The following is a 57,671-nucleotide window of genomic DNA, read 5'->3' as shown; positions in this document are numbered from 1 at the left end:
TACAATATATACGCGGTAAAGAAAAGTGATTTTCTGCTTTAAGTCAAACCTGTTTAATGTCCTATCTTCCCTTTCAAATGTACGAAGTTGTTAGATATATGCCCGCAATGAAAACCCAATGGGATGCTTTTGTTCGTAAAAGCCGAAATGGTTCTTTTCTTTTCTTGCGAAACTATATGGACTATCACCAAAAGCGGTTCGATGATTTCTCATTGCTAATCTACGACAGACAGTCTCTAGTGGCTCTTTTACCACTAAATAAAGAGGCTGACGGTAGTGTTACTTCGCATGGAGGACTAACCTATGGTGGACTGATTACCGATAAAAGGGCTAAAACAGAAAAGGTGATGCACATGTTTGTGTGTCTCAATTTGTGGTTGCGCAATGCTGGAATAACACGCGTAGTGTATCGTCCTGTGCCATGGATCTACCATGAAATGCCTGCCGAAGAAGACCTCTATGCGCTTGTCAATATTTGTAATGCTCGTCTTGTGGCTCGAGAAATCTCCTCAACAATTGCCCAAGAAAACAAAATTAGTTTTAGTCAGTCGCGTAAAGACTGTCTGAGAAAGGCCGAAAGGCTTGGAGTAAGCGTTGCTAGCAGTGATGATTTTGCGACCTTTTGGGAAGTTCTTTCTTCCAATTTACAACAGCGCTATGGCGTAAGTCCTGTTCATTCGCTTGCCGAGATTAAGGCTTTGGCTACCTTATTCCCTCAGCATATACGTCTATATGTCGCCTATTTAGGTGAAGAGATGGTGGCTGGAACGGTGGTTTATGTCATGCCTCGCGTAGTGCATGTGCAATACATATCAGCTTCGCCCAAAGGTAAAAGTGTGGGGGCGCTCGACCTCTTGTTTCGTTATCTCATCAACGAAGTGTTCGTTCACAAATCTTTTTTCGATTTTGGCAAGTCTACTGAAGACCAAGGCCGGAGGTTAAATACATCGCTTATTTTTCAGAAAGAGGGATTTGGTGGGCGTGGCGTTTGTTACGACACCTACGAATGGCAACCTTAATCTTTGGCGTGTACATTTATGTTTGTGTTTATTATCTGCTTCCCTGTGTCTATATAATAATGTATTAGTCTTCCGTGATATGATGTTAAAGTATTTCGACCTACAACGTTACACTGCACAACACCGCGAGCAACTGCAAGCTGCTGTAAGTAGGGTGGTGGATAGTGGTTGGTATCTGTTGGGTAACGAAGTTAAAGCCTTCGAAAATGCTTATGCGCAATATATTGGTACAGCGCATTGTGTGGCTTGTGGTAACGGTTTAGATGCCCTTTCGCTTATTTTTAAGGCATACATGGAGAGGGGGGTGTTGCACCCAGGCGATGAGGTTTTAGTGCCAGCAAATACTTATATAGCTTCAATTATTTCAATAACATCCAGTGGTTTGATGCCTGTGTTGGTTGAACCGCATCTCGACACATTTCAAATTGATGCGCAACAGATGGTTAAACACGTTGGCCCACGTACCAAAGCTTTGCTCATTGTGCATCTTTATGGCAAATGTGCGTTCACCAATGAATTACTTTCTCTTTGCAGCGAGCATGAACTTTTGGTGATAGAAGACAATGCGCAAGCCCATGGTTGCCTGTGGAATGATAAACGAACTGGTAGTGTTGGTCATGCAGCAGCACACAGTTTCTATCCTGGAAAAAACTTGGGTGCACTGGGTGATGCTGGAGGGGTGACAACCAATGATGAAGTCCTTGTAGGGATCATACGCGCAATAGCCAACTATGGGTCGAACAAAAAGTACGTTTTTCAATACGTTGGACAAAACAGCAGGATGGACGAAGTGCAGGCTGCTGTGCTTTCCGAGAAACTTAAGTGGCTTGATCAAGACAACCAACGACGTACGGCTATTGCCCAACATTATGTAGAGGGGATTAGTAACGAAAACATAACCCTGCCCACACGCGATTACTTAGTCAACAACGTGTTTCATATCTTCCCTGTGTTGTGTGCTCAGCGCGAAAAGTTGCAGCAGGAGTTACAACAGCGGGGCATTGAAACCATTATTCATTATCCTATACCGCCCCACAAGCAACAGTGCTATTCACATTGGGCACAGCTTTCCTTGCCCATTACCGAGCGCATACACAACGAAGAACTTAGTTTGCCATTAAACCCCACTATGACCGATGATGAGGTGCAATTGGTTATATCGCAAGTGTCTGATATTAAGTTATAAAGCGATTGTTTGTTGTAGTCTTTATTTGCTTTATGGCCTAACTATATGCGTGTCTTTAATAAGCACAATTTGCTCATGTGGATAATATTGCGTAACTTTGCCATGGATTAACAATTGTAAAAGTAAGAATGGAGTTGGGGCGAGTCTCTAACTCCATTAATTGATAAAGAAAGAACGTAATGGCAGGCTATTTAAACACAGACATTAAAAAGGTAACAGCAAACAAGTTTGTGGCGATGAAGCGCCAAGGCGAAAAGATCTCTATGCTCACAGCATACGATTTCACCACTGCAACAATTATCGATAGTGCTGGTATTGACGGCATCTTGGTGGGTGATTCGGCTTCTAATGTGATGGCTGGCAATGTCGACACTTTACCTATTACGCTCGATGAGATGATATATCATGCTCGAAGTGTTGCGCGCGCTGTGCAACGCGCATTGGTTGTTTGCGACATGCCGTTTGGTACTTATCAGGTTTCCAAAGAAATGGCTATGGCCAATGCTGTGCGCATTATGAAAGAAACGGGTGTTGATGCCTTGAAGTTGGAAGGTGGTATTGAAATTGCTGATACTATCAAACAGCTGGTAGACATCGGTATACCTGTTGTTGGTCACTTGGGACTTACTCCTCAAAGCGTGCATAAATTTGGAGGATATGGACTTAGAGCTAAAGAGGCGACCGAGGCCCAAAAGCTGATGACCGATGCCATTGCGCTTGATGAGGCTGGATGTTTTGCCATAACACTAGAGAAAGTGCCTGCGTCGCTGGCTGCCGAGGTTACAAAACGGGTGTCGTGTGCCACAATTGGCATTGGCGCAGGCAACGAAACGGATGGACAAATTCTTGTTTATGCCGACATGCTTGGGCTAACTCAAGGTTTCAAACCCAAATTTTTAAGACAGTATGCCAACATCGCTAAGCAGATGACTGATGCTGTGCAGGCCTATATTGGCGATGTAAAGACATCTACATTCCCTTCTGCTGACGAGTCTTATTAATGTTTCTTGGCACGTTTAGTAATGACTTCGTTTTACTTCCCTGTGCGTATGCCCTTCTGCTCTACTTCATGTGATTAATTAATAACGTAGTTATGGATACCCAAAACACCCCTGTACACATAAGCCTTTGGCATGCCGACTTTTGGATTTTGGCCATCGCCAACTTGCTTATTACTATGTCGGTTTATCTGCTCATACCCATTTTGCCGGTTTGGATGTATAATGACACAAGCTTGTCACATAGAGATGTTGGCATGGTGATGGGCGCTTATGGTGTTGGTTTGTTTTTATTAGGTGGATTTTGCAATTGGTTTGTGCAGCGCTATCGTCGCAATAAGGTATGTCTTTGGGCTATGATGGGCGTGGTGTGCTCGTTGCTTGGCATTTGGATTGTTGGGGTTGAAGTACCACAGCAATGGCTTCTTTCCTATTTACTCCTATTTTTTCGTGTTACTTTAGGTGCTAGTTTCGGTTTGGTGCAGATGATTCTTTCAAGCACTTTGATAATAGATAAGAGTGAGTCTTTCCAACGCACCGAGGCCAATCATGCTTCTGCGTGGTTTGCACGCTTTGCTATGTCGCTTGGGCCGATGGTTGGTATTGTCTTTGCTCGCACCAATTTCAATTCCTTTTGGGTAAGCATTATCTTGGCTTTAACAGCTTTCGTTCTGTTGGCAACGGTTAATTTCCCCTTCCGTACCCCCGACGATGGCGTGAAGAAGTTCAGTGGCGACCGTTTTTTCTTGCCCCAAGCTAAGTGGCTTTTCCTCAATCTTTTTATAATTTGCTTGTCGTTAGGCCTTCTTCTATCTACTCAATACACGGCCATGTTTTATGCCATGCTGATGGTTGGTTTTTGTTTGGCCTTGCTTGCTGAGCGTTTTGCGTTTGCCGATGCCGACCTTAAAAGTCAGATTGTGTCTGGTTCTATTCTTATCGCTGCTGCTTTGATGATGACGCTTACCCGCAAGCAGATGGTTGTTACTTATATTTCGCCCGTGCTTGTGGGGATGGGGGTGGGACTTATTGGGTCACGTTTCTTGCTTTTCTTTATTAAGTTAAGCAAACATTGTCAGCGTGGAACGGCTGTTAGTACCTATATGTTGGGATGGGAAAGCGGAGTATCTGCTGGGCTTTTTGCTGGTTATTTCTTCTTTTCAGATGATGTGCATCTGGTTCTTTTGGTTTCGTTGATATGCATTTGTTTGGCATTTGCGCAATATGTGCTATTTACGCACCAATGGTATATTAAGAAGAAAAATCGCTAAGACTATTTGTCGTGTTTTTGTTTTCGAAGGTAGTTCAGGTTTGCTCATGTTGATTTTTATTTATAATAACTGATGTTGAATCATTAGCACCTGCTAATGGCTGTAAGGTATATGGCTATCTCTCCTTTTACTTTTTATAATGGCTTTGTTTGGCGTAAATAAGTGAACGTGGGTTAAGCTCTAGGGGGTAATTATTTTTCCGTTCTGTTTTTGTTAAAAATGGTAATTTAACTTTACAAAATACACTTTCAGTAACGACTCGTTTTAGCGAAAAAAACTGCTAAAAAGCATTGATTTTTGACAAATTTCGCTCCTCTTTCTTTTTGTTTTACATCAATATTGAGTTCAATACTTCCATTTTGTACCGTTTTGCCTTTCTATTTGCTGTAGACCTCTCATTATTTATCGTTCAAAAAATAGCTTTTAGTGGCTAAAAAGCCATTTTAAAACCCCTTTTTTACTTATAAAAGTCGATTTTCTTAATCGTTTTTGGGAAAACAGACTTCACTAGAACCTACTAAATGCTGCATTTAGAACTGCATTTTGCATCATTTTGCTCTGCGTTTTGCATGAGTTAGCACTGCGTTTAGCACGAGTTAGCACTGCGTTTAGCACGAGTTAGCCCTGCGTTTAGTAGGAGTTAGCAGTGTGTTTTGTACGAGATAGCAGGCTATTTTGCTACAAATAGTATATTTTTCGCTCAAAAATACTATTTGTTTCGTCGGAATTTCTGTTTGTTGGCATTGGTTAATTGGTTTTGTATTTTGGAAAGGTAAACCCTCGCGAGAATCGATTATTTGCGAGCGAGTGGGAAGTTGGTGAATAAAAATCTACTCATAATGTTAAAATCTGTATTAAATATTTTACAATATATTGGCGTTCTTGATGTCAAATTAAGGGTTGTTTATTAGCCAATTGATTGATGCACCATGAAAAAGCCTTCGCTGTGCGCACATCTGATTGTACAAAGTGGTTGCCTTCGTTCCATTCGAAGATGTAATTTTTATCTTTAAGCATTTTCACCAGAGCCTCCATATGGTTGTTAACACGAGCCAGATGTTGGTTTCTGCTTTTGTTTTCAGTGTCTCCTAGGCTCAAATATATGATATCAACATTAAAAAGCCTAGTTGATGCATAAGTTGTCCAGTTGGGAAACCATACAGATGGTGAGGCTGCAGCGCAGGCATCAAAGAGATTAGTCTGTGTAACAGCCCATAGTGCAAACAATGCTGCAAGCGAATAGCCCCCAATAATTAAATTAGTTTCTTTTGGTTTTGTCAGCACATTAGTCTTTAAATAGGGCACCAAGTCATCGCAAATATAGTTCAATGTTTGGGTTGCACTGTCTCCAAAATTGGTTTTTCCAAACACTGCAGGTGCTTTCCAGGGTGTTAAGTCGTGCATCCAGTTGTCTACTAAGAATGCAATTAACATTATTGTTTTACCTTTGCAAAGTTCGCAAATGGTGTTAAACTCTTGTGTTAGTAGTTTTTCGTCGTTTTGGTCTATTGGTTGAATAAGGCAATATTGAGCATCTTTGTCGCCTAGAATATGGCTATTTTGAAGTGTGAGCATAAGCGGTTGTTTTTTAGATTGTGCGAGTAAATGAACTTTATTTTAGGTAGAAGTCGCCAGTTAGTTGTACGTACCAAGGTGTATATTCCCCTTTAGCGTTTTTGATGGTGACTTCTTCTGTTTTAAAGCGTAGTGGTTTTTGTTTCACAAAGCTAATCAAACAGCGTTTAGGCTTTTTTGTTTCCACTGTTTTTACCATAACAAGTCTGCTAACAAACAGTCCATAAATATAAGCCTCGCTCATAAATGCGTCTAGTTCTTCGGTTGGTATAACTGTACTAAAACAGCCATTTGGGGCGAGCAGCAAGTTCACAGCCTGAAAAAGTTCTTTAAAAGTGAGGGTCTCTGTATGTCGGGCCATTGTGCGCTCGTTGCTTTTGCTTTTAAGTGAATGGTAAAAGGGTGGGTTAGAAACAATGGCGTTAAAATGGCTATGTAGTAGTTGTTGTTTTGAAAATTGCTGAATGGGCATGTTTTCAATCTTCACTTGTAGGGCAAATGCGGACATAGTTACATTCTCTTGAGCCTGTAGGGAAGCTTGCTCGTCTAATTCCACACCTGTTATTTCAGCCTCGGGGCATCGTTGCGCCAACATCAAAGCAATAAGTCCTGTGCCAGTACCGATGTCAAGAATATGTTTTCCGCCTTCTGCCCATGCACCAAGCAACACGCCATCCGTACCCACCTTCATGCCACAGCGGTCTTGATGCACTGTAAACTGTTTGAATTGAAAACACTGTGACATGATTTATCATTTATGGTTATTGGAAAAATGAAAAACACGACGTAACCTTTGGTGGGTAAAGGCTAAATCTTACTGATGTCTACATATCCGTGCATAACCGCATAGATGGTAAGTGCCGACACACTTTTCATGCCTAGCTTGTCCATAATGTTCTTGCGATGGGTGATAACAGTGGTAATACCAATATTCAAGCGGTCGGCAATCTCCTTATTTATTAGACCTTGAACTATGAGTGCAAGCACTTCAATTTCCCTATCCGACAATATTTTCATTTGCAAAGCATGGGGGAGAGGTGGCAAATTGCGACCATGTGCATGCGCATATTGCTCAAGTTGCAGGATAGAACGCACCAGTTGTTCTTCAGGAACATTGATGCAAAGACTGTTAAAACCAGCCATCTGACTGCTAGGTTCAACAGAAGCTGTAAGCACAATGGTTTTATTCTTGTGGTCGAGAAAGAAATTTCTGTTTTCAATCACAATGTTAGTTGCTACAAAATAGTGGAAATATGCTTCGGGATTTCCGTTTGTCAACTCGTTAAACGAGTTGAAGGTGTCTACCTGTATGATAGGCAACACATTTTGTAAAATCTGTTTTAGTCCAAGAATGGCCAACGTGTTGGGGTCTACGATGGCAATGCGTGGGCGTTCTTTCATCTTCATCTCTGGGTGATTGTTCATCATATGCAAGCGGTTAGAGGTTTACAGTGGAAATATCAACCAAATTGTTTACGATGGCATAAATGGTAAGTCCTGCTGGTGAGTGTATCTGTAGCTTGCGTGCGATGTTTCTTCTATGGGTGATAACCGTGTTGATAGAAATGCAAAGATGGTCGGCAATCTCCTTATTGGTCATGCCTTGCACCAGACTAATGATAACTTCCTTTTCGCGTTCACTTAGATTGTCTACGTTTTCGCTGGTGTGGTTAATCATGTTGGATATCTTTACCGAAACGTCGTTTTGTTTCGACTTAGCTTCCAAGCGACGAATGGCAGGCACAAAAATTTCGTCTTCCACTTGGCCGTGGTGCATCAACCATTCTTCGTTATTATAAATATCGTAGAGCACAGCCGTTAGCTGGTTGTTCCTTAGTCCGTCTGAAGGCAAATATTTAATGATGATGTTTTTGAGTTCTCGAAGTTTCACGTCTGTTTGTCCGTGGTGTTTAGAGAATGTCTCTATGTCATAGTTGTTTTGTGCCTTATTGTTTAGTAACGAATCGACATAGGGGAATACCATTTTTTCTTCATATTTCATGTGCGAACGAATGCTATGGGCATACTCGTCGTATAGCTTGATGATGAGCCTAGCAAGGTTGTCTTGCTCATCCAATGCAGCAACGAGTGCTTTGCGCATGAAAGGCAGTTGGAAATCAAGAAAATATTCGTGGCTAGCCTTGAGATATTTGATAAGTGTGGGTATGGAAAGCCTGTCGGCATCGTCATAGTCGCGATAGCCGTTTATGGCGAAATTCACCACAGCCAGGAACGTATAGGTGTCAACGTTTTGAGTCTCACAAACGTCGCGCACGCTTTTGTCGCCGAAGCCCAAGCTAATCCCAAAGGCGCTGAGCGTCTGCAAGATGTTGTAATTGTCTTTGATAAGAAGTATCATCTTATCATCGGGCTCGTACATCTTATGATTTTTCATACCAATGTTACCTTTCGTTATTATTACCACTATAACAATCTGCAAAGTAATAAAAAAAAAATGAGACAGCCAATAATAACTAATAGGTATTTTATTGTATGCATTAAATAATGTAATATGCGGTTAATTAAAGGTGGAATGGCCGACATACCTAATATTGATGATTAAAGAATTACCCACTTTTAAGTATTGTTTTATAACCGAAAATAATATAATTTTGCAGCGAATTATTAAGGTGGCGCGGTGATGATTGCAACTCTTGATCGTCAAGTATGTGGTTATCCCCAATTCAATTCTTATAATAACACCGGACATTGGAGACAAGAACGTAACCAGAAATCCGCGTCGCCTTACATCTAAAAACATCCAAATACAAAAAACTGTTATGAGTAAATCTATCACAGCGCTCTTAACTTTAATCGCTGCTTGTTCGATTTCTACGGTGCAAGCACAGGTTAATGCAGCCGACAGTGTGATGAATCATGTAAAAGGAAACCGCTTAAGTATTGGTGGTTATGGAGAAGTGGCGTACTCACGCAACTTTTATAGCGACAATCAGTTTCGCTATCGCCGTCCGAAACTTTATGCCAAAGACCCTAGCAATGGGCGGTTTGATATTCCGCATGCTGTAATTTATTTGGGCTATGACTTCGGAAAGGGTTGGAGTCTTGGCACAGAAATCGAGTTTGAACACACTGGAACTGGTAGTGCTGTTGAGATTGAAGCCGATGAGGGCGGAGAGTTTGAATCTGAAATAGAAAAAGGAGGCGAGGTAGAACTAGAGCAGTTCTGGATACAGAAATCGTTTGCGAAGTGGGCAAACGTTAAACTCGGTCACTTTGTTGTACCCGTTGGTCTGAATAACGCACACCATGAACCCCTAAACTTCTTCACTGTATATCGCCCAGAAGGCGAAAACACCATCTTACCAAGTACTTGGCACGACACGGGAATTGCTTTTTGGGGTAGATTAAAAGACTTCAAATACCAGTTTCAAGTTGTTGCCGGACTGAATGCGTTATTGTTTGGACGCGACGGATGGGTGCATAAGGGCGCAGGCTCAGCCTACGAATTCAAACCTGCTAACAAGTATGGCTTTGTAGTTCGTGTGGATAACTATTCTATTCCAGGTTTACGACTGGGTGTTTCGGGTTATATGGGACAAGCCATGCACAACACTTCGCCTAATGAAATGGAAGGAAAAGGAAAACCTTACGATGGAGTTAAAGCGATGACCTATATAGGAGCACTCGACTTTACTTATAATAAACATAATTGGATTGTACGTGGTCAGGCTGATTACGGTTATGTATCAGGTGCGCAAAGGTTGAGTGTGGCTAAGGCCAATATGCAGAAGAGTTCGCCATACGATAAAACAAACGTAGGAAAAAATGCCTATGCTATTGGTATAGAAGCAGGATATGACCTTTTCTCGCAGATTGTTAAGATGCGCGAAGACAATCAGAAATTTTATCTTTTTGCACGTTACGAAACCTATGACTCGCATGTGGCCGGGGCATTACAACCAGTTTACACTTATACAGCTCGCCAACGTGTGGCATTTGGCGTAAACTATTTTCCTATTCCACAAGTTGTTATCAAGGCCAACTATTCTAACCGTATGTTTAAAAGCGGATATAATAACGAACCAAGTATAAACATCGGCGTTGCTTATGAAGGATTTTTCCTTTAAACGACATATCAAATCCAAATTATTTTAAATACAAAACAATGAAAAGATTTTTCAGTTATGCTCTGCATTTTGCAATGGCTATTGCTATGTTAAGCGGATTTTCTGCTTGCAGCGAAGAAGAACCCACACCTGAAACGATGAGTAAAGAAGAGACTCTAGAAGCCTTAACTAATACCTATGTTAAAGATGTGGTAAGTAAAACTTACACCAATCTGGCTAATGAAACCGAAGTGTTGTTTAACAAAATAGCCGCATTGAAAAAGAAATCTATCGCAGGTGAAGAGATTACACAGACAGAAGTAAACGAAGTTTGTGACTCTTACAAGCGCGCTAGAGCCTATTGGGAGGAGAGCGAAGCATGGCTCTATGGAGCAGCAAGCGATTTTGAGATCGACCCTAGCATCGATACGTGGCCATTGGAACTTAGTGTTTTAGCCGAAGACCTAAATGATGCTGACAAACTTTCTGCAATTTCTAATGTGGATGGCACTGCTTTTATTGACGCTGTTGGCAAACTGGGCAATGCCAATAAGGGCTTTCACGGCATCGAATTTGTGTTCTTTCGCGATGGACAACCACGCAAGGCTGCCAATTTAAAGAAAGACGCAGTGGAAACTGCTGAAGAATTTAAGGCTAATCCTGTAACAGGTGATAAGGAACTTATCTTTGCTACAGCAGCTGCTGCTTACCTACGTGATCGCTGTATACAACTGGAGGTGTCGTGGTTGGGCGACAAGGCTAGTGCTGCTCATAAAGCGCGCATCAACGAATGCAAGAAAGCTTATCCCGACTTGTTTAAAACCACAGTGGCTGCAACTGGCACAAGCTTTGGCGAAAATATGCTGTCGGCAGGAAAAGGTGAGGCAAAGAGCACTTACGCAACATGGAGAAAGGTGGTTGAAGACATTCTTGTTTCTGGTTGTTCGGGTATTTGTGCCGAGGTGAGCAAGCAGAAATTGGGTCAGGCTTATCGCGCTTCGGTATCTAATGGAACGAGTACTCACGAGGATGAAGACGGTAAACAAGTGGCCGATGACCCCAATTATATCGAGTCGCCATATAGCTATAACTCTTTTACCGACTTCTACGACAACATTATGAGCATACAAAATGCGCTATATGGTAATATCAATCAGCCTAATTATACTGATGCTTCTATCATGGCTTACTTGGCTAAATATAATCCAGAAATGGCTAATAGCCTGCAAGCTAAGCTGAAAGCAGCTCTCGACCAGTTGAAGAAATGCCAAGACAGCGGTATTCCTTTTGTTAAAAATCCTGGCCATAAGCAAGTGAAAGACGCGATGGATAAGGTTAGGGAACTAGATGACGCCATCAATGAGGCTAGTACTTGGATATTGAAAAACTAACGAGATATAAAACATCAATTGAACGTTGCGCCTGTTGTTTGCACAAGGGCACAACGTTCAAGGGTGTTTTTTTTATATAACGAGTTCTTCGGAACAAATCATATTATATATAATCCTTAGGGATAAAAGATAAACATTATGAAACAATTGTTATCGCACAAATTGCTTATGGGGGTTGCCTTGCTTGGTTCCATCTTGGTCTCGTGCTCGAAAGACGATGTTGTTGAAGTGGAAAACGATAACGACGACTACAAATACGTGGGCCAGGCTGTTGGTAATATGTCTGCCGATGAATGGTATCCAGGTGGAAAGCTTGGCACAACAGAAAACACTGGCAGCACCTGTTACCAAGACCAAACGCCAGCTGTTGATGCTGCCGACTTGGTTGAAGCTTTTGATAAAGGCGAATATATGTTCGAACATAGGTTTCAACAATTCAGTAAAACGCCAATTCTTACAGGACTTGGTCCGGCATACGTGCGTTCTCAATGCATCGATTGCCACCCTGGTTATGGTCATGGAAAACGAGTAACTAGCTACAATACAAAAGAAAGTGGCAATGGTTATCTGCTTGTGATATATCATCCCATTGATGGGGCTAATAGCAATGATGGACCTTACATCAGTGAAGTCACTGGAATGCCACAAACCAACGCAACATCTCCTTTCCTTGCTCCAATAGATGAGAGCGGTGTGCATATCGAGTGGAAAGAGGTAACGGCAATGGAAAGTGGTTTGAAAATGCAATTCGAAGACGGAGAGAAGTATAGTCTAATCTATCCAGAGGTGAATATCGATATTGCTGCTTTTAGAACCGACCCTAAACCCACTAATCTTGCTTTTAGACTGGAGTCTACCATTGGTATCTATGGTACAGGATTGCTTGACGCCATACCCGATGAGGAAATGAAAAAGCAATACCAACTGGAGGCTAGTCATGGTGTGGAGCTTAATCCATTGATGTGGAATAAGGACAAGAACGATTGGGCTGGCGACCCAACATTGGGTAAATCTAATGGCGCCTACTATCGTTTGGCCGATGGAACAATGAAGGTTAAACGTTTTACTTATGCCATGACGCGTGCATCACTTCAAGATGGTCCAGGCGCAAATGCTATGTGGAACATCACTAACGTAAGTCGTTCAGACCGTCCTTATCTTTATACAACGTCTGCTTGGGCTGAAGCGATGTCGAAAACAGAAAGTGTTATCAACGCAATTAAGAAAGATCCGAAGTCGCCTTATTATGCTGATGGTACTGAAGCAGGCATAAAAGCAGCCGTAAGAGCATTGCTCGACCCAAAGACAAACCAGTTTGACAACCCTTATCACAACTTTAAGCCTGAGATGACTGATAATAATTTCTGGCAATATATGGTGTGGCATAGGGGGCTGGCCGTGCCTCGTGCTCGCGATTTGCAAAATCCTGTTGTGCAAAGGGGTAAACAAGTGTTCATGGCTATTGGCTGTGCTCACTGCCATCGCCCACAATGGAAGACGGGAGATGACGATATGTGGCGCCCTGCTATATTGGTTAACCATAACTTGAGTTTACCAAGATATCCCAACCAAACCATCTATCCCTATACAGACCTTGTTCAACACAGGCTTAGAATGAAGAACGATATTCATGGTTCGTGGTGTAGAACAACGCCATTATGGGGTAGGGGCTTGTCTAGAGCCAATACTGGCGCTGAAGATAGAATGCACGACTGTCGCGCACGTAATGAAATTGAAGCCATTATGTGGCATGCTTACAGCAAAGATGGCGATGCTTATAAGTCGGCTGAGAAGTTCTATCGCCTTAAAAAGGCCGATCGCGACGCCGTGGTTAAGTTCCTTCGCTCAATATAGGATGGCGCTTTAAAGTGCTTTTGGTGGGTTTTAAACTTTCTCCTGGGTAGCTTTCGATTAAGGTTTTGATGGGGAGAACACTCCATTCGAAGCAATGTGTGAGCAATTATACTGGTTAAAGTTTTAAATATTATCGAACGAATTATAACAAAGTGTTGAAATTTGGCGTTGAATGATTAGAAGCGCCAGAAAAAGAATTAAAAAATGTTCGTAGAAGAGATGCACTGCGCTGGGTATGTGGCTTATCTCTTCTTCGAACATTTCTAAAATAAACTCTTATACAACAACCTTTTATCAATGGTGCTTCACTTGTTGCCCTATGGGCAAATAGTGTTGCACCTATTATATTGTATGGCAAAGCTCAAGAAAATCATTATCTTCGTATATATTCTTCTTGTCGTCGTAATGGGATACGCCACTTTTTACGAGAAAAGTCATTGCATCGCAGATGCCCATGACGTTATTTATGGGTCGCAATGGTTTGCGGTGCTGTGGGCATTATTGGCTTCAACAAGCATTATTTACATTGTACGTGTTCGCATGCGGCGTTGGTATTTGCTCTTACTTCATTTTTCTTGGGTCGTTATATTATGTGGTGCATGGCTTACTAAGACCTTTTCTTATACAGGTACGATGCATCTTCGCCAGAGCAAAGCCTCAAACACATTTGTAATTACAGGGAGTGATAAAAAGCAAGAGACACGTAGCTTGCCTTTTTACGTGCGCCTTGATACCTTTAAAGTTATTAATCATGAGGGCACAGAGGCCGTAGCCGATTATCAATCGCATATCACCCTTTATGCCGACAACGACACTGTTGCTGCCTTCGTGGCCATGAATAAGATTAAAATCTATAAGGGTGTACGACTTTATCAAAGTGCCTACGACAGCGATCAGAAAGGTTGTACTCTTGCCATTAATAGCGATTCTTATGGCATTGCTGTTACCTATGTTGGTTATATATTATTATTCGTTTCCTTGTTATGGTTGCTTATTGCGCCTAATGGCACGTTTAGGCAGTCGCTTAAAAGCCCACTTATCCGTAAAGCTTTCGCAGTGGTGGGTATGTTGTTGGTGGGTGCTTATGGTAATGCAGAGAATTTGCCTCATACTTTCCCCAAACCCTTGGCCGAAAAGTTTGGTAGGGTGTATGTAAATTATAACAATCGCATCTGTCCGATGCAGACTTTGGCCATTGATTTTACCAAAAAACTATGTGGAAAGGCTACATATAAGGGCTATACAGCAGAGCAAGTGCTTCTAGGATTTGTGTTTTGGGGAAACGACTGGAGCAACGAACCCATTATAAAGATAAAGAATGGAGAACTAAAAACTACTTTGCAATTGCCTAATTATTGTTCGGCAAACGACTTTTTTAAATTGGGTAATACTTATCGCCTTGCTTCTTACGTTGAAGAATTGTATCAAGGAAACAGTGATAGCTTTCACAAACAGGCTGGCGAGATTGACGACCGCTTGCAACTTATTTTGCAATTACGACAAGGTAAGTTGCTCAAGGTTTTTCCATTCAGAACTGTTCAAGGAAATATTAGATGGTATGCGCCTACAGATAAGTTGCCAATTTCTGTTGATTCGTTGCATAGTCGGTATATCAACGAACTGTTTAGTGTAATCAACACAGATGTGATGGTGGACAATTATGCGCATGTGGAAGAACTTGTTACGGGACTTCGCAAGTTTCAGGTGATAAATGGTGGTGCTAGTATTCCGTCGTTAGCGCAGACAAGAGCCGAACGTTTTTACAATTCCATCCCCTTTACCACAATTTTGTTTGTATTTAACCTTACGCTAGGATTATTGTTGTTGGCGTGGATGGTGTATTGTCTCTCGCGCAAACAACAAGCGGACAAATCAGAATATGAAGACAATACTACGATTAAATGCCAAACCCAAAGAGGCAGCAGGCTAGTTAACAGGTTAAGCCTAATTTTCATGAGCCTCTCGTTTGTGTGCTTAACCCTTTTGCTTGTGCTTCGCTGGAAGATATCGGGCACCATACCCCTGTCTAATGGTTATGAAACGATGCTTGTTGTGGCTTGGTTTGTTCAGCTTTTTGCCATTTTCACGCAACACAAAGCCCCCATCGTTGTACTTTTTGGTTTTCTACTCAGTGGCTTTTTCTTGCTTGTGAGCCACATTGCGCAGATGGATCCAGCTATAACTCATATTATGCCTGTATTAAACAGCCCCTTGTTGAGTCTGCATGTTAGTGTTATCATGATGAGTTACGCCCTTTTGTCGCTAACATTTGTATGTGGCATCAGTGCCATCGCATTGTATTTGGCTGGCATAAACAAACAACGTAGACAACAGCAGTCGGTGCCAAACTCTTATAGCTTGCAAATAGCAGCTTTGCAGGTGCTTTCGCACATTTTTCTTTATCCTGCACTGGTTACATTATCTATCGGAATTTTCGTCGGAGCGATATGGGCAAACGTTAGTTGGGGGCAATATTGGAGTTGGGACCCTAAGGAAGTGTGGGCTTTAATTACCTTGATGGTCTATGCCGTTGCAGTTCATCACCGGTCGTTAAGATCTCTTAATGGTGCTATGTGTTATCATTTGTTTATAGTGTTGGCTTTCCTAACAGTGCTTATGACCTATTTTGGCGTAAATTATATACTAGGAGGCATGCATAGCTATGCATAAAAGGGTAAAAATAGGTATATTTAATATTCTTTTAAGGTAGAAAACAATCTATTTGTTAGTCAATACTTGGAAAATCGACAAAAAAAGTTTACCTTTGCATCCGTTATCCTGAAAACAATCTTTTTACCTTAGAAGAGGACTAATACCTATTGAAGATCTGAAGCGGCAGCCTGAGAAGGTCGTCGCTTTTTTTGTCTCTGTACATCTCTAATGATGAAAAGCAGTTACCTGTTTACGCTATGCACTTCGTGAATGCATGAATTTTTAAGCCACTTGATTTCCTAACATAAGAGAAAAGCAGTAACTTTGCTTGTTCAAATAAGATTAGCATTTATGGATAAACATATAGAATTAAAGGGCGTAAGGGTAAACAACCTTAAAAACATTAGCCTTAACATTCCTAGAAATAAGTTCATTGCCATTGCTGGCGTTAGCGGTTCGGGTAAGTCGTCATTGGCTTTCGACACGCTTTATGCTGAAGGGCAGAGGCGTTATGTGGAGTCGCTCTCTTCTTATGCACGCCAATTCTTGGGCAATATGAGCAAGCCCGAGTGCGATTTTATCAAGGGATTGCCTCCTGCTATTGCTATCGAACAGAAGGTAAACACGCGCAATCCTCGCTCAACGGTGGGAACTTCAACAGAGATTTATGAATACATGCGCCTACTATTTGCACGTATTGGTAAAACGTTCTCGCCTATTTCAGGACAAGAAGTAAAGAAGCACAGCGTTGAAGATGTTATTCAATGCACCAAACAATATTCTAACGGAACGAAATTTGTTGTTCTTGCACCCATTCATGTGCCAGAGGGCAGAACGTTTGAAAAGCAACTCAATATGTTTGTGCAAGAAGGCTACGCACGTTTGTGGCATAAAGGCGACTTTGTGCGTATTGACGACCTTACAGAGAACGAAGATAATATGAAGGCTGCCAATGCTCAGGATTATTTCTTGCTTATTGATCGTCTTGCTGTTGATGATAGTAAGGAGCATCTTTCGCGACTTACCGATTCGGTGGAGACTGCTATGTACGAGGGACAAGGTGAGTGTAGACTGGTATTTCTCCCCTCAAATATCACTTACGAATTTTCTTCGCGCTTCGAAGCCGACGGCATGACCTTCGAAGAACCGTCTGATAACATGTTCGCATTTAATTCGCCACTCGGTGCTTGCCCTTCTTGCGAGGGTTTTGGAAAGGTTGTTGGCATTGAGGAAAGTCTTGTTATCCCAAATTCTACGCTCAGCGTTTATGATGGATGTGTGCAATGCTGGCATGGCGACAAGATGGTCGTATGGAAAGATGAGTTTTGTAGACGTGCCGCTAAAGACAATTTTCCCATCTTTAAACCTTATTTCGAACTTTCAAGAAAGGAAAAAGACATGCTTTGGCATGGTCTTCCTTCTGAAAAAGGAAGCGATGCGAATGAGCAAATTTGTATCGACTCCTTCTTTCAGATGGTGCGCGAAAACCAGTATAAGATACAATATCGCGTGATGCTAAACCGCTATCGTGGGAAAACAACTTGTCCTGAATGCCATGGCACGCGACTAAAGAAAGAGGCAACATGGGTTAGAATAGATGGTATGAGCATTGCCGACCTTGTGGAAATGCCTATTGCCAAACTAAAAACATGGTTCGATAATCTGCAATTGAGCGCCTACGATGCTAAGATTGCCGCCCGTTTGCTCACCGAAATTAACAACCGATTGCAGTTTTTGCTTGATGTGGGCCTGCATTACCTCACGCTTAATCGCCAATCTAATACGCTTAGCGGTGGCGAAAGTCAGCGAATACAACTCACTACGTCATTGGGTAGCTCGCTGGTTGGATCGTTATACATACTAGACGAACCTAGTATAGGCTTGCATAGTCGTGATACTGACCGTTTGGTAAAGGTGTTGAACGACCTGGTGCAGATTGGTAACACTGTCGTTGTAGTGGAACACGATGAGGATATTTTGCGAAAAGCCGACCATCTTATTGATGTTGGACCCGATGCCGGGCGTCTGGGGGGCGAAATCGTCTTTAATGCTCCTGCATCCTGCATTACTAAAGACGCCTTAAAAACCTATCCTAACAGTCATACTGTGGCTTATCTCACAGGTGCAGAAAAGATAGAAACGCCAACTTCGAGGCGAAAGTGGAACCAGGCCTTAGTGTTGAAGGGCGCACGAATGAATAACCTTAAAGGCATAGACGTGACTTTCCCGCTTAACGTGCTAACAGTGATAACGGGCGTGAGTGGTTCGGGCAAGTCGTCGCTTGTGAAGGGTATCCTTCATCCAGCACTTAAACGGAGCATGGGCGATGTAGCCGACCCACCAGGAGAATTTATAGCACTTGAAGGCGACCTTAAACAGGTGAAGCATATCGAATTTGTTGACCAGAACCCTATTGGAAAGAGCACCCGTTCTAACCCTGCTACCTACGTTAAAGCTTACGAACCCATTCGTCAGCTCTTTGCAAACCAATCCTTAGCCAAGCAATTGGGTTTCTCGGCTCAATACTTCTCGTTTAATGCTGAAGGCGGACGATGCGAGGAATGTAAAGGTGCGGGCGTTATAACTGTTGAGATGCAGTTCATGGCCGACTTGGTTCTGGAGTGCGAAACATGCCATGGACAACGTTTCAAGCAGGATGTTTTGGATGTGCGTTACGAAGGAAAGAATATCAATGACATCCTAGACATGACGGTTTCGGAAGCCATCGAGTTTTTCTCTGCTAATAAGCAAAGCACCATTGTCAATAGGCTGAAACCACTAGAAGATGTTGGCTTGGGTTATATTAAGCTGGGTCAAAACTCGTCTACCTTGTCGGGAGGCGAAAACCAACGCGTAAAACTAGCCTACTTTATTGGTCAGGAAAAAGCAGAACCAACGCTTTTTATTTTTGATGAACCAACAACAGGATTACATTTCCACGATATTAAACGACTATTGATGGCTATGAGTGCTCTGATAGAGCGTGGTCATTCGGTGATTGTGATTGAGCACAATATGGATGTGATAAAATGTGCTGACCATGTGATTGATCTTGGACCCGACGGAGGCGACGGAGGCGGTAAGCTTGTGTTTGCAGGAACACCCGAAGGAATAATAAAATGCAAAGAAAGCGTTACAGGAAAATACTTGAAAGCGCAGCTTGAAAGATAAAGAGGGTCAGTCACTTAAGGTCGTGTTAAGGTTGTAGGCAGTAAGTTAAATCTATATAGCGAATGGCAGTTGTTCGATCACCAACATATTATATGGTGCGAGCAACTGCCATTACGCTTTTTTTCAGAGCATTCCTCTTTCTAAGTATGCCTTGATGTTATTTTTGATGTTGTTTTCAGCAGATTTTCATTGGGTTAACTCAAACGTTTGCCTAAAAGGTCAACCCGTTGTCTACGGCAAGTGTGTATCTTTTATCAGGTAGATTGCAGACAATTTTGTCCACGTCACATTGCTATGCGTAGTTGTCGCCACATCAACGCAAGGGCTTAAAGAGGATAAGTGACGGCATTTAATCACTTCAGTAGTTTCACTGCAAGTTTCTCAAGCATGTCTTTTGTCATCGAATCAAGGTCGTATTGAGGCATCCATCCCCATTCCTCTCTCGCTGCTGAGTCGTCCATTTGGTCGGGCCAGCTATTGGCAATACTCTGTTTCAAGGGGTCTACTTCGTAAACCATTTCGAATTCTGGCTTATATTTTTTGATGGCTTGATAAATGGTTTCGGGGTCGAAACTCATAGAAGCGATGTTAAAAGCGTTGTGGTGTACTAGTTTAGACTTGTCGGCTTCCATCAGCTGAATAGCAGCATTCAGAGCATCGGGCATGTACATCATGTCCATGCGCGTACCTTTACCGATAGGACAAACAAACTTTTCACCTTTCACAGCCGAATAGTAGATGTCTACAGCATAGTCGGTTGTGCCACCGCCTGGAGGCGTTACATACGAAATAATACCGGGAAAGCGCACCGAACGCGTGTCAACACCATACTTCTTTTGGTAATAGTCGCTCAGCAACTCGGTTGTAACCTTCGATACACCGTAGATTGTGGCGGGGCGTTGAATGGTGTCTTGTGGTGTCATCTCGCGTGGTGTGTCTGGGCCAAACGAACCAATAGAACTAGGGGTAAACACTGCGCAACCGTTTTCGCGTGCCACTTCGAGGATGTTCCACAATCCGTCAATGCCAATTTTCCATGCCAAGCGAGGCTTACTTTCTGCCACTACAGAGAGTAAAGCAGCCAAGTTGTAGATGGTGTCGATGTTGTACTTGCGCACTACTTCGGCAATAACATCGGCGTTTGTTACGTCGGCAATGGCACAAGGGCCAGCCTCTTTCAGCTCACCTGTTGGTTCTGCACCTTGGATATAGCCTGCAACCACGTTACTATTACCATAACGTTTCCTTAACTCGCCAGTAAGTTCAGAACCTATCTGGCCTGTTGATCCAATGACTAAAACATTTTTCATAACTGTTTTATCTGTTTTTTTGTTTTTCGTCTGCAAAGTAAACGCTTTTTCTTATATGTATAAAAAGTTAACGTTTAAAGAAATTTAAAATTTTGAGAGTTCGTAAAAAAAACGCCATTTATAGCTGCTGTATCAAAAAAAATGATTTACTTTGTCCCACATAACTTAAATTTAAGTATCATTATGTATGGCAAAATGAAAGAACATCTCAGTAAGAGTATCGCTGAGATTAAAGAAGCCGGACTCTATAAAGAGGAAAGGCTCATTGAGAGTGCTCAACAAGCTGCTATCACGGTTAAAGAAAAAGAAGTGCTTAACTTCTGTGCTAACAACTATCTAGGCCTGTCTAACCATCCCCGACTTATTGAAGGTGCCAAGCGTATGATGGACCGTAGAGGCTTTGGTATGTCGTCTGTTCGTTTTATCTGTGGCACACAAGATGCTCATAAAGAATTGGAACAGGCTATATCTAACTATTTCCAAACCGAAGATACCATTCTTTATGCTGCCTGTTTCGATGCAAATGGTGGTGTTTTCGAACCTCTTTTCACCGAAGAAGATGCCATTATCAGCGATGCGCTTAATCATGCGTCTATTATTGATGGCGTTAGACTATGTAAAGCTAAACGCTATCGTTATCAAAACGCTGATATGGCCGACTTGGAACGTTGCTTGCAAGAGGCTCAACAACAGCGCTTCCGTATCATCGTTACCGATGGCGTGTTCTCAATGGATGGTAATGTGGCTCCTATGGATCGCATTTGCGACTTAGCTGAAAAATATGATGCACTGGTAATGGTTGACGAATCGCACTCTGCTGGTGTTGTTGGCGCCACCGGACATGGTGTGAGCGAACTTTGCAAGACCTATGGTCGTGTTGATATTTATACAGGAACGCTGGGCAAAGCCTTTGGTGGTGCATTGGGCGGATTTACAACAGGCCGCAAAGAAATTATTGATATGCTTCGTCAAAGAAGTCGTCCTTATCTCTTCTCTAACTCTCTTGCTCCTTGTATTATTGGTGCTAGTCTTGAGGTTTTCAAGATGCTGGCCGAGAGCAACGAATTGCACGATAAGCTTGTTGAAAACGTAAACTACTTCCGCGACAAGATGATTGCGGCTGGTTTCGATATCAAACCCACTCAAAGTGCTATTTGTGCGGTGATGCTTTATGATGCCAAACTGTCGCAAGTGTATGCTGCACGCATGCTCGACGAAGGTATTTATGTTACTGGTTTCTATTACCCTGTTGTACCAAAAGAGCAAGCGCGCATTAGAGTTCAGATTTCTGCAGGCCATAATCGCGAACAGTTGGATAAGTGTATTGCTGCTTTTGTGAAGGTTGGAAAAGAACTTGGTGTATTGAAATAATAAGACTTTATTGTCTAGCAACTATATTCCCGAAGGGCGTATTTCGTCCTTCGGGATTTTTTTTGCTGTTGTTCATTGCAAAGAGTGGGGTTGTTTGTGGTGTTGTGCTGATGTTTTTGTGTTAGTGGGTTATTCATTGATGAAATCTTTATCTTTAACGCCAATGTGGTCATTATATCCCAATGTTTCCAGAATTCTTGTTTTTGTATCGTTTTCTAACATCTTTTATTTTCTTGTCGGCATCTTGTCTGTCTTTGCAACTTGACGTAGCCCGCTACGCCTGTGTGACAAAGACAGGCAATCTGCTCGACAATAGAATAAATTCTGTTTAGGCTCTAATGACCAATTTGGGTTAAATCTAACGTGTGTTCCACACATTAGTGCATTTTTCCACTTGGCTAATGGTATGCTTCATGTTGTCTTCTCCGTGCAAGCTTGTTTTTGTAATCCTTGTTTTATTTAAATTTAGTGTTTAGTGGGGGTGTCAAATATTCGGTCTGAAATTTAACATTGTGGCTAGCTTTAAATTCACCAACTTCCCACTCGCTCTCAAATAATCGATTCTCGTGAAGGTTTATTTAGATAAAAAGGGTGGTGGTTGGAGCTTGATAAAGCGATTTATTTTGATGAATTAAACCGTGATTTGTGTGAGAATTTAGATAAAATGCAGCAAAACAGCGTGCTAAATGCAGCAAAACGCAGTGCTATCTCCTACAAAACGCAGTGCTATCTCCTACAAAACGCAGTGCTATTTCCTGCAAAACGCAGAGCTAACTCCTACAAAACGCAAGGTTAAATGATAAATATCGCAGTTTTGGGGTGTATGTCGTCAACTCAAGAATGATTGAATTTGATAACTTTTTGGGGCGAAAGTTGGGTTGAGATGGTTCTTTTTAGCGTCAAAATACTATTTTGGGGGGATGTGAAAAACGTCTACAAGCGAACAAAGAGGAAGGTTAAATGGTGCAAAATGCTGCAGTAAGACGAAAAATTGATGTAAAAATAAAATCTGAAAGGCAGAAAAAGGCGTAAATAGTGTTCTTTTTCTTACCTGTTTTCTCTAGAAGGGGTTGGTTAGGTGAGTGTGTTTCGTAAAATAAAATTACTTCATTTAACAAAAGTTGGGATGCCGTTTTGTGTAGAAGGTGCATAGGTTTATTCATCTGATTTTCTTACCATAAACCTTGTAGTCATAATCCTAGATTATTATAGAGTAAATCCGCGTTGAAGTTCTAACGTACAACCATCATATACTAGTTCAGAGCAAAACGAAGATTTGTTGATTAGATGCTGATAACCCAAAGATTACAAATGAAAGGGTTTAAATGATAAAAGTTTGCTGTTATAGAGTGCTAAGCGAGATGGGGGTAATGGTTTGTTATCTTGTAAGACAAATTTACCGTGTTATTTTTTTGTGATAATCGATAGATGCTATTTAGTATTTATTTTTCTATCCAAAATCAGGAAAATTATATTGGTAAGATTTTAAAATGGGTCTCAAGAGAATTTAAAATACAATAGCATATTATTACCTAAAAATGGTAATTATTAGAAGTTTTATTGTAACTTTGTATATATTATTAATGAATTGAAAGTCATTTGTCGCGTTTTAATAATAAACAAGATGATGATTTTTTTGCTAGAAAAGTAAAAAACAGAGAGCAATAAATATAAGTCAAAAAGATTAAAAACCGTATCAGGAATATAACGAAAATACTAAAACAAGAGTACACAATGAAAACGCGTTAATCATTGTGTGTTGAAGGTTTGAATATTAATCGTAAAGAGAGTCAATAAATTATTATCCACCTCATCATTACAGATGGTTCGACTTTGTATCATCGGCTTTCTAATGAAGAGGTAGTATTAGGATGTAAAAGCCCACACTATATGAGGGTGACTATACAATTAATTTAATAACAAATCAGTAAATGGAGAGAAAACAACAGTGTGCGTCTGTGGCTTATATTAAGCCACAAACATGGGTGTTCTGCCTATCCGAATCGTGTTCAATTATGGCCACCAGTCCTAACGTTCGCCCTGGAGGTGACAATAGAGGTAACGTAAGGGTTATTGAGCCCGTTGATGACGATGAAGATACAGAAATCGAAGGATAACCCAATTTTAATGTACTAACAAAATTAAAGAAGCTCTATTAAAACAACAGAGATGAAGAGAAACAAGTTTTATGAGATTTTAAACGGTGGTCAACTCAAACTTTCAACACTTATGTTGGCAGGAGTCGCTACCATGTCGATAGTGTCTTGTAACGATAACAATCTGCTAGACGGAAGCGACTCTAAAGATGCTGACGCCTTTGTTACCTTTAATGTTACGGACGCACAAACCAAAGCCATCGCTCAAAGTGGGAATGTTGTAACTCGTGGATTAATTAATCCCAATCTGGTTTCAACCGATTTGTCCTCGCAAAAGTTGGCTGTTAACGGTGCAGGAGCAGCAAGTTTGTGTCTTATCGAAACCACAGTTGAAGGTGTTAACCCCGTTCAGGCCGACGCTGCAACACGTGCTAAGGTGGTGAAAACCATCACAGAGACCTTCTCGGCATCGGGTCATAGGGGCGCAACAGAAGCGGCAATAACCGCTACTCCTCAGTGGTTTTATAAGGAAACCACCAATAGCAACGGCGAACTTGTACGTCGCATACCATGGAGCTGGGATCAAAGATATGGCCGTTTTTATGCCATTTTCCCCGAAGTAACTAGTGATTACACTAAAATTCAACTTTCTCCCAAGTCGTATGCTGGTAATCCTTATATTGAGTTCGAGGTTGAAGAGGATGTTAAAAACCAAAAAGACTTGATGACTGCTTGCACGGGCAATGTGCAATATGCTATTCGTGGAACTGCGCCTACAACCAACTTGGATTTCCGCCATGCACTAACAGCCGTGAAGTTTGCTGTTGGACAAAACCTGTCTTGGAACAAAACTATCGACAAAGTTGAAATTCGCAATGCATTGAGCAAGGGCAAATACACCCTTTCTGATAAACTCGACGGAACAGGTGCTGTGTGGGATGCAACGAGTTTAAGCGACCGCAAGACCTTTACCTTAGATGGAATAAGTGTAAGCACCAGCCAAAACCCCAACACTGTTATCATGGGTAGAGATGAAGACAACTTCACGTTCTATATGATTCCGCAAACTCTAACGGGTAATAATGTGGTTGCTTATTTCCATTTCACCGATGGTTCTGAAATAACAACCACGCTTAGTGGCTCGTGGGTAGCAGGTACTACTAAGACTTATAAGCTGAGCGACAAATTGTCTACATGGGAATATACGCTCGAAACAGAAAGTCCTGTCGCGGTGGCCTACAGCAGAGCAACTAGCGATTATTATAAAGTGAGAAGCTATAGAACAGCAGCCGATGGTGTTACGCAATATCCTGTTAAATGGAAAGCTGTGGGTTACGAAGAATTTAATGATGCAACAAATAGCTGGGATAATCTTGGAACAACAAAGCCTTCATGGCTAACGGCCCTGTCGGTGGAGAATGGAAGCGGTGGAACAGCTGCTGAGCAGGGCGTTGCTACCTTGAAAGTAGATGTAATGGTCGACCGTTTGACTGCTTATAACAAGGCGCTTCAAGACGCCCCGGTGAAAGGTTCGGCAAGCAACTACTATAACTTGTCCAACGCTAATGGTACGGATGTTATTGAGAATACCGCCAATAGCTACCTTGTATCTGCGCCAGGTTATTATCGTATTCCTTTGGTTTATGGTAATGCCATCAAGAATGGTGCAGATAATAAGCGTGCTTATCAAACCCAAAACTCGGGTCAGAAGATCTTGTCTAACTTTAAAGACCACTCGGGAACAGACATTACCACTCCTTATATCAATATTCAAAACAACACAAATCCAGCAACTCAAGCATCGATTGTTTGGGCCGATCAGGATGGTATTGTTGAGGGCTTGTCGGTAACGAATGATGGTAATAGGTCGTTTGTGAACTTCCATGTGCCTGCTAACAAAATCAAAAATGGCAATGCTGTTATTGCTGTGAAGAGTGCAAGTGGCGTTATCATGTGGAGCTGGCATCTTTGGTTCGACCATAGTGACGCATTGAGCACAATTCAATGCGTAAACAAACAAGGAGATAGATATAATTTCTCAAAGAATACTCTTGGTTTTACCATGTCAAATTGGGAAGCAACAAGCTACGATAAGCCACGTAAGGTACGCGTGAAGATTGAACAAGAAATTGCTAACAATAGCGTGAAGAAGTTCTCTTACATCACCATCGTGCAAAATCATGGTTCGAACAAAGAGTTCACTTCTACGCTCTATCAGTTTGGACGTAAGGATGCTTTTCCTGGAGCTATTACTACTTATGGTGGCAGCATCGTAGAACAAGGTGGAAACAACATGTCTATCAGCAATGGTATTCAAAATCCTGAAAAGTTCTATACCGAGGGAAGTTCTTGGACAGATGTATATTTTAAATACAATTTGTGGTCGATGGAGAACACAAGTCTTGCCTATAACGGCAATAATGTTGTGAAAACCATTTACGACCCCAGTCCAGTAGGCTTCCGTATGCCAGGTCGTCTAGCCTTTACTGGTTTTACGACAACAGGAGAATCATCTTTTAATGTTGCTGGGTTTAATGTATCAGGCGATTGGGAAAAGGGATGGAACTTCAATACCAATGCCACGGCTTCTACTGCAACCATCTTCTTCCCCGCCATTGGTTCGCGTACAGCTAACGCAGGTGGTATATACGGAAAGTATAGCAGAGGTTATTATTGGTCGGCAATTCCTACCTATGAAAGCAGTAGCAGTTGTTTAGACTTTACTAACAGTGATATTAAACCATTCAATGTGTTGAACAGTGTACTCGGCGGTTCGGTACGTCCTGTTGCAGAATAGGGTATAGCGTTGACACATTAAGGCAATAAAGTAAACAACTCGTTTGGGTCGGTTCTCAACTCCCCGTTAGGGGGTAGGTTGGAACCGACCCTTTTTTATTTTATCACAAACCTAAGCAAAGTATATCACCACCATGCAAATACCATTTTTTTCGTACCTTTGTGGTTCATTACATCATGAACGAAATGGAAAATAACATACACCATATATTACTGGCTTTGGGAAGCAATATCAGGGCTGAAGAAAATATTAGGGAGGCCCAAGCATATTTAACAGCCACATTCCCCAATATGCAATTCTCGCGATTACTTTCAACTCCCGCTATAGGCATTGTTTCTCCGCCTTTTATCAACTGTATGGCACAAGCGCATTGCAGTGTAGAGTTGGATGAAGTGTTAGACGTGCTTAAAAGTATTGAAGTGGCGATGGGAAGTACGAACGAAGACCGAAAAAAAAATGTGGTGGTAATAGATATAGACTTATTGCAGTTTGACAATGAACGACGTAAAACAGATGATTGGGATAGAGATTATATACAGTTGCTGTACAAAGAATTATGTTGTAAATAAAAATCAGTGCTTTAATGAAATGAATAGCGATATGATTTCACTGTTCTTGTAAAATACAGACATAACAAACTTATCCTAATACAATTGTACAATTTTTGAAACAAAATGATTAACTTTGTACGAATAAATAAAAGATAGATGATTTCAGTAGAAGGTTTAACGGTAGAATTTAGTGTAAAACCACTGTTTAAAGATGTTAGTTTTGTGGTGAACAATCGTGACCGCATTGCCTTGGTTGGCAAAAACGGTGCAGGAAAGTCTACCATGCTCAAAATATTATGCGGTAAACAAAAGCCCACAGCTGGTAATGTGGCTGTACCTTCGGGCACAACTGTGGGTTATCTGCCACAGGTAATGGTGCTTCAAGACGACACCACAGTTAAAGAAGAGGCGCGAAAAGCCTTTGCAGATAATACAGAACTGAAGGCTAGGGTGGAACAATTGAATAACGAATTGAGTGAAAGAACCGACTACGAAAGCGAAGACTATATGGCGCTTGTTGAGCGTTTTACCCACGAACACGAGCGTTACTTGATGATGGGAGGCAATAATTATGAGGCTGAATTGGAAAGAACCCTCATTGGACTGGGATTTAACCGAAATGATTTAGAACGTCCCACAAGCGAGTTTAGTGGCGGATGGCGTATGCGTATTGAGCTAGCTAAAATACTATTGCGCAAACCAGACGTGCTATTGCTTGACGAACCCACTAACCATCTTGACATTGACAGTATTCAATGGCTTGAACAGTTTTTGGCACAAAGTGCTAGTTCGGTGGTGCTTGTGAGTCACGACCGAGCTTTTATTAACAACGTAACGAACCGAACGCTAGAAATATCTTGTGGCAAGGTTATCGACTACCGCGTGAAGTACGATGAATATGTTACGCTTAGGACTGAGAGACGCGAACAGCAGTTGCGTGCATACGAGAACCAACAAAAGGAAATAGCCGAGATGAAAGACTTTATCGAGAAGTTTCGATATAAACCAACAAAGGCTGTTCAGGTGCAAAGTCGTATTAAGCAGTTGGATAAGATTGTGCCAATTGAGGTTGATGAGGTTGATACCTCTGCTCTTAGACTGAAATTTCCACCCTGTTTGCGAAGTGGCGACTATCCTGTGATATGCGAAGATGTACGAAAAGACTACGGTGAACACACTGTTTTCGACCACGTTACATTTACCATAAAACGTGGTGAAAAGGTCGCTTTTGTGGGTAGGAACGGTGAAGGAAAATCAACCTTGGTGAAATGTATCCTTAACGAGATACCTTTTACGGGCGAACTGAAAATTGGACATAACGTTCAAATTGGCTATTTTGCTCAAAACCAAGCTCAATTGCTAGACGAAGAACTAACTGTTTTTGAAACGATAGACAATGTGGCGAAAGGCGATATACGCCTAAAAATACGCGATATCCTTGGTGCTTTTATGTTTGGAGGTGAGGCTTCGGACAAGAAAGTGAAGGTGTTGAGCGGAGGCGAACGCAGCAGGCTTGCTATGATTAAGCTTTTACTTGAGCCTGTTAATTTGCTTATACTCGACGAACCAACCAACCATTTGGACATGCAGTCGAAAGATGTGCTCAAAGAAGCTATTAAAGCTTTCGACGGAACGGCCATTGTGGTGTCTCACGACCGTGAGTTTCTCGATGGACTGGTTGAAAAGGTATACGAGTTTGGTGAGGGTAGGGTGAAAGAACACCTTGGAGGCATATACGACTTTATCAGAAGTGCATCGGCTAATCAAGTAGATAACGGTTCGCCTACAAGTATCGACTCAATCTTACACGCATCGGCATCCATGCCAACTAAGGCAGAAGAGACCCCAAAAGCCGACAACGAGAGCTACGCACAACGTAAAGAGCGGATGAAGAAGGTGAGCAAAGCCGAGAAAGCTGTTAAGGAATGTGAGGCTCGAATTGCGTCAATGGAGAAACGTATTGAGGAATTGAACGTGTTACTGAGCGATGTAAGCAATGCTTCGGATATGACGTTGGTAAGCGAATATACCTCGGTTCAAAGGGCATTAGATATCGAAAACGAAAAATGGATGGAGCTGAGCGAAACACTTGAACAGCTAACGGCACAGGTTTAGTGGCTACTTTCTGTTTGTCTTTGCTGTAAGGTTAGCATGTAATTAGTAAATCAATTAATCATAATTACCCAATAACAAAAAAAGAACACATGAAAATGAAACAAATCTTTCCCGCACTCTTGATGATGGCCTCGCCTGCATTGGGCATGGCTCAAGGACAATCGGGACTTGTGATGACAGACTTAGACAAGTCTGTTCGTCCAGCAGATGATTTCTATCAATTTGCAACTGGCGGTTGGCAAAAACGAAACCCACTGCCAGCAGCCTACTCTCGTTTTGGTAGTTTCGACCAATTGGGAGAAGAAAACAACAAACGCATCAACAGTATTTTGGGCGAACTGCTGAAGAAGAAGTTCAAACCTGGTAGCACTGAACAAAAGTTGTCTGACTTCTACAAGATGGCGATGGACTCAACTCGTCGAGAAAAGGAGGGACTAGCTCCTGTTGCAGGATTGTTGGCAGAAGTGGAAGGGGCTAAAACCAAAGCCGACCTTCAACAATTTCAACTAAAGTATGCCGTTGATGGTTATGGCGTGGGCTTCGGTTCGTTCTTCGGGGCTGACGAGAAAAACGCAACGATGAACATTCTTAACATCAATCAAGGCGGTTTGACGCTAGGACAGAAAGACTATTATGTGAATAACGACCCTGCTACGGTTGCTATTCGCGAGGCCTATCGTAAACATATTGTGCGCATGTTCCGCCTTTATGGCTTTAACGAGGCTCAAGCCGAAGCTCGTAGAGATGCTATTTTCCGTATGGAAACGGCGTTGGCGCTGGTTTCGAAAAGCGTAACTGAATTGCGCGACCCACAAGCCAACTACAATAAGATGACCTTGAAGGAGTTTAAGGATAACTATCCGCACATCAATCTTGAAGCAATGGCAAGCGCCGAGGGCATTAAGTCGGCCTATATTCAAGAAATGGTTGTGGGACAACCTGGTTTCATGGCAGGTTATGACAAACTGTATGCGGCCGCCACTGCAGACGATCTGCGCGCACTTATCGAATGGGACATTATCCAAAACTCGGCTTCGTATCTCACTAACGAGATTAGATTGGCCAACTTCGACTTCTTTGGTAAAACCATGACAGGTCGGAAAGAGGAATATCCATTGTGGAAACGGGCCACAAACCAAGTGGAAGCTACGATGGGAGAGGCTTTGGGTAAGATGTATGTGGCTCGTTTCTTCCCAGAAACATCAAAGAAAATGATGGAGCAACTTGTGCGTAACCTGCAAATTGCGCTTGGACAGCGCATTGATGCACAGACATGGATGAGTGACACTACAAAGGCAGCCGCACACAACAAACTGAATAAATTCTATGTTAAGATTGGTTATCCTAACAAATGGATTGACTATAGCAATCTAACCATCGACCCCACGAAATCGTATTACGAGAATGTATTGGCTTGCCGTAAATTTGCACACGACAGACACATTATGACAAGGGCTGGAAAGCCTGTTGACCGCGATGAATGGTTGATGACTCCGCAAACGGTGAATGCTTACTATAACCCAACTACCAACGAAATTTGCTTCCCTGCAGGTATCTTGCAGCGTCCATTCTTCGATCCCAAAGCCGATGAAGCATATAATTATGGGGCAATTGGTGTGGTTATTGGACACGAGATGACACACGGTTTCGACGATCAAGGTCGTCAATACGATGCTAATGGATTTATGAACGACTGGTGGACAGCATCGGATGCCAAAGGGTTTGAAGAGCGTGCAAAGCTTTATGCCAACTTCTTCTCTAACATAAAAGTACTTCCCGACCTCAATGCTAATGGTGAATTTACCCTTGGGGAAAATCTTGCCGACCACGGCGGACTGCAAGTTAGCTTCTGTGCTTTCAAGAATGTTGAGGCTAAAAAGTGTCTTAAAACCATCGACGGCTTTACGCCCGACCAGCGTTTCTTCTTGGCTTATGCTGCTGTTTGGGGACAAAATATCACTGAACAAGAGATACGCAACCGTACAAAGTCTGATCCTCATGCTCTTGGTAAATGGCGTGTAAATGGCGCATTGCCTCACATTGATGCTTGGTACGAGGCTTTTGGTGTGAAAGAAGGCGATAAATTGTTTATTCCAAAGAGCCAACGTTTGCAACTTTGGTAAGCTAGCTGCTTCACAATAAAAAATAACAAACCGTTGTTCGGTATGGATTTAATAGCCCTTACTAGGCTATGTCATTGCCGAGCAACGGTTTTTTGTGGGTGAAGATTAGTTGTTGTACATTTATCTGTCTCGATTTACAAAGCAATTTATTATCCCTTGAATCTAGGAGTTGCATATATTGAGATATGTGTGGATGGCCTTGACTATTTTAAAAACGCGTATCCATTCTTACCATAAATGTTTTTAAGTGTGTGTTGGACAAAAAAGGATTGTTAAACAGCGTTTGTAGAAACAAAATAGTCGTGTTAAGATAATTCAACCGTTGATACAGTGAACTGTTAATGATGGCCTTAAATCTGTTATTGCCTATGAGTAAGCTGGATTTCTCTTTCCTTTAATCTAGTAAAAGGGAATTAGAGGACATTTTATCGAAGCATTGTTGATTTATTATGAATTTAAAATGCGATATTATCGTTGGTAAGTTAATGGGCAATAGGTGATTTATGTGCTACTGAAAGACAAACGAACGAACTGTAAGAGGGCTAAGGCTGCAAAAACTACTCATGATGATACGGTTCGCCCTTCAGAATTGTGCAAGCCCGATAAAGTTGTTCGGTAAAGATGAGTCGAACCATCTGGTGCGAAAACGTCATTTTAGAAAGACTCATTTTTTCGTTTGCTCGAGTATAAACAGCCTCGCTAAAACCATAAGGACCACCAACCACAAACACCAGTCTACGAGCCACGTGCTGCTTTCGCCCTATCCATTCGGCAAAGGCGATGCTGCGCATCTCTTTTCCATGTTCGTCTAGTAGTACTACGTGGTCGTCTGTTTGCAGCTTTTTCAAAATTAAGTCTCCCTCGGCCTCTTTTTGCTGCGTGGCAGAAAGGTTCTTCGTGTTCTTGAGTTCAGGAATTACAGTAATATTAAACGGCAAGTAGTGGCCAATGCGTTTTGCATAGTCTTCAATACCAGCTACAAAGTTGGCGTTAACCGTTTTCCCTACAAACAATAACTCTACCTTCATTCTCCAGCTTTTTCTTGTTCCTCGTTTGTTTTATAGGCGTCTTTGCGTTTTGGGTTCATAGGAAACCATCCGCGTTTTACACGTTCTTTTTGCTCGAATAGTTCGCCTATTGCCCAAAGAAAGGCTGCACCAGCGACGCCAAGCAATGATGACACAATGACATTGGATATCATCAGTGCAGCTGCAACGCAGATAAGGCCAAGCATTAGAAAGCACCACCATGGGCGAGTACCCCAATAATACTCGGTTTTAATAACAATGGGATGGAAAATGCCAATGATAAGAAATGTGCTAACAGCGATGATTATTCCTGTAAAATATAGTTCCATAATGCTATCTGTATGAATATTTTTAGATTGTTGTTTCGCCAAAAATAGCTTGCAAATGTAGTTAAAAAATACGTACGCCCCAAACAAATGCTGGTGTTAGTAGATATAATTCCTCATTTTAAAGGAGAAAAATACCTGTTCGAAAATATTTTTTATTATCTTTGCCATATTGATAAGGGTGTGCCGTTAAACCCTATGTTGGAACATAAATTAAATATACTAATTCATAGATTATGGAGAATAACGCTCAATTGATTGCTCAATGTGAGGCAAAGGCCGAACAATGGCTGGCTCCCGAGTTTGATGAACAAACGCGGAAAGAAGTAAAGGAACTAATGGAAAATACAGATAAGACAGGTCTTATCGATGCTTTCTACAAAGACTTGGAGTTTGGTACGGGTGGCTTGCGCGGTATCATGGGTGCTGGTAGCAACCGTATGAACATCTACACCGTGGGCATGGCCACGCAAGGATTGGCTAACTACCTTAAAAAGAACTTTGCTAATCTTTCGCTTATCAAGGTGGCTGTTTGTCATGATTGTCGAAACAACAGTCGCTTGTTTGCCGAAACTGTGGCCAACATCTTCTCGGCCAACGGTATTAAAGTTTATCTATTTGACGATATGCGTCCTACACCCGAGTGTTCGTTTGCCATAAGACACTTTGGATGTCAGAGTGGTGTGAATATCACTGCTAGTCACAACCCCCGCGAGTACAATGGATATAAGGCTTATTGGGAAGACGGTGCACAAGTATTGGCTCCACACGATAAGGGTATTATCGATGAAGTTAATAAAGTGAAGGTGGCCGATGTGAAATTTAAAGGCAATCCCGAACTAATTGAAATTATTGGTGAAGAGATAGACAAAATTTACCTTGAACAAGTGAAGACGATCAGCATCGACCCAGCTGTTATCGAACGTCATAAAGACCTTAAAATTGTTTACACTCCGTTGCACGGAACGGGCATGATGCTTATCCCCCAATCACTTAAACTTTGGGGATTTGAAAATGTTCATTGTGTAAAAGAACAAATGGAAAGAGGTGGCGACTTCCCCACAGTGGTTAGTCCTAACCCCGAAAACGGCGAAGCGCTTACCTTGGCATTGCGTGATGCTAAAGCAATAGATGCTGATATCGTGATGGCGTCAGACCCCGATGCCGACCGCGTGGGTATGGCTTGCAAGAACGATAAAGGCGAATGGGTGCTTATTAATGGTAACCAGACCTGCTTGTTGTTCCTTTACTACATCATCACCAACCGTATCAAAATGGGTAAAATGAAGCCCAACGACTTTATTGTGAAGACAATCGTGACCACAGAGGTTATTAAGAAGATTGCTGATAAGAATAATATTGAGATGCGCGACTGCTATACGGGCTTTAAATGGATTGCTAATGAAATTCTTAAGTCGGAAGGTAAGCAGAAGTATATTGGTGGAGGTGAAGAAAGCTACGGTTTTTTGGCTGAAGACTTTGTTCGCGATAAAGACGCTGTTTCGGCTTGCTCGCTCTTAGCTGAAATTTGTGCTTATGCCAAAGATCAAGGCAAAACACTTTACGAACTGCTGATGGATATCTACCTGGAATATGGTTTCTCGCACGAGTTTACCATCAATGTGGTTAAACCTGGAAAGAGTGGTGCCGATGAAATTAAGGCTATGATGGAGAACTTCCGCACTAATCCTCCCAAAGAGATTGCAGGTTCGAAGGTGGTTATTAGCAAAGACTTCCAAAGTTTGGAACAAACCGATGCCAATGGCGTGGTTACTAAGCTAGATATGCCCGAAACAAGCAATGTGCTACAGTGGTTCTGTGAAGACGGAACAAAGGTGTCTGTTCGTCCTTCGGGTACCGAACCCAAGATTAAGTTCTATCTTGAATTGAAGGGCGAAATGAAATGCACAGGCTGCTACGAACGTTGTTTGAAGGAAGCAGATGCAAAGATAGATGATATTAAGAAATCGCTGGGTTTGTAATCTCGACACATGCGCGCTTATTTTGAACTTATATAATTCGGTGTTGAAGTGAGACGTGCGCGTTAAGAGATAAACTCAATAATAACAAGAATATGGATAATCCTCAATTAGCATTGCCGGCTAATTGAGGATTTCTGTATTAATGTTTCATACTTCAATCGGATTGAATGTTTTGGTGCAAACCTTTAGAGCAAGTTTGCAAGATAGATGCTAATGAGTGAATTGGTGTTAAACCTTAATCAAATCGCTCATTATGCTGTCGCTGATGAAAATACCTGCTCTTGATAACGCAATGTGATTGTCTATGAGAACAAGGTTGCCTTGATTAATGTGGGGTTGAGCAGCTTGTAAAAGATAGTTGCGGTGAGCATCGCTCAGTAAAGCTAGGTTTAACCCCTCCTTTGTGCGCAGTGCCGTTGTTATCCAATCGTTGTATTTTGTGTCTTCGTCTAGCGTCTCTCTCTCCATTGGAATAGTCTTGTTTTCAATGGCATCCATGTATTTTTTAAGATTAGAGATGTTCCATTGGCGAGAATTACCATCGTAAGAGTGTGCCGAAGGACCTAGACCAAGGTAGGGAATACCATGCCAATAACTTGCATTATGGCGCGATCGATAGCCCTTGCGTGCAAAGTTACTTATTTCATAATGTTCGTAATGGTTGGCTGTAAGTGTGTCAACAAGCATGTTAAACATGTCAAGACTCTTGCTTTCGTCTATTTCCGACACACGGTGTTGTTGTAAAAGTTTAAACAATGGTGTTCCTTCTTCGTACATCAGGCTATAAGCAGAGATGTGCACAACATCAAGTTCAATAGCCTTTTGTAAGTCGATGGCCCACTCGTCAAGGGTTTGTTTAGGAAAGCCAAAGATGAGGTCGATGCTGATATTGTTCACGCCAACCTGTCGAAGTTGTTCAACCGCAGGTGTGATTTGGGCAGACTTGTGTCGTCTTCGTAGGAAACTTAGTCGAACGTCGTCGAATGTTTGCACACCCATGCTAACCCGATTTATGGGTAGCTTAGCGATTGTTTGAGCAAATTGTGGGGTGATGTCGTCTGGATTACACTCCATTGTAACCTCAGCATTGGGCGAAACTTGAAAAGAAACATTATTTTCCACCTTGTTATATATAGCGCCAAAAAGGCGATGTAAATTTTCTTCGCTAAGTTGAGAGGGAGTTCCACCACCAAGATAAATGGTGTCTATCTCTATCGGGGCGTTAGGGGGCGTGTTATCCTGAAGATAATGGCGTCTCATGTCTAGTTCTGAACATAGTGCACGCACTAGGCGATTTTGATTTTCCAAGTTGATCGTGGTGTAAAAATCGCAATATATGCACCTGCTTGCGCAGAAAGGAACGTGTATGTAAATGCCAGCCATATTTATCTTTTTGAGAGCAAAAGTACTAAAATGTTTTAAATTCTATACACTTTTTGGGATATGTTTTGGTGAAACGGTATAAAATATCTATCTTAGACGGCGGAAAAAGCACGAAAGCTTTTGTCCATAAAACGTAAGATTACTAACACTTTAAATCTTTTGATATGAGGGTTTATCAGACGAACGAAATTAAAAACATTGCTCTAGTGGGCAGTGCGGGTTCCGGCAAGACCACTCTTGCCGAGGCAATGCTTTTTGGTAGTGGTGTAATCAAGCGCCGTGGTTCGGTAGAAGCAAAGAACACGGTAAGCGATTATTTCCCAGTTGAACAGGAGTACGGCTACTCGGTTTTCCCGACAGTCTTCCATGTTGAGTGGAACAACAAAAAGCTTAATATCATTGACTGCCCCGGAGCAGACGACTTCGTTAACGGTGCGATAACTGCCCTGAACGTTACAGACGTTGCCGTTATCCTTATTAACGGACAATATGGCCCTGAAGTGGGAACTCAAAACAACTTTAGGTATACCGATAAACTGAAAAAGCCTGTTATATTCCTTGTTAATCAACTGGATTCTGATAAGTGCGACTTCGATAATCTCATCGCTACAATGAAAGAAATTTATGGTGAGAAATGCGTACAAATTCAGTATCCCACACAAACAGGACCAGGATTTAATTCCATTATCGACGTGCTTACCATGAAAAAGTATTCGTGGAACGCTGAAGGTGGAGCACCAACGATAGAAGATATTCCAGCCGAAGAAATGGAAAAAGCCACAGCTCTTAATAAAATACTTGTAGAGGCTGCTGCTGAAAACGACGAAGGACTGATGGAGAAATTCTTCGATAGCGAAACACTTACCGAAGACGAATTACGCGAAGGCATCAGAAAAGGCCTTGTTACGCGTAGCATCTTCCCCGTTTTCTGTGTTTGTGCAGGTAAAGACATGGGCGTGCGCAGACTTATGGAGTTCTTAGGCAATGTGGTTCCGTTTGTAAACGAAATGCCTAAACTGCACAATACACGTGGAGAAGAGGTAGTACCCTCATCTGAAGGCCCAGCATCTGTCTATTTCTTTAAGACTGGTCTGGAACCACACATTGGTGAAGTGTCCTACTTTAAGGTAATGAGCGGATGCATAAAGGTGGGTGATGATATGACCAATGCTGATAGAGGCTCGAAAGAACGTATCGGACAACTCTATGCTTGTGCTGGAGCAAACCGTATTGCAGTTGACAAACTTAATGCTGGAGATATCGGCTGTACCGTTAAACTGAAAGACGTAAAAACTGGTAACACCCTTAATGCTAAGGATTGCGACAACAGGTTCGACTTTATCAAGTATCCAAATTCTAAATATTCGCGCTCAATTAAAGCGGTTAACAGCCAAGATACAGAGAAACTGATGGCTGCTTTGTTGAGAATGCGCCAGGAAGACCCAACATGGGTGGTGGAACAAAGCAAGGAACTAAGGCAAACAATTGTTCACGGACAAGGAGAATTTCACCTTAGGACACTTAAATGGCGACTGGAAAATAACGAGAAACTACAAGTGAAATATGGTGACCCGAAAATTCCTTATCGCGAAACCATCACCAAGTCGGCTAACGCTGATTATCGCCATAAAAAACAAAGTGGAGGAGCAGGTCAATTCGGTGAAGTGCATCTTATTATTGAACCTTATGCAGAGGGCATGCCCGACCCAACCACCTACAAGTTGAATGGTCAAGAGGTAAAGATGAACATCAAAGGCAAGGAAGAAATGCCGTTGGAGTGGGGCGGGAAGCTTGTATTTATCAACTCAGTTGTTGGTGGAGCTATTGATGCTCGCTTTATGCCTGCCATCCTTAAGGGTATTATGGATTGCATGGAACACGGTCCACTAACGGGTAGTTATGCTCGCGACGTGCGTGTGATTGTTTACGATGGTAAGATGCACCCTGTTGATTCTAATGAACTCTCATTTATGTTGGCAGCACGCCGTGCTTTCTCTGACGCGTTCAAAGCAGCAGGTCCAAAAATCCTCGAACCCATTTACGATCTCGAAGTGTATGTACCCGATGATTTTATGGGCGATGTTATGAGCGACTTACAAGGACGTCGTGCCCTCATTATGGGTATGGACAGCGAAGCGGGGTATCAAAAACTGATGGCTAAGATACCATTGAAAGAGCTGTCTAACTATTCCATCTCGCTGAGTTCGATTACAGGTGGACGTGCATCGTTTATTACCAAGTTTGCTAGTTACGAACTTGTTCCAAATGATATACAACAAGAACTTATCAAGGAACATGAGGCAGAACAAGCCAAAGAAGAAGAGTAGTTCTGATGTAAATATAAAAAGCCAATCCCCGACGGCTGTTTTAAACGCCGTTGGGGATTAATACCATTCGAAAAACGCCATCTTACCATAAAAACAATAATAGTTAGTTGCTTATTTTTATCTATATGTGGCTAATTTTGTTAATACATTTAAAAACAGAAGATGTTTTTAACATAATCGTAGGCTTGCGTTCTTTATCCTGTTAATTTTGTAAGTATGAAGAAGAGAACGATTTGGACAATAGCAACAATCATGGGAACTGCGTTCCTTGCCCTTCTGTTCGTGCAACTGAAGTATATTCAGGAAATGGCGGACATGAAGAAGGAGCAGTTTGACGAGTCCGTAAATCGTGCTCTTTATCAAGCCTCTAGAAATATGGAGCTGAATGAAACGCTTCGATATCTAGAGAAAGACATAAGTGAAACTGGGCACAAAACATTTCAAGACGATGCCTCGGCTGCTCAAAAAGGTAAACAGGACGGCACTTACCCAAGAACGCACCAATTGACGATTGGTGACAAGGGTAGCATGATGTACACCTCGTTCGAATTGAAAACCATAACCACAAAACCTTCGCAGATGCCCAAAGCGATGATTTTGAGAAGTGATAAGAATTCGCTTTCAGAAGCATCGAAGGCAATGCAAGAGGTGGTAAAGAATAGATATGTTTACCAACGTGCTTTGTTAGATGAGGTGGTGTACACTATTCTTTATTCGGCTTCAGAACGTCCTTTGAAAGAACGTATCAACTTTAAGTCGCTTGATCAAGACTTAAAGAACGAATTGATGAGTAATGGCATTAACCTTCAATATCATTTCACGGTCTCAACTCCTGATGGTAGAGAGATTTATCGCTGCTCCGACTACTCAGACGAGGGCGAAGATTATACCTATTCGCAGGTGTTGTTTAGAAATGATCCCGCTTCGAAAATGGGATTGGTGAAGATACACTTCCCCGATATGAATAGTTATATCTATTCGAGCGTACGCTTCGTTATTCCATCTGTTATATTCACGTTGGTTTTGTTGGTTACTTTCATATTTACCATCGTGGTAATTTTCCGACAAAAGCGTTATACTGAGATGCGTAACGACTTTATTAATAACATGACGCATGAGTTGAAAACGCCTATCAGTAGTATTTCGCTTGCTGCACAGATGCTCAATGATACCAGTGTTACTAAGAGTGAGACAATGATGAAGCATCTAGGTGGCGTGATTAACGATGAAGCAAAACGCCTGCGCTTCCTTGTTGAGAAGGTGTTGCAGATGTCGCTCTTCGATAAGAAGAAAGCTATCTTCAACATGAAGCAGCTCGACATGAACGAGATGGCCGAAAATATTGCCAACACTTTCACCCTTCGAGTTGAACATACGGGAGGTAAGATATACACGGAGATAGAAGCCATTGACTCTACAATATATGTAGACGAGATGCATTTCCAAAATGCTATATTCAACTTGATGGATAATGCGGTGAAGTATAAGAAGCCTGATGGGCCTTTGGATATATATATCCGCACATGGAACGACGATGATTTCCTTTATCTCTCTGTAAAAGATACTGGAATCGGTATTAAAAAAGACGACGTTAAAAAAGTGTTTGAAAAGTTCTACCGAGTTCATACGGGCAACCTTCACAACGTGAAAGGTTTCGGTTTGGGTCTTGCATACGTCAAGAAGATTATTGACGTACACAAAGGCGAGATCTTCGTGGAAAGTGAATACGGTAAGGGAACAAAGTTTACAATAAAATTACCAATAATAAAAGATTAGAATATGGACGAGAAATTGAAAATCCTGTTATGCGAAGATGATGAGAATTTGGGAATGTTGCTTCGCGAGTATTTGCAGGCTAAGGGCTATATGGCCGAACTTTGTCCTGATGGAGAGGCTGGATACAAGGCATTTTTGAAAACGAAATTTGACATTTGCGTACTAGACGTAATGATGCCAAAGAAAGACGGCTTCACATTGGCACAAGAAATAAGGCAGGCTAATTCTGAAATCCCAATTATCTTCTTAACCGCTAAGACCCTGAAAGAAGACATCTTAGAAGGCTTCAAGATTGGTGCAGACGATTATATCACCAAGCCTTTCTCAATGGAAGAACTAGTTTTCCGTGTTGAAGCCATCTTGAGACGCGTACGTGGAAAGAAAAATAAGGAGAATACCTTATATCATATAGGCAAATTTGTGTTTGATACGCAGAAGCAGTTACTTACTATTGGCGATAAACAAACAAAGCTTACCACCAAAGAGAACGAACTCTTGGCTCTGCTTTGTTCGCACGCCAACGAAATTCTTCAACGTGATTTCGCACTGAAAACCATTTGGATTGATGATAATTATTTCAATGCACGTTCAATGGATGTATATATAACAAAGTTGCGTAAACATCTTAAGGATGACGACGATATTGAAATTATCAATATCCATGGTAAAGGTTATAAATTGATTACACCTGATGTGGAGTAAATAAAAACACTTGACCTTAGTTTTTCGCTTTAACGGGACGCGTGGGTGATAATCACCAGCGTCCCGTTAAATTTTGGTTGCCAGTGCAATGGCGATAGAGTCACTCCTTAATAGTTGCTTGATTTTTTTTGCCAATACACATGAATCACTGCACCAATAACAACACACGCTAATCCTAAAAATAGCGGGAGGTTGCTATCAGTGAATGCACCCAAATAGCAAATAAGAAATATAATAACGCCCATGCAAACCAGTGCAAGACCCAAGTGTGGATATATTTTCCTCATAATCTCTTTAATATGAAGACAAAATTACTAAAAAGGTTTGGTTAAATCAATAAAAATCAATACCTTTGCACCGCAATTTGCAAAATAACATTTATTAATTACATTTTTAGTATGAATCATTACGAAACCGTTTTCATTTTGACTCCCGTTTTGTCTGATGAACAGATGAAGGAAACGGTCGCTAAATTCAAGAAGCTCCTCACCGATAATGGTGCTGAGATCGTGAACGAAGAGGCTTGGGGTTTGAAAAAGATGGCTTATGCAATTCAAAAGAAATCAACTGGCTTCTATTGCCTGTTGGAATTCAAAGCTGAGCCTGAAGTGATTAACTTGCTCGAAACTGGCTATCGTCGCGACGAGAAAGTTATTCGTTACATGACAGTGAAGCTCGACAAGTACGCTGTACAATACGCCGAGAAGAGAAAGCACAAATGGACTAAAAAAATGGAGGAGGCTTAAGCATGGCAGACAAGCAATCAGAAATTCGCTATTTGACCCCACCGTCGGTGGATACCAAAAAGAAGAAGTATTGCCGTTTTAAAAAGAGCGGTATTAAGTATATCGACTATAAGGACCCAGAGTTCCTCAAGAAGTTCCTTAACGAACAGGGTAAAATTTTGCCCCGTCGCATTACCGGAACATCGCTAAAATACCAACGTCGTGTGGCTCAAGCTATTAAGCGTGCACGCCAAATAGCGTTGCTTCCTTATGTAACCGATTTGATGAAATAATGAGAGGAGGAACAGAATGGAATTAATACTGAAAGAAGACATTATCGGACTAGGATATAAGAACGATATTGTAAACGTGAAAAGCGGCTATGGCCGTAACTATCTCATCCCTACCGGTAAGGCTGTTATCGCTTCTGACTCGGCAAAGAAAATTCTTGCTGAAAATCTTAAGCAACAAGCTCACAAACTGGCTGCAATCAAGGCTGAAGCTGAAAAGAAAGCACAAGCTCTCAATGGTGTAGCTCTTGTTATCGAGGCAAAGGTATCTGCTACTGGTGCAACATATGGTTCGGTTAACGCTGCAACTGTTGCTGAGGAGTTGAAGAAGCAAGGTGTAGAGGTTGACAGAAAGATTATCACGATGCGTGATATTAAGCGCGTTGGTGATTTCGAAGCTGTTGTTCATTTCTACAAAGAAGTTGAGGTTGTTGTTCCTGTAAAGGTCGTAGCCGAAAACGCTGTTGTTGAAACACCTGCTGTAGAAGAAGTTTCTGCTGAGGTTGAAGAGAATAACTCTAAAGCTGAAGTTGAAGAGGCTCTCGCTGCCGAATAATTTTGCACTGTAAAGCAAATCTATATGAACCCCGATTGTCTCTATAGGCAGTTGGGGTTTATTTTGTATTAATAATTTCACTAGTGTCCACTAAAAAAAATAAGACTTAGCTGAGTTACAGATTGTAAGTTCTCCTTTGCTTTCTCTAGCACCAGCAAATCTCTAAGTGGCATCCGCTCGAGAAGAGATATGGACATAATTCTTGACATTTTATAAATCTCTATGTCCAATTTCATCCTACGATCGCTGATGACAAAAAGGCAGTAAGTAATAATGGCACAGTATAGCTGTATCTTTACGGCGTTCTCCGTTGTTCCATAAAACTCCTTTACATGCAGGTGCTGCTTAATCCACTTGAAGAACAGCTCAACACGCCGTCTGTATTTATATGTGAGAGCAATTTCTTCAGTAGAGAGCCATGTTGTTCGTATAGAACACGAAAGTTCCGTTGTCTTCTGTATCGTAGAAGACTATACGTCTTAAGGCATCTGGATACCTCTTCTTGGTTCCGACCCCAGTGAACTTTATTGTTTGGTCTACCATGACACCTGTGCTAGGGGTGTTATGATGCTTGTTTTCCATTCTTCCTGTATAGACTTATGAAATTATGTGCATGAGGGGGAAGCTTACAACAGGGTTTTAGGATTGACCCGTTTAGGACTGACCCTGATAAACTGAACCTTTCAAAAGTTTGCTACATATTAGATACAAAAAAAGAAGTGTTTTGTTGAACACTTCTTGACTGAGCCTCTTGTCGGATTCGAACCAACGACCTCAAGATTACAAATCATGCGCTCTGACCAGCTGAGCTAAAGAGGCGGGGTGGGCAAGCTACTTACATCGCGCCGCTACAACCAACTACCTTTGCTACGTTCCCGTCCTGGAGGGTTCGAAGGGAGCTGGCCGTGCAAGACTTACCCGTTTTGCGGTTGCAAAGATAGTGCTTTTATCTAGATTGTGCAAATAAATCTCATAATTTATACAATATTTAACATGTAATAAGTGACTGCATGTTTTTAATAGTGCATTAATACAGTTCTTAAATTCTTGATATATAGAGACTTGTTTACTAATTGGCTACTGTGATTTGATAACATTTTGCAATGTTCTAGCTATATAATGAGGCAAAGAAAATAGCAGTTTATATCCTTTTAGTTTGGTTTTAATCTTAATTGTGGTAATCTTCGTTAGTCGATTGTTTGTCGTTTTATTCAAAAAGTAGACATAAAGGTCGGTGTAATACTTTTTTTATTGTAACTTTGCGTACACAATAGCATAAATTAATAGCTAAACCCCTAGACAGTTTTGAAAATATTGGTGTGGGGTAGGCAAAGCACAAAGACTGAATAAAGTATGAAAACAACATTTATCGCTGGACCTTGTGTAATCGAGAGTCAAGAACTGCTATATATGGTTGCCGAGAAACTGGTGAACATCAATGAGAAGTTAAATGTTGATGTTATTTTTAAGGCTTCTTTCGATAAAGCCAATAGGACGTCAATTAACTCTTTTCGCGGTCCTGGACTTGAGCGAGGATTAGAAATGTTGGCCAATGTCAAATCTAAATATGGGCTGAAGCTTCTCACTGATATACATGAAAGTTTTCAGGCCGAAGCTGTAGGACAGATTGTAGACGTGCTGCAGATACCTGCCTTTTTATGTAGACAAACCGATTTGTTAGTGGCTGCGGCTAGAACTGGAAAGATTGTGAATATCAAAAAGGCACAATTCCTTAGTGGTCTCGATATGAAATATCCAGTAGAAAAAGCAAAGGAAGCAGGTGCAACTGAGGTTTGGTTAACCGAACGTGGAAATGCTTTTGGCTATAACAATCTTGTTGTAGACTTTAGGAATATCTCTGACATGAAAGAAATTGTGCCTATGGTAATCATGGATTGTACTCACAGCGTGCAACGTCCAGGAGGCATGGGAGGAAAGACTGGTGGAGATCGCCGTTTTGTACCTTCAATGGCACACGCGGCAAAGGCTTTTGGGGCAACAGGTTATTTCTTTGAAGTACATCCTGAGCCAGATAAGGGACTAAGTGATGGTCCCAATATGTTAGAATTAGACAAGCTTGAAACTTTGATTGAGAGCTTGTTATAATCTATATGTATATTTAAAACATACGAAGAATAAACACTTATATCTATAATGGCAACAGACAAGATAGCAAGCGGACTTAGAGAAGTGAGAGACTACGCCTCTCAGTGTCTTAAAGACGAGGCGCAAGCCTTGCTCGACCTTATTCCGCAACTTGACCAGCACTTTGATAAGGCAGTTGAAATGATGTACAATTGCAAAGGAAAGGTTATCGTAACGGGTGTAGGTAAAAGTGGAAATATCGGTGCAAAGATTGCTGCAACGCTTTCTAGCACGGGAACACCTTCTTTTTTTATAAACCCATTGGATGTATACCATGGCGATTTGGGTGTAATGACGCCAGATGATGTTGTGCTGGCGCTAAGCAATTCTGGTCAAACCGATGAGCTATTACGGTTTATTCCTGCAATTCAACATCGTGGAGTGCCACTCATTGGCATGAGTAGAAATCCCAACTCGTTGTTGGCTAAATATAGTGTAGCACACATCACCGTAAAAGTAGAGAAAGAGGCATGCCCTCTTAATCTAGCCCCCACAAGCAGCACCACTGCAGCATTGGCTATGGGAGATGCTTTATCGGTGGCATTGATGCAATTACGCAATTTTAAACCAACCGATTTTGCGCGCTTTCATCCTGGAGGAGAATTAGGAAAAAGGTTGCTTACTACGGCGGCCGACGTGATGCGGGTTGACGATTTGCCTGTGATACCGAGAGAAATGCATCTTGGCGATGCTATCATTCAGGTGAGTAAAGGTAAATTGGGGCTGGGTGTGTCGCTAGAAAATGGTAAAATCGTAGGACTAATTACCGATGGCGACATTCGTAGAGCTATGGAGAAATGGCAAGCAGAGTTTTTTAATAAAACAGTTAACGATATCATGACCACCACTCCAAAAATGGTGTTGCCAACCACAAAAATTGCTGATATTCAGCAAATCATGCAAAAATACAAAATCCACACAGTTCTTGTGGCGGATGAAGAAACAAAGCTCATAGGCATCGTAGATCACTATAGTTGCATGATTTAATGCCTAAGCAACAATTAACACATTATGATTGAACCATCGAGAATACGCTCGCTCATTTTCTTCTGTTTATTATCGTTGGCTGCCTTTTCACAAGGTAGCGACTCGCTTATCGTGCAGCAGATGCGCGAAGAAGGGGTTAAGTTCTCACACAACAACTCAGTGGTGTTGCTTACTACTGGTCAAGAGAAGTTCGACGACATGTTTGCTGCCATTGATAGGGCAAGAAGTAGCGTTCATTTAGAGTACTTTAATTTTAGGAACGATTCCATTGCTGATTGTCTTTTCGACCTTCTTGCAAAGAAAGCAAGCGAAGGAGTGAAGGTGCGTGCATTGTTTGATGGCTTTGGAAATGATTCTAATAATCGGCCTTTGAAGAAAAAGCATCTTCGTGCATTGCGCGAAAGAGGGATAGAGATATACGAATTCGACCCTGTTCAATTCCCGTGGGTAAATCATGTTTTTCATCGCGACCACCGTAAAATTGTTGTTATAGACGGCAATGTGGCGTATACAGGGGGCATGAATGTGGCCGACTATTATATCAAAGGCACCGAAGTTGTGGGAAGTTGGCGAGATATGCATTGTCGAATAGAAGGGCAAGAGGTGAACACTTTGCAGGCTATCTTTATTAAGATATGGAACAAAGTTACCCGTCAGAATGTGAATGGAGCGGAATATTATCGCGGTAATGACAGCTTGGATTACTTTGATAACCTCAAACCCGATACCTGTAAATCGGCAGGAAATAAAATGGTGGGTATTATAAATCGCGAACCACGCACTTCAAATAAAATCATTCGCAGTTTCTATACCAAAGCCATCAATGCTAGTAAAGATAGTATCAAGCTTATTAATCCTTATCTCACCCTAAATAGAACTTTGAAAAAAGCTTTGCGTAATGCGGTTAAGCGTGGTGTGAAAGTCGAGGTAATGGTGTCTACTCATAGTGATATCCCACTAACACCAGATTGTGTTTTCTATAATGTTCATAAGTTAATGAAGCAAGGCGTAATAGTGTGGATGTACCAACCAGGCTTTCATCATACGAAGGTTATCATGGTTGATGGTAAGTTTTGTACTGTAGGCAGCGCCAATCTCAATGCACGCAGTTTGCGATTTGATTATGAAGAGAATGCGATTATTGTGGATAAAGAAACGACACTTCAATTGTCAAACTTGTTTGATAAGGATAAAGCCGATAGTTTTAGGCTCACTTCGGAAACATGGAATAAATTTAGAACGCCTTGTCAGAAGTTTGTTGGTTGGTTTGCTCATCTTCTAGCACCTTGGTTATAACTAGGGTTTAAATAGTTGTTGATGGAAGTTATAAAGCGCATTTCGATCAACCCACGGTTGATTGATGTAATTTGTAACTTCAATATCTTGCGGAACTGCATGTTTTTTAGTAATTTTGCGCATTATTTGGGTATACAAAATAACTTTACATAAATGAACATTTCATACAAATGGCTGAAAGAGTATGTTGATTTCAACCTCACTCCGCAAAAGACGGCAGAGGTTCTTACCTCTTGTGGCCTTGAAGTAGACTCTCTTGAAGAGGTTCAAACCATCAAAGGTGGTTTGAAAGGACTGTATGTGGGCGAAGTACTCACATGCGAAGCTCATCCAAACTCCGATCACTTACACATCACAACGGTTGACCTCGGAAAGGGTGAACCTTCGCAAATCGTGTGTGGCGCCCCTAATGTGGCTGCCGGACAAAAGGTTATTGTGGCCGATGTGGGTGCTGTGCTTTACGATGGTGATAACGAATTTGTTATTAAGAAATCGAAATTGCGTGGCGTAGAGAGCTTCGGTATGATATGTGCAGAAGACGAAATTGGAGTTGGAAGTGCTCACGATGGTATCATTGTGTTGCCTGCCGATGCAAAAGTGGGACAGCCTGCTGCTGAATATTATAACCTTGAGAGTGACTGGCTCATCGAAATTGATATTACTGCTAATCATGCCGATGCATTAAGTCATTATGGTGTAGCACGTGATTTATATGCTTGGCTGGTGCAGAATGGTTACGAAACAACCTTGAAACGCCCATCATGCGATGCTTTCAAAGTTGATAATAACAACCTTCCTATAGCTGTTACTATCGAGAATACTGATGCTTGCAAGCGTTATGCTTGTGTTTCAATCACAGATTGCGAGGTAAAAGAAAGTCCTGAATGGCTGCAGAACAAATTGCGTACCATTGGCTTGCGTCCTATAAACAACATTGTAGACATTACTAATTATGTTATGATGGCTTATGGTCAGCCCATGCATTGCTTTGATGCAGATATGGTTAAGGGCCATCATATAATTGTAAAGACACAACCTGAGGGTACTAAGTTTGTTACACTTGATGGTGAAGAACATACCTTGGGTGCTACCGACCTTAGCATTTGCAATGCCGAAGAACCAATGTGTATTGCAGGAGTGTTTGGTGGTAAGGGTAGTGGAACGTACGAAACAACTCGCAATGTAGTTTTAGAAAGTGCCTATTTCCATCCCACATGGATTAGAAAAAGTGCACGTCGCCATGGGCTTAGCACAGATTCTAGCTATCGTTTTGAACGAGGTATCGACCCCAATGGTACTGTTTATGCGCTTAAGCAAGCTGCCATTTTGTGCAAAGAGTTGGCTGGCGGTAAAATTTCAATGGATATTAAGGACGTTTATCCTGAACCTATTGCAGACTTCCATGTTGATTTGAGGTATGACTATGTGTCGCAACTCATAGGCAAAGAAATAGGAAATGATGTTATCAAAAGCATTGTTACGAGCTTGGGTATGCAGATTCAGCAAGAATCTAGCGAGGGTTTAATGTTGAAAGTTCCTTCGTATCGCGTTGACGTTCAACGTCCATGTGATGTGGTAGAAGATATTCTTCGCATCTATGGATACAACAATGTTGAAATTCCTACACAGCTTAAGAGTTCGTTAACAGTGCTGGGTAACGAAGATAAAGAACACAAATTGGAAACGCTTATTGGCGAACAACTCGTTGGCGCAGGATTTAATGAAATCCTTAACAACTCGTTAACCAAGGTGAATTATTACGAAGGACTTAACTGTTATACAGAAGAAACTTGTGTCAAGTTGATGAACCCGCTAAGTACCGACTTGGGTATGATGCGTCAAACACTGCTCTTTGGCGGATTAGAGAGTGTATCTCGTAATGCTAACAGGCAGAATCAGAACTTGCGCTTCTTCGAATTTGGCAATTGTTATCATTATTGTCCTGAGAAGGCCAACGAAGAATGTCCTGTTAAGGCTTACACAGAAGAGATGCATTTGGGACTTTGGGTTACTGGAAAACGTGTAGAAGGCTCATGGCTTCATCCCGATGAACAATCTTCTTTCTATGAGTTGAACGGTTATGTACAAAATATTTTCGCTCGACTCGGTGTACCTGCTGGTCTTCTAGTTTACGAAACTAGTGAAAACAACATCTTCTCTTATGCAATGAAGGTTATGAATAGGGGAGAAAAAGTTGTTGCCGAACTGGGTTATGTTGCAGATGGCATCCTTAAAAATTTTGGCTTGAATAACCAAGTTTTCTTTGCAGACCTGAATTGGACTTCTATCATGAAGATGGTGAGCAAAAAAGATGTTGAATTTAAGGAGATAAGTAAGTTCCCCGCTGTAAGTCGAGATCTCGCTTTGCTGCTTGATAAGTCTGTGTTGTTTAAGGATGTTGTTTCCGTAGCCACACAAACAGAGAAGAAATTACTCAAGAAGGTTGAGCTGTTTGACGTGTACGAGGGCAAAAACTTGCCTGAAGGAAAGAAGAGTTATGCCGTAAACTTCATATTGCAAGATGAGAATGCCACGCTAAAAGACAAGCAGATTGAAGCGATTATGCAGAAACTAATTGCCAACCTTAAAGGCAAACTCGCTGCTGAATTGCGTTAATGGCTTTGTGTCAATATTGTAACGCATTATAGTTAAATACAAAAATAACGAATAAAAGATAACATAATGGGTGGGAAAGGGAGTTTCCCTTGCTTAGTTTTAGCGTTTAATCGCGCCATTGCATTCTAAGTTATGTCTCACTCTTAAACGCACAATCCTATGGGAAGAGCATTTGAATATCGCAAAGCTGCGAAAATGAAAAGATGGGGTCACATGGCCCGTACGTTTACAAAAATAGGTAAACAAATCGCCATTGCCGTAAAAGCTGGTGGTCCTGAGCCTGAAAATAACCCTACATTAAGGGCTATTATTGCTAATGCTAAGCGCGAAAATATGCCTAAAGATAATATCGAAAGGGCTATTAAAAACGCCATGGGCAAGGACCAAAGTGAATACAAAGTGGTTACATACGAGGGATATGGTCCTCATGGTGTTGCCATTTTTGTTGATACTCTCACCGATAACACCACGCGTACTGTTGGCGATGTTCGTTCGGTGTTCAACAAGTTTAATGGCAACTTGGGCACCTCTGGTTCACTTTCATTCCTTTTTGATCATAAGTCTGTGTTCACTTTCAAGAAAAAAGATGGACTTGAGATGGATGAATTGATACTCGATCTTATTGATTATGGTGTTGAAGACGAATTTGATGAAGATGAAGAAACAAACGAAATCACCATCTATGGCGCTCCAACAAGCTTTGGTGAAATTCAAAAACACCTTGAAGCTGAAGGGTTTGAAGTAACTGGAGCCGAGTTTACTTACATCCCTAACGACCTAAAAGAGGTAAGCGATGAAGAGCGTGAGACAATCGACAAAATGGTTGAACGCCTTGAAGACTTCGACGACGTGCAAACGGTTTACACTAATATGAAGTAACGTAGGCTTGTATTGTCTTAGTTGTGCTTCGGCTTTTGGCTAACTAATTTAGCTTCGTAGCAAAGAAGTAAAACATTAAAGGTTATGCGAGTTTGGATTATTCCCTGCTCGCATAACCTTTTTTTGTGCATTTTCTTAGCTTAGAATGGTTCTTTATTACATTTTGTCCTGTTTTTTGCTATAAAGTGTTTGCCTTTTGTTTTATTTCAAAAGGGTTTTTCTTCCATTAATGATGTATACACCTTTTGACAGTGCATTCCTTTTCAAGACCATTCTTTGTCCATTGAGGTTATAGATAATTTCAGGTTGAGGGCTATAGTTATTTTGTATTATTGTTTTTTCAATTCCATTTGTGGTCTTATTAATCACAATTGTTTTGCCTTCTGCATTACCAATATTACAGAAATATCCCTTAAAAGCTTTTAATTGTTGATTTCCATAAAATGGTTGTAGTTTATATTGCTTGTTGATATAATAGCTTGCAGTGGGAGGAGTGGTAACATTAAGTGTTCCCACGAATGGCTTGTTGCCATTTTCCGGCTGTGTTTTCACTCGTGTTTGAGGTATAAATATAGTCTCCATGTCGGTCTGAGGTTTCACTAAATAGGCTTCACCGGCCAGCATTCCATTGTAAGTATGTTGAAAAATCACTTCTTCTCCCTTTACCTCAACAAATGTAGCAACAATAGTTGTTTTTCCAAACACAGCTTTTACCTCGGCGTCTGTTAGTGTAACTGGGAGTGAAAGCGTGTTATACACTTCTTGTTTAAGGGAGTGTTTAATATTAATATTTACGTTTTGCGCATCCCCGTATATGTTTGTCTTATCGTCATAAAAGTTAATTGTCACGTCTTGAGAAGTGATGGGATAGAGCAAGAGGGTAGAACCTTGCTTTGCAACAATGGCTTCGCATTCCACTTCAGCACCATCATATACTTGGCACTTAGCGCCAGTACTCAAGTTGGCAAGTTGAACGTTCTTGTTTGGTACGAATGTTGTGCGCACCCATTTGTTAATATGTGTCGACAGCTGCTCGCTGGCTACGTATATGGCTTCAATCTTTTTTCTCGATATCTTTTTAATAGACATCTTCTCTATCCTTTTGATAGTGGGCAGTCCTGCGTTATCTTCGTAAGCCCCGCGCACTTCGCAAGAAACAACGTCGCCTCTTTGCCACGAGCCACTTTCTGTAAGAAGCATTCTTATTAGTGCTGTATTATCTTCAACAAACAATTCCATGCCATTACATCCCAAAACAGTGGCATTATTCAGGCTCAACGTCGCCACCTTATTATCTTCCATTTTCTTAAAACTGACAATGTCGGTAATGATTTCTTCTGTTTTAGGCTTGTTTTCATCAGGCTTCGTGTCAGGTTGTCCACCTTCTTCCTCATAATCCACTTCAACGCTTTCTAATGCAAAGGTTTTACCTTTAGGCGGATAGAAGTAGAAACTCATTTCTTTTGCAGAGCCTTTCCACACATTGTCTTTGTCTAATGTGCCATTAGTTATATTTACTTCATCTTTTTCAGGTATCGGCTCTTTACTCGATTTAAGAAAATGGCAAGTAATTTTCTTAATCGTTTTCTCGGCTTTGAGCGTCATGGCATTGCCATTATACAGGCGTACATAACCATAGTTTGAAGGTGTGGTTTTACCTTCGCCTTTACTGAACACCAACAAAACATGCTCTCCGTTGATAGAAGTAACAGACCTACCCATGTTGCTTTTTCCTTTCGGAAGAAGTTTAGTCAAGTCTATGTTCTCAGCATGAAGCGTAAGGGTGCAGCAAATGCAGGTTAGCAATAGCGCGATTGCTTTTCCATATAGTTTCCTCATGGTAGTTTATTTATTTGTATTAGTTTGTATTGCAAATATAGTTTGTTTGAAAAATATTTACAAACTATTTTGCGATTTAAATTCCAAAAAATAAACAAATTTAACAATCCTGAGTCCTATTGGGACAATATTAAGGTATTAACGAATACAACTTTGAGCTGCGTTTATTGGTAAATGGGATGAAATCAGTTTCTTTTTACGCCTTCTTAAGTCTTAATCTCACAAAAAGAGACAACAAGTTGGGGGGAGAAAAGAAAACCTCTTTGTGTTGATATTTTTAAAACTCAACGCTTTTTGCATTTTTTGTATAGTTCGCCCAATTCAGTTCGTGGCACCCCCATTCGTGTAAGCTGGTTTAGTTCACGCATCGCCTCATCATATCGTTTTAAGTCAATCAGAGCTTCCACCTTAAATATATAATATTCGGTGTTTTTATTGTCTCTCTTTATGGCTTCTTCATAATCATAAAGTGCTAATTCAAGCAAACCTCGTTCGTGTTCTATACCAGCCCTTGCTGCGTAAGCCAGTGCTTTGTTGGGGTGCAAGCTGATAAGTCTATTGGCCTGGTCTAGCGCTTCAGTGTGTCGTTTCATCTTTTGGTTAACCAAAGCAAGCGCCAAAAGAGCCTCAAAATTACCTGGTATGCGGTTAAGAATATGCTCGTAATCGTTCTTAGCGAGATCGTAACGGCGCATTCTTTCGTACGCAAATGCTCTGAAATATAAGGCGGTGGCATTGTTAGGGAATAGTGTTAAGATGTTGTCATATTCTTCTTTGGCATATTGCCATTGTTCCAACTGAAGGTTCAAGGCTGCTTTTCTTAATCGCAACTCTATCGAGTCTGGGTGCAAGTCGGCCTCTCTAGCCAGCACAACAATGCTGTCGCGCAGTTCTTTTTTTGTCTGTGCAACAGTATTCACGACTACATTGGTGGTCAATAAGGCCAATAATATTATTCTTTTCATGTAAGAAATTGTTGTGTGGAGTATGTGTTTGTTTGCCAATTTTCTTGTATCGGCATAATATTATGCCGTAGTGCTTTATATGCACATCATTAGAAAGGCATCGGTTCGTCGTTCATTCTCGAGACGATAAGTCCACCGCCATCGTCGGGTAGTGCAGGTTGCGTTGACGAATTATCTGGGTTATCAAACCTCGTATATTGTCCTTTAAAGGTAAGCAGCACATCTCCTGTAGCACCTTTACGGTGTTTGGCAATAATAATTTGTGCCATGCCGTGCAAGTCGTTTCCCTTTTCGTCTTCAAAGATATGGTAATATTCGGGGCGATGCACAAACAACACCATATCGGCGTCCTGCTCAATGGCACCCGATTCGCGCAAGTCGCTCAATTGTGGGCGTTTTCCTTCAAGTCCTTCTCGGCTTTCTACATTACGACTAAGCTGCGAAAGGGCTATAACGGGAATGTTGAGCTCTTTAGCCAAACCCTTCAACGAACGACTGATGGTAGACACTTCTTCTTGTCTACTGCCAAATTTCATGCCGTTAGCGTTCATCAGCTGCAAATAGTCAATCATGATAACACCCACCCCTTTTTCTCTAACAAGTCGGCGTGCCTTTGTTCTCAATTCAAAAACAGATAGTCCTGGCGTATCATCTACATATACAGGTGCGCCTTGCAGATTACGTAGTCGTTTGTCCAGTCGGTCCCATTCGTCGGGAGTTAGTTGTCCGTTAAGAATTTTACTACCCACAATCTCGCACACGTTAGAAATAAGGCGGTTAACCAATTGCACGTTGTTCATTTCAAGCGAGAAGAAGCCGATGGGTACTTGAGCGTCAACTGCGATATTTTTTGCCAAGCTAAGTGCAAACGATGTTTTACCCATCGCAGGGCGACCAGCAATAATAATAAGGTCTGAGGGTTGCCATCCCGAAGTAATTTCGTCTAGTTTGGTATAGCCAGTAGGCACACCAGTCATGCCACCGCTATTTGCCGAAGCCTTTTGCAATATGTCTATGGCCTGCTTTATCACAGGGTCAATCTGTGTAAAGTCTTGTCGCATATTTTTTTGCGATAGTTCAAATAATGCCCCTTCGGCTTCTTGCATCAGGTTTTCCACGTCAATACTCTCGTCAAAAGCCTTAGTTTCGATGTTGCTAGCAAAAGAAATTAGTTGTCTTGCTAAAAATTTGTGTGCAAGGATGGCAGCATGGTATTCGATATGGGCCGAAGAAGCCACCTGCGAGCTAAGTTCCACCACATAGGGAGCACCGCCAACGTCGTCTATTGTTCCGTCGCGTTTCAACTGTTCGGTAACAGTCATAATGTCAACAGGTTTCTCATCCATGTTGAGCGACCTGATGGCTGTGTATATCTTTTGGTGTCGGGGTTCGTAAAAGGTTTCGGGGTGAAGCAGTTCGCTCACCACAGCAAAGGCATCTTTGTCTATCATCAAAGCTCCCAGAACCACTTTTTCCAAGTCGGTGGCTTGCGGCGGAAGGTGTCCGTAGGTGTTGTCAACTGGGGCAGGCTTCCTTGTTTTCCTGTTTGTATTGCTAGCTTCGGCCATGTTTTCTATTTATTTTGTGCGTCCTTCCCCATGTTGTGGGGGCGATTGTCATTTAATATAAACTTGTTTCTGTGCAATTTCTCTCTATTTTGGTGGGTTCTACATCGTCCACGTGCTGTTTTGCTGTTGTGATATCAAGTTTGTATGCGCTGTATTGGGTTTATTTGCTTACGCTATTTAGGGGCCAAGTGCGCTGTTCAATGTAGAACACGGCTACAAATGTAGTAAAAAATATGCGATTATCATGCCTCGTTCAGCAAAACCTGTAGTCAATAGCTGCATTGTTTGGTTTGGTTTTGGGATATAAGGATTGATCTTGGCAATTATTCCTTTCAATATGTGTTGTTTGAATTGTAAAATAAATGCACTAAAATTTAACATTGTGAGCGCTTTCTTTTTCACCAATTGTCTACTCGCTTGCATATAAACGATTCTCGCGAAGGTATAATTGAAAAAAAATACGATTACTGCTTGAATGTTGTAATTGGAGTTTTTTGTACAATAAACCGAAAGTTATGCTTAAATATCGGCAATTAGTACCAAAACACTGTGCAATATGGTGCAAAACGCAACGCGTTTTGCTGCTAAACGCAGTGTAATATGCTGCTAAATGCAGTATAAACTCGTGCTAAATGCAATGTATTTTGGTGCAAAACGCATATGTTTAGCTACAAAGGTTCATAAAAGTGGGATGTTGCGACGATTGAAAGAAGAGTAAACTCTGGTATTTTTATGTAAAACAGACTAGAAAAAGTGGTGTTTTAGTGGTAAAATGCTGTTTCTGTTCTGGTGAAAAATTTAAGATTAAGCACCAAATAGAATTGCTAAAAGGTAAAAAACGCAGATATTGTGCTCAAAATTGGCTTAAGAAATTAATGCGGAAGGGGAAAAAGGGGTGAAATATATGTTATATAACATCTGTTTTCTCTAAACGGAGTGGAAATTAAATGTATGTTTTGTAAAGAAAGATTACTTAATTAATAAATATAAGTTAAGCTGTTTACAGTATTCACACAAAAGTCTTACTAACCATTTTAGACACATAAAAGTAAGGGCACGACTTGGTAGGGTGGAATATGGCTACCTTAAGATAATTGTTTGCCTTATCATGCAACTTCGTAAAAATCGGTTATGTTGTCTAAATTTGATTTATTTCATCCTTAAATATGCTGTTTGTTTCTATCGATGATAACTAGAAGTATTGAACAAGTGTTGTGGCTAGACTTGAGCTATTATAAGCACGCTCACAAGTTGGACTGTTTCAATGTGTTTTAATCCCTCTAATGTGTATTATTGTACGTAGGAGCTTATCCATTTGATGCTCTTTGTTTGCCTTTGGGGGAAGATTGTGTATTGATTGGCTTTTCAAATCAATTGCAATACAATCAATTTCACTTGTAGTCCTTTCTTACAAGTGCTAAAATGTAGAATTGTTGTTGCAATCTATCGAATTGTTCGAAAATGTATTATCTTTGCAAGGTAAACAATTAAGACAACTTATGATTACATTTCCTTGCGCAAAAATAAACTTAGGATTGAATATCGTGGCCAAACGAGAAGATGGTTTTCACGATTTAGAAACTGTTTTCTATCCCGTACCGTTAACCGATGCCCTTGAGGTGAAGCTGATGGACGAACATTTCCCCTCTGAAGTGGCTTGCGACTTGAAGATTACGGGTAATACCATTGATGGCGACGAACAACAGAACCTTGTGTGTAAGGCTTATAACCTATTGGCTCGCGATTTTTCAATTCCGCGCATTCATGCACATCTTTATAAGCGCATACCCTCCCAAGCAGGACTTGGAGGTGGATCTAGTGATGCTGCGTTTATGATAAGATTGCTCGACGAACGTTTTAGGTTAAACATTGGCAATGCCGAAATGGAACGTTATGCTGCGCAGTTGGGTGCTGATTGTGCTTTTTTTATCACAGCCGAACCCTCGTTTGCTACTGGTAAAGGTGAAATTCTTGCGCCGGTTGATACTCCTCAACACAATCTCAATGGGTATTACCTAGCAATTGTTAAGCCTCCAGTGGCTGTTTCAACTGCAGACGCTTTTAAAAACATTGCACCCAAACGACCTCTTAAATGTTGTCGAGATATTGTAAGGCAGCCAATAGGCACATGGAAAGAGCAGCTAACCAATGATTTTGAGCAAACTGTTTTTGCTGTTTATCCTCAATTAGCTGATATTAAGCGTTCGCTATATGCGCAAGGAGCGTTGTATGCACAGATGTCGGGAAGTGGCAGTTCTATCTTTGGGTTGTTTAATCAAGCGCCCAACGAGATAGAAAAGCTTTTTTCGGATGCATTTGTGTTTGTTACGAAGCTTTAGTCCTTATCTTAGTTTTTGTTTCTTAAGGCACTTCAGATAAACCTCAGTAGGGGGTTGAGAAATAAATCAACTTCGTTTTAAGCGCAAGTCGAGTTCGGTAGGTCGCCAATTCTTGGTGGCCTACTTTTTGTTTAGGTATGTTAGTAAGGGCTTATGTATTACCAGTGCGTGCTTGTTGGTTTCTGTGTTTTTAAGCCATTAGGTACTGCCCTAAAAAGTGTGTAAGCTTCATTTGATTATTACTTTTTTATAGGGAATACAAAGATAAGACAAACAATGGGCTTACACACTTTTTAGGGTAGTACCAAATGGTGTAAGCTCCCCTGCAAAGGGTTTTGCCGGGTCAGTCCTAAAACCCAGTTGTAAGTCCTTCCCCCTCATGCACATAATTTCAT

42 protein-coding genes, 1 tRNA gene, 1 other RNA gene and 1 pseudogene (1 of these 45 running past the window's edge) are annotated in these 57,671 nt (G+C 41.4%); 30 read left to right on the top strand and 15 right to left on the bottom strand.

The window, feature by feature from the left end; all coding sequences use genetic code 11:
- From QME03_RS04170 to QME03_RS04150, 5 genes are all read left to right on the top strand, one after another.
- Positions 1-29, top strand: partial view of a sugar 3,4-ketoisomerase gene (locus QME03_RS04170; protein ID WP_273113185.1) — the end only. It extends 388 nt beyond the left edge of the window; the window shows 29 of its 417 coding nt (coding positions 389-417); its start codon lies off the left edge, out of view; it ends in the stop codon at positions 27-29.
- A gap of 48 nt (positions 30-77) precedes the next feature.
- Positions 78-1,019 (top strand): GNAT family N-acetyltransferase, encoded by a 942-nt coding sequence (locus tag QME03_RS04165; protein ID WP_281723593.1) that lies wholly within the window; start codon positions 78-80, stop codon positions 1,017-1,019.
- A gap of 82 nt (positions 1,020-1,101) precedes the next feature.
- The gene (locus QME03_RS04160) at positions 1,102-2,205 is read left to right on the top strand and encodes a DegT/DnrJ/EryC1/StrS family aminotransferase (RefSeq protein ID WP_281723592.1); all 1,104 of its coding nucleotides are present in this window, start codon (positions 1,102-1,104) and stop codon (positions 2,203-2,205) included.
- A gap of 179 nt (positions 2,206-2,384) precedes the next feature.
- Positions 2,385-3,206 (top strand): 3-methyl-2-oxobutanoate hydroxymethyltransferase, encoded by an 822-nt coding sequence (gene panB, locus QME03_RS04155; RefSeq protein ID WP_273147640.1) that lies wholly within the window; start codon positions 2,385-2,387, stop codon positions 3,204-3,206.
- A 92-nt stretch (positions 3,207-3,298) separates the two neighbouring features.
- A complete protein-coding gene (locus tag QME03_RS04150; RefSeq protein WP_025815121.1) occupies positions 3,299-4,474 on the top strand; it encodes an MFS transporter in 1,176 nt (391 codons plus the stop codon).
- Between the two features lie 888 nt (positions 4,475-5,362).
- Here the strand turns inward: QME03_RS04150 and QME03_RS04145 are convergent.
- The 4 genes from QME03_RS04145 to QME03_RS04130 all read right to left on the bottom strand — a co-directional run bounded on the left by QME03_RS04145 (position 5,363) and on the right by QME03_RS04130 (position 8,444).
- A complete protein-coding gene (locus QME03_RS04145; protein WP_281723560.1) occupies positions 5,363-6,049 on the bottom strand; it encodes an alpha/beta hydrolase-fold protein in 687 nt (228 codons plus the stop codon).
- A 37-nt stretch (positions 6,050-6,086) separates the two neighbouring features.
- Positions 6,087-6,794, bottom strand: coding sequence for a tRNA1(Val) (adenine(37)-N6)-methyltransferase (locus QME03_RS04140; RefSeq protein ID WP_273114972.1), 708 nt, complete (start codon positions 6,792-6,794; stop codon positions 6,087-6,089).
- 62 nt (positions 6,795-6,856) lie between these two features.
- On the bottom strand, positions 6,857-7,477 hold the full coding sequence (locus QME03_RS04135) for a response regulator transcription factor (RefSeq protein WP_044075574.1): 621 nt from the start codon (positions 7,475-7,477) through the stop codon (positions 6,857-6,859).
- Between the two features lie 10 nt (positions 7,478-7,487).
- Positions 7,488-8,444: a LuxR C-terminal-related transcriptional regulator gene (locus QME03_RS04130; RefSeq protein ID WP_025815117.1), complete on the bottom strand. Its 957-nt coding sequence runs from the start codon at positions 8,442-8,444 to the stop codon at positions 7,488-7,490.
- A 385-nt stretch (positions 8,445-8,829) separates the two neighbouring features.
- On the opposite strand from QME03_RS04130, the gene QME03_RS04125 reads away from it, so the two are divergent.
- From QME03_RS04125 to uvrA, 5 genes are all read left to right on the top strand, one after another.
- Positions 8,830-10,137 carry a hypothetical protein gene (locus QME03_RS04125; protein WP_281723559.1) on the top strand — a complete coding sequence of 436 codons (1,308 nt, stop codon included), beginning with the start codon at positions 8,830-8,832 and terminating at the stop codon, positions 10,135-10,137.
- A gap of 38 nt (positions 10,138-10,175) precedes the next feature.
- The gene (locus QME03_RS04120) at positions 10,176-11,507 is read left to right on the top strand and encodes an imelysin family protein (RefSeq protein ID WP_281723558.1); all 1,332 of its coding nucleotides are present in this window, start codon (positions 10,176-10,178) and stop codon (positions 11,505-11,507) included.
- 138 nt (positions 11,508-11,645) lie between these two features.
- Positions 11,646-13,361, top strand: a complete 1,716-nt coding sequence (locus tag QME03_RS04115) for a di-heme oxidoredictase family protein (RefSeq protein WP_281723557.1) — start codon at positions 11,646-11,648, stop codon at positions 13,359-13,361.
- Between the two features lie 351 nt (positions 13,362-13,712).
- Positions 13,713-16,031, top strand: a complete 2,319-nt coding sequence (locus QME03_RS04110) for a cytochrome c biogenesis protein CcsA (RefSeq protein WP_281723556.1) — start codon at positions 13,713-13,715, stop codon at positions 16,029-16,031.
- A gap of 333 nt (positions 16,032-16,364) precedes the next feature.
- Complete coding sequence (uvrA, locus tag QME03_RS04105; protein WP_281723555.1) at positions 16,365-19,184, top strand: excinuclease ABC subunit UvrA; 2,820 nt, start codon at positions 16,365-16,367, stop codon at positions 19,182-19,184.
- A gap of 353 nt (positions 19,185-19,537) precedes the next feature.
- On the opposite strand, the gene QME03_RS04100 is transcribed toward uvrA, so the two are convergent.
- Positions 19,538-20,494, bottom strand: coding sequence for an NAD-dependent epimerase/dehydratase family protein (locus QME03_RS04100; RefSeq protein ID WP_025815112.1), 957 nt, complete (start codon positions 20,492-20,494; stop codon positions 19,538-19,540).
- A gap of 183 nt (positions 20,495-20,677) precedes the next feature.
- On the opposite strand from QME03_RS04100, the gene kbl reads away from it, so the two are divergent.
- From kbl to QME03_RS04065, 7 genes are all read left to right on the top strand, one after another.
- Positions 20,678-21,865: a glycine C-acetyltransferase gene (gene kbl / locus QME03_RS04095; protein WP_281723591.1), complete on the top strand. Its 1,188-nt coding sequence runs from the start codon at positions 20,678-20,680 to the stop codon at positions 21,863-21,865.
- A gap of 598 nt (positions 21,866-22,463) precedes the next feature.
- Complete coding sequence (locus QME03_RS04090; RefSeq protein ID WP_281723554.1) at positions 22,464-22,661, top strand: hypothetical protein; 198 nt, start codon at positions 22,464-22,466, stop codon at positions 22,659-22,661.
- 1,135 nt (positions 22,662-23,796) lie between these two features.
- Entirely contained in the window at positions 23,797-23,982 is a 186-nt protein-coding gene (locus QME03_RS04085) for a hypothetical protein (RefSeq protein WP_281723553.1), read from the top strand.
- A 52-nt stretch (positions 23,983-24,034) separates the two neighbouring features.
- The gene (locus QME03_RS04080) at positions 24,035-26,758 is read left to right on the top strand and encodes a fimbrillin family protein (RefSeq protein ID WP_281723552.1); all 2,724 of its coding nucleotides are present in this window, start codon (positions 24,035-24,037) and stop codon (positions 26,756-26,758) included.
- A gap of 185 nt (positions 26,759-26,943) precedes the next feature.
- Positions 26,944-27,327, top strand: coding sequence for a 2-amino-4-hydroxy-6-hydroxymethyldihydropteridine diphosphokinase (locus QME03_RS04075; protein ID WP_281723551.1), 384 nt, complete (start codon positions 26,944-26,946; stop codon positions 27,325-27,327).
- 138 nt (positions 27,328-27,465) lie between these two features.
- Positions 27,466-29,424 carry an ABC-F family ATP-binding cassette domain-containing protein gene (locus tag QME03_RS04070; RefSeq protein WP_281723550.1) on the top strand — a complete coding sequence of 653 codons (1,959 nt, stop codon included), beginning with the start codon at positions 27,466-27,468 and terminating at the stop codon, positions 29,422-29,424.
- A gap of 89 nt (positions 29,425-29,513) precedes the next feature.
- Positions 29,514-31,547 carry a M13 family metallopeptidase gene (locus QME03_RS04065; RefSeq protein WP_281723549.1) on the top strand — a complete coding sequence of 678 codons (2,034 nt, stop codon included), beginning with the start codon at positions 29,514-29,516 and terminating at the stop codon, positions 31,545-31,547.
- A 557-nt stretch (positions 31,548-32,104) separates the two neighbouring features.
- Here the strand turns inward: QME03_RS04065 and rlmH are convergent.
- Together rlmH and QME03_RS04055 are read right to left on the bottom strand one after the other, a co-directional pair.
- Positions 32,105-32,575, bottom strand: coding sequence for a 23S rRNA (pseudouridine(1915)-N(3))-methyltransferase RlmH (gene rlmH / locus QME03_RS04060; RefSeq protein ID WP_273114957.1), 471 nt, complete (start codon positions 32,573-32,575; stop codon positions 32,105-32,107).
- Entirely contained in the window at positions 32,572-32,904 is a 333-nt protein-coding gene (locus tag QME03_RS04055) for a DUF4491 family protein (protein WP_025815108.1), read from the bottom strand. The genes rlmH and QME03_RS04055 overlap by 4 nt, the downstream gene beginning before the upstream one ends.
- Before the next feature lie 233 nt (positions 32,905-33,137).
- Here QME03_RS04055 and QME03_RS04050 point away from each other — a divergent pair, with 233 nt between their 5' ends.
- Positions 33,138-34,883 carry a phospho-sugar mutase gene (locus QME03_RS04050; RefSeq protein ID WP_281723548.1) on the top strand — a complete coding sequence of 582 codons (1,746 nt, stop codon included), beginning with the start codon at positions 33,138-33,140 and terminating at the stop codon, positions 34,881-34,883.
- A gap of 228 nt (positions 34,884-35,111) precedes the next feature.
- Here the strand turns inward: QME03_RS04050 and hemW are convergent, their stop codons facing one another.
- On the bottom strand, positions 35,112-36,266 hold the full coding sequence (hemW, locus tag QME03_RS04045; protein WP_281723547.1) for a radical SAM family heme chaperone HemW: 1,155 nt from the start codon (positions 36,264-36,266) through the stop codon (positions 35,112-35,114).
- Between the two features lie 164 nt (positions 36,267-36,430).
- Between hemW and QME03_RS04040 the strand changes: the two genes are divergently transcribed.
- From QME03_RS04040 to rplI, 6 genes are all read left to right on the top strand, one after another.
- Entirely contained in the window at positions 36,431-38,593 is a 2,163-nt protein-coding gene (locus QME03_RS04040) for an elongation factor G (RefSeq protein ID WP_281723546.1), read from the top strand.
- Between the two features lie 216 nt (positions 38,594-38,809).
- On the top strand, positions 38,810-40,369 hold the full coding sequence (locus QME03_RS04035) for a sensor histidine kinase (protein ID WP_025815104.1): 1,560 nt from the start codon (positions 38,810-38,812) through the stop codon (positions 40,367-40,369).
- 3 nt (positions 40,370-40,372) lie between these two features.
- Positions 40,373-41,071 carry a response regulator transcription factor RprY gene (gene rprY, locus QME03_RS04030; RefSeq protein WP_025815103.1) on the top strand — a complete coding sequence of 233 codons (699 nt, stop codon included), beginning with the start codon at positions 40,373-40,375 and terminating at the stop codon, positions 41,069-41,071.
- Between the two features lie 398 nt (positions 41,072-41,469).
- The gene (gene rpsF, locus QME03_RS04025) at positions 41,470-41,817 is read left to right on the top strand and encodes a 30S ribosomal protein S6 (RefSeq protein WP_025815102.1); all 348 of its coding nucleotides are present in this window, start codon (positions 41,470-41,472) and stop codon (positions 41,815-41,817) included.
- A 2-nt stretch (positions 41,818-41,819) separates the two neighbouring features.
- A complete protein-coding gene (gene rpsR, locus QME03_RS04020; protein ID WP_009229459.1) occupies positions 41,820-42,089 on the top strand; it encodes a 30S ribosomal protein S18 in 270 nt (89 codons plus the stop codon).
- Positions 42,090-42,105: 16 nt separating this feature from the next.
- The gene (gene rplI / locus QME03_RS04015; protein WP_281723545.1) at positions 42,106-42,642 is read left to right on the top strand and encodes a 50S ribosomal protein L9; all 537 of its coding nucleotides are present in this window, start codon (positions 42,106-42,108) and stop codon (positions 42,640-42,642) included.
- 253 nt (positions 42,643-42,895) lie between these two features.
- Here the strand turns inward: rplI and QME03_RS04010 are convergent.
- From QME03_RS04010 to ffs, 4 genes and pseudogenes are all read right to left on the bottom strand, one after another.
- A pseudogene (locus QME03_RS04010) lies at positions 42,896-43,058 on the bottom strand (transposase); the annotation flags it as partial.
- Positions 43,048-43,224 (bottom strand): hypothetical protein, encoded by a 177-nt coding sequence (locus QME03_RS04005; RefSeq protein WP_281723544.1) that lies wholly within the window; start codon positions 43,222-43,224, stop codon positions 43,048-43,050. The gene QME03_RS04005 and the pseudogene QME03_RS04010, both read right to left, overlap by 11 nt.
- 163 nt (positions 43,225-43,387) lie before the next feature.
- A tRNA-Thr gene (locus QME03_RS04000) sits at positions 43,388-43,461 on the bottom strand.
- A gap of 2 nt (positions 43,462-43,463) precedes the next feature.
- Positions 43,464-43,562: signal recognition particle sRNA small type (ffs, locus tag QME03_RS03995), an RNA gene on the bottom strand.
- A 433-nt stretch (positions 43,563-43,995) separates the two neighbouring features.
- Between ffs and kdsA the strand changes: the two genes are divergently transcribed.
- The 5 genes from kdsA (at position 43,996) to QME03_RS03970 (ending at position 50,565) form a co-directional block, all read left to right on the top strand.
- Positions 43,996-44,748, top strand: a complete 753-nt coding sequence (gene kdsA, locus QME03_RS03990; protein WP_025817388.1) for a 3-deoxy-8-phosphooctulonate synthase — start codon at positions 43,996-43,998, stop codon at positions 44,746-44,748.
- A gap of 48 nt (positions 44,749-44,796) precedes the next feature.
- Complete coding sequence (locus tag QME03_RS03985; RefSeq protein ID WP_025817389.1) at positions 44,797-45,774, top strand: KpsF/GutQ family sugar-phosphate isomerase; 978 nt, start codon at positions 44,797-44,799, stop codon at positions 45,772-45,774.
- Between the two features lie 24 nt (positions 45,775-45,798).
- Positions 45,799-47,070, top strand: coding sequence for a phospholipase D-like domain-containing protein (locus QME03_RS03980; RefSeq protein WP_025817390.1), 1,272 nt, complete (start codon positions 45,799-45,801; stop codon positions 47,068-47,070).
- Positions 47,071-47,223: 153 nt separating this feature from the next.
- The gene (pheT, locus tag QME03_RS03975) at positions 47,224-49,686 is read left to right on the top strand and encodes a phenylalanine--tRNA ligase subunit beta (RefSeq protein ID WP_025817391.1); all 2,463 of its coding nucleotides are present in this window, start codon (positions 47,224-47,226) and stop codon (positions 49,684-49,686) included.
- Positions 49,687-49,845: 159 nt separating this feature from the next.
- Positions 49,846-50,565, top strand: a complete 720-nt coding sequence (locus tag QME03_RS03970; RefSeq protein ID WP_110370514.1) for a YebC/PmpR family DNA-binding transcriptional regulator — start codon at positions 49,846-49,848, stop codon at positions 50,563-50,565.
- A gap of 201 nt (positions 50,566-50,766) precedes the next feature.
- Here QME03_RS03970 and QME03_RS03965 read toward each other — a convergent pair whose 3' ends face one another.
- From QME03_RS03965 to dnaB, 3 genes are all read right to left on the bottom strand, one after another.
- A complete protein-coding gene (locus QME03_RS03965) occupies positions 50,767-52,404 on the bottom strand; it encodes a hypothetical protein (RefSeq protein ID WP_110370513.1) in 1,638 nt (545 codons plus the stop codon).
- A 284-nt stretch (positions 52,405-52,688) separates the two neighbouring features.
- Positions 52,689-53,369, bottom strand: a complete 681-nt coding sequence (locus QME03_RS03960) for a tetratricopeptide repeat protein (protein ID WP_025817392.1) — start codon at positions 53,367-53,369, stop codon at positions 52,689-52,691.
- A gap of 89 nt (positions 53,370-53,458) precedes the next feature.
- Entirely contained in the window at positions 53,459-54,937 is a 1,479-nt protein-coding gene (gene dnaB, locus QME03_RS03955; RefSeq protein WP_025817393.1) for a replicative DNA helicase, read from the bottom strand.
- Between the two features lie 1,499 nt (positions 54,938-56,436).
- Here dnaB and ispE point away from each other — a divergent pair.
- Positions 56,437-57,276 (top strand): 4-(cytidine 5'-diphospho)-2-C-methyl-D-erythritol kinase, encoded by an 840-nt coding sequence (ispE, locus tag QME03_RS03950; RefSeq protein ID WP_025817397.1) that lies wholly within the window; start codon positions 56,437-56,439, stop codon positions 57,274-57,276.
- The last annotated feature ends 395 nt before the right edge of the window (positions 57,277-57,671 follow it).

This window comes from Hoylesella shahii, assembly GCF_937990675.1.
Classification (GTDB): Bacteria; Bacteroidota; Bacteroidia; order Bacteroidales; family Bacteroidaceae; genus Prevotella; species Prevotella shahii.
The sequence above is the reverse complement of the archived record's forward strand: the minus strand, read 5'-3'. Positions and strand labels throughout refer to the sequence as shown.

Excerpts from the sequence above, each read along its gene's own strand:
- QME03_RS04165 (WP_281723593.1), top strand. The coding sequence starts at position 78 with ATGTACGAAGTTGTTAGATATATGCCCGCAATGAAAACCCAATGGGAT.
- QME03_RS04160 (WP_281723592.1), top strand. The coding sequence starts at position 1,102 with ATGTTAAAGTATTTCGACCTACAACGTTACACTGCACAACACCGCGAG.
- panB (WP_273147640.1), top strand. The coding sequence starts at position 2,385 with ATGGCAGGCTATTTAAACACAGACATTAAAAAGGTAACAGCAAACAAG.
- QME03_RS04150 (WP_025815121.1), top strand. The coding sequence starts at position 3,299 with ATGGATACCCAAAACACCCCTGTACACATAAGCCTTTGGCATGCCGAC.
- QME03_RS04145 (WP_281723560.1), bottom strand. The coding sequence starts at position 6,049 with ATGCTCACACTTCAAAATAGCCATATTCTAGGCGACAAAGATGCTCAA.
- QME03_RS04140 (WP_273114972.1), bottom strand. The coding sequence starts at position 6,794 with ATGTCACAGTGTTTTCAATTCAAACAGTTTACAGTGCATCAAGACCGC.
- QME03_RS04135 (WP_044075574.1), bottom strand. The coding sequence starts at position 7,477 with ATGATGAACAATCACCCAGAGATGAAGATGAAAGAACGCCCACGCATT.
- QME03_RS04130 (WP_025815117.1), bottom strand. The coding sequence starts at position 8,444 with ATGAAAAATCATAAGATGTACGAGCCCGATGATAAGATGATACTTCTT.
- QME03_RS04125 (WP_281723559.1), top strand. The coding sequence starts at position 8,830 with ATGAGTAAATCTATCACAGCGCTCTTAACTTTAATCGCTGCTTGTTCG.
- QME03_RS04120 (WP_281723558.1), top strand. The coding sequence starts at position 10,176 with ATGAAAAGATTTTTCAGTTATGCTCTGCATTTTGCAATGGCTATTGCT.
- QME03_RS04115 (WP_281723557.1), top strand. The coding sequence starts at position 11,646 with ATGAAACAATTGTTATCGCACAAATTGCTTATGGGGGTTGCCTTGCTT.
- QME03_RS04110 (WP_281723556.1), top strand. The coding sequence starts at position 13,713 with ATGGCAAAGCTCAAGAAAATCATTATCTTCGTATATATTCTTCTTGTC.
- uvrA (WP_281723555.1), top strand. The coding sequence starts at position 16,365 with ATGGATAAACATATAGAATTAAAGGGCGTAAGGGTAAACAACCTTAAA.
- QME03_RS04100 (WP_025815112.1), bottom strand. The coding sequence starts at position 20,494 with ATGAAAAATGTTTTAGTCATTGGATCAACAGGCCAGATAGGTTCTGAA.
- kbl (WP_281723591.1), top strand. The coding sequence starts at position 20,678 with ATGTATGGCAAAATGAAAGAACATCTCAGTAAGAGTATCGCTGAGATT.
- QME03_RS04085 (WP_281723553.1), top strand. The coding sequence starts at position 23,797 with ATGGAGAGAAAACAACAGTGTGCGTCTGTGGCTTATATTAAGCCACAA.
- QME03_RS04080 (WP_281723552.1), top strand. The coding sequence starts at position 24,035 with ATGAAGAGAAACAAGTTTTATGAGATTTTAAACGGTGGTCAACTCAAA.
- QME03_RS04075 (WP_281723551.1), top strand. The coding sequence starts at position 26,944 with ATGGAAAATAACATACACCATATATTACTGGCTTTGGGAAGCAATATC.
- QME03_RS04070 (WP_281723550.1), top strand. The coding sequence starts at position 27,466 with ATGATTTCAGTAGAAGGTTTAACGGTAGAATTTAGTGTAAAACCACTG.
- QME03_RS04065 (WP_281723549.1), top strand. The coding sequence starts at position 29,514 with ATGAAAATGAAACAAATCTTTCCCGCACTCTTGATGATGGCCTCGCCT.
- rlmH (WP_273114957.1), bottom strand. The coding sequence starts at position 32,575 with ATGAAGGTAGAGTTATTGTTTGTAGGGAAAACGGTTAACGCCAACTTT.
- QME03_RS04055 (WP_025815108.1), bottom strand. The coding sequence starts at position 32,904 with ATGGAACTATATTTTACAGGAATAATCATCGCTGTTAGCACATTTCTT.
- QME03_RS04050 (WP_281723548.1), top strand. The coding sequence starts at position 33,138 with ATGGAGAATAACGCTCAATTGATTGCTCAATGTGAGGCAAAGGCCGAA.
- hemW (WP_281723547.1), bottom strand. The coding sequence starts at position 36,266 with ATGGCTGGCATTTACATACACGTTCCTTTCTGCGCAAGCAGGTGCATA.
- QME03_RS04040 (WP_281723546.1), top strand. The coding sequence starts at position 36,431 with ATGAGGGTTTATCAGACGAACGAAATTAAAAACATTGCTCTAGTGGGC.
- QME03_RS04035 (WP_025815104.1), top strand. The coding sequence starts at position 38,810 with ATGAAGAAGAGAACGATTTGGACAATAGCAACAATCATGGGAACTGCG.
- rprY (WP_025815103.1), top strand. The coding sequence starts at position 40,373 with ATGGACGAGAAATTGAAAATCCTGTTATGCGAAGATGATGAGAATTTG.
- rpsF (WP_025815102.1), top strand. The coding sequence starts at position 41,470 with ATGAATCATTACGAAACCGTTTTCATTTTGACTCCCGTTTTGTCTGAT.
- rpsR (WP_009229459.1), top strand. The coding sequence starts at position 41,820 with ATGGCAGACAAGCAATCAGAAATTCGCTATTTGACCCCACCGTCGGTG.
- rplI (WP_281723545.1), top strand. The coding sequence starts at position 42,106 with ATGGAATTAATACTGAAAGAAGACATTATCGGACTAGGATATAAGAAC.
- QME03_RS04005 (WP_281723544.1), bottom strand. The coding sequence starts at position 43,224 with ATGGAAAACAAGCATCATAACACCCCTAGCACAGGTGTCATGGTAGAC.
- kdsA (WP_025817388.1), top strand. The coding sequence starts at position 43,996 with ATGAAAACAACATTTATCGCTGGACCTTGTGTAATCGAGAGTCAAGAA.
- QME03_RS03985 (WP_025817389.1), top strand. The coding sequence starts at position 44,797 with ATGGCAACAGACAAGATAGCAAGCGGACTTAGAGAAGTGAGAGACTAC.
- QME03_RS03980 (WP_025817390.1), top strand. The coding sequence starts at position 45,799 with ATGATTGAACCATCGAGAATACGCTCGCTCATTTTCTTCTGTTTATTA.
- pheT (WP_025817391.1), top strand. The coding sequence starts at position 47,224 with ATGAACATTTCATACAAATGGCTGAAAGAGTATGTTGATTTCAACCTC.
- QME03_RS03970 (WP_110370514.1), top strand. The coding sequence starts at position 49,846 with ATGGGAAGAGCATTTGAATATCGCAAAGCTGCGAAAATGAAAAGATGG.
- QME03_RS03965 (WP_110370513.1), bottom strand. The coding sequence starts at position 52,404 with ATGAGGAAACTATATGGAAAAGCAATCGCGCTATTGCTAACCTGCATT.
- QME03_RS03960 (WP_025817392.1), bottom strand. The coding sequence starts at position 53,369 with ATGAAAAGAATAATATTATTGGCCTTATTGACCACCAATGTAGTCGTG.
- dnaB (WP_025817393.1), bottom strand. The coding sequence starts at position 54,937 with ATGGCCGAAGCTAGCAATACAAACAGGAAAACAAGGAAGCCTGCCCCA.
- ispE (WP_025817397.1), top strand. The coding sequence starts at position 56,437 with ATGATTACATTTCCTTGCGCAAAAATAAACTTAGGATTGAATATCGTG.